Here is a 57,671-nt window from a genome sequence, read left to right as displayed (position 1 = left end):
AATGGATAGAAGCAAAAAATAATGATAAATATCGTCAAATGTTAGCCAATCATCAGCTTCTTACAGCTATGTAAAGATTTGGAAGTTTGAGAGAGTGAGAATTAGCCATAACGTACAGAGAAATTTGGGGCATTATAGCAACGCTTAACGCACCCTACAATTTAAGCCTCTACCATAATGTATAAATCTCAGATAAAAATAGGCTTAAAAATTGTAGGTTGGGTAGAACGCAGTGAAACCCAACAGAATGACGAAAATGTTGGGTTTCGTTCCATTAACACAACCTACATTATTATTTAATTAACGTCTATACTCATCCCCACAATCACCAATTAACTTATATAAATCTTTTGATTGTTGAGAAACTGCATCTATTTTACCTATATCCTCAACATCTAAATTGAAACCAAACACCTTAGCATTATCTTCTAAATGTTCCGCAATTCCCAATCTTGCACCGACAATTACACCCCCAACTGCTGGCTGATTTAAAATGTAATTCACAGCCACATTAGCGATACTTACTTGATGCTTATCAGCAATTATTTTCAGGGTAGAAAGTAACTCTTGGAATAATCCCCAACTACCCCAGTTAACAATCATTTGTTTGTATTTTCTCAAGCTGGTGGTGTTGATTTCTAAGCTTTTTGGTTCTGGTTTACCTAAATATTTTTCTGATAACAACCCACCGCAAACACTACCATAGGTAAATAGTTTAATATCATGTTCTTGACAAAATTTAACCATATTTACTTGTGGTCTTCTGTCAACCAATGAGAACTGCACTTGATTAGAAACAATCTTGATTCCTGCTTCGGTAATAATTTGCAAATGTTCGGTATCAAAATTAGTTAAAGCTAAATGTTTGATTTTACCTTCATCTTGCAATTCTGCCATATATTTGAGCGCATCTAAATAGTTAGAGTCTCCATATTCCCACCAATGGAACTGCATTAAATCTAATGATTTCACATCCATTCGACCCAGAGATATATCAATATTTTTCTCGACAATCTCTTTCGTCATCTTTCCAGGACGAGGAACCCATTTTGTAAAAGCTTGAATATTATTTACAGCTTCTTCTCCACGAGTCGCAATTAATTGACGACGAAATTCACCAATAAAATCCTCTGCTGGGCCATAATGGTCTGCTAAATCCCAAGTTGTAAAACCAGCATCGACATATTGAAACATTGACTCAATAGCGGTTTTTGGGTTAATGCGTCCATGTCCCCCGGAAACCTGCCACATTCCATTTAAAATTCGGCAAATTTTTAAATCAGGGGTAAATTGTAAATAGCTTTCTTGAGGTAAAGTCATAGTTTTTGTATTGTTATTTCCAATCTTTTTCTGCTTGTTCCAAAACATAAGCTGCAACGTTTTTAATTTCCGCTGTTGTTAATCTTTCTTTGTAGGCTGACATATTATTTTTACCATTAGTGACGATATTTGTAATCGCCTCTAAGGAATCCATCCCATATTTTTTGAGTGCATTCTTTTTGAGATTTTTCCCCCATCTAATAATGTTACCACCATCGATATGACAACCCGCACAATGAACGCTAAAAACTTCTGCACCATTTATAGTATCTACTGCATTAGCAGGTAAAATCAAAATACTTGTCCATAATGACAGGGTAACTAATATTAATGTTAGTAATCTTCTCACCCAACTTCTCCAATTTTTGTGATGACAATTTACAGCAATAAGCACTAAACACAATATTACAGTGATTCAAAGTCGGATGTAAATCCGGTAAATTCTGCACATTCTTCTTGAAAGGCTTCTGCTTCGCTGACATCCTCGATTTTATAGGACATGATACGTATACCATTTGGCATTTTTTTAGAACCAATCAATTCGCCTTTGTATTTACCTGCGAGTGTTTTAAACTCAACGCCATAAAGCTTCCAGGCTTCACCGTCACAAGTGATATTTACACGCCACATAGTTAATTTGCAATTATTACCAGTACATATTCATCATCTCACAAATAGGTAACACAGTAAAAATCATCTATTTGAATTTGTGGTTTTCTATCTAAAGGAGGTGTTTATCCAAAAAATACCGCGCCACAATGAGAATGTAGCATCATGTGCGATTGCTATATTAATTAGCTAAATTTCTAAGGGTAAACATGACTAACAACATCAAAGACAAAATTCAAGCCGATTTACAGGAAGCCAAAGCTACCGGACAGTTAAGAACAGAGAACGTTCGTGAAATAGTCAAATCCGCAGTTTCTCAGGTAGCTGCTGAATTGAAAGAAGGTTCTAGCGAGTTACGTACTTTAGTTAAAGATGCAGTTTCAGCAGTAATTGAAAATTTACAAGACAAAGGTAGCGAAATCAAAGAAGAAGTGACAGCTTCGATTGAAGGTGCGTTAGAAGGTGTGAATAGCAAAAGACATGAAGCTATTTTCAAAACCCAAACTGAACTGAAGACGCTACAAACGCGACTAGATAATGAAGAAGAACAACTTCAGCAAGAAGTTGATGGAATGTTAGCAGAGATAGTAGAAACTGGTAAAGAAAAATCTGCTAATACTAAAAGTACAATTGACTCGGCAATTAATGCGATTAAAGATAGTGAAGAAGTTAGTTTGTTAAAGAAACGTTATGCACAACTGCAAGCACAATTAGCGATTGTTAGAGCAAATTTAGCTGCACGTTATGGCGGGCGTTCTGGGGAAGTAAAAGACTATTTAGATGAAGCCAAAACCTGGTATGATCAAGCGCGTCCCCAAGTAGAATCTGTGGCTACACAGGTGGGAGAAAAACACTCTCAATTAGAAAATAAACTGGGTGAAGCAGGTGCTGTATTAGCTAAAAAAGAGCGCCACTTCAAGCAAATATTGAGAGATTTACTCTTAGCAACGGCTGACTCATTTAAAGATAAAGAACCTGAAGACAAAAAAACACTGACTAAATAAGTATCTATAGCAATCCTTGCGGAGGTTGTGAACATTTTGTAGGTTGGGTTGACGTTCTTGTTACCCAACATTTAGGGACTTTTGTTGGGTAGCGCTGTCGCTTAACCCAACCTACAAAAACTCTTAACCGAACAGTATTGATTTAGGACTGCTATAGAAGGTTTTTAATTTTCAAATGTAATCAAAAAAAAATGGTAATTAGTCTGATTGATTTTCGACTAATTACCAATTACCAATTACCAATTACCGAAATTAGTAAATACCTTCCTCTCTATTCTGGTTTTCATTATGTTTAGCAATTACCCAAATTGCATGAACACTACCAGGAAGCCAACCCAGAAGGGTAAGCAAGATGTTAATGAAGAAAGTTGGACCAACTCCAACGGTGAGAAAAACTCCTAATGGAGGTAAGAAAAAACCAAGCAGTAAACGGATGATGTTCATGATATTTTGCGAATGTTTTAACTTTGCAGTGACAGCAAATGATCGGGATTTTTCAACCTGCATTGGCAGGTTTTTGGCGTGAAAGATGGGACTTAAGAGGATATTTTGGGGTTAGTAGGAGTGCTTTGTAATTCAGGATTTCTTTCAGCAAAGTATTTACTGATAAAGGTGTTAGCCAAAGATAGAACTACTGGCCCAAGAATAAAAGCAATAATTCCGTGAACGCTAAAGCCAGGAACTAAAATTGATGCTAACCAAAAGCAAATTCCGTTGACTATTAGGGAAAATCCACCTAATGTTAAGAACGTCAATGGTAAAGATAGTGCGGAAATGATTGGTTTGACTGAACCGTTAATCAAACCAATAGCTAAACCTGCAATTAAAGCTGAAGGAAAATTGGCAAGATTAACGCCTGGAACAATTAAATCAACAATTAGCAGGCTTAAAGCTGTAGCGAGTATAGTTAAAAATGTTCCCCACATTGTTTTTACCTTTAAGTAACAGCAACATATATACTGTTTCTATCTTCTAGTAAAATTTAGGTTTTAACCTCTGGTTTTAGAATGAATTGGGTTATGTCGGAAGGAGGATTTTTTAAACGCAGAGGAACGCGGAGGGTTTTTTTAGTTATTCAGGTTTATGGTAGAGGGAGGTTTTATATAAATGTTGTTCTTGATGTGTTTCTAATACGCAATCAGATAAGGGATAAGTTACGCAGGTAATGACATAACCAGCTTGGATTTCATGGGGACGAAGAAATTTTTGTTCACTTTGATCAATTTCACCGCTAATAAGTTTAGCTACGCAAGCTGAACATTCTCCTTGTTTACAACCTGATGGTATGCGGATACCTGTCTCTTCTGCTATGTCGATTATATATTGATCTTCTGGTACTTGAATTGTGCGATCTAATTTTAGTTTTTCGTTAATTAATCTGATTTGGTAAATATTCATATCAATTTTGGATTTTTTGTTAGGTGAAGATATGATTTTTTCACGCAGAGGCGCAGAGAGTTGATTTGCGCCTTTTTGTGAGGTTTGATTTTATTGTTTGACTGCTTTCATTGATAAACCTATGCGTTTTAATTTTTCGTTAATTTCTAAAACCTGCACTTTGACGACTTGTCCAACTTTGACTATTTTTTGAGGATCATCTACGAATCTATCAGCAAGTTGGGAAATATGTACTAGTCCATCTTGGTGTACGCCGATATCAACAAATGCACCGAAGTTAGCAACGTTGGTAATTATTCCTTCTAGTTGCATTCCTATTTGCAAATCTTTAATTTCTTTGATTCCATCTTTGAATGTGGCGTACTTAAATTCAGCGCGGGGATCTCTTCCTGGTTTTTCTAGTTCGCTGAGGATGTCGCGCAGTGTTGGTTCTCCAATTGTGTCGGTGACGTATTTTTTGATGTTGGTTTTTTTGAGTTTTTCGGCAATTTCTGTGACTTGATTTAATGGTACTTGTAAATCTTTGGCTATTGATTCTATAAGTGCGTAACTTTCTGGATGTACTGCTGTATTATCTAAGGGGTTTTCACTACCACGAATTCTTAAGAAACCCGCTGCTTGTTCAAAGGCTTTTGGTCCTAATTTGGCTACTTTTAATAGTTGGCGGCGATTTTTAAAGGCTCCGTTTTGGTTGCGATAGACGATAATATTGTTAGCTACTGTGGGGGTAATTCCAGAGACAAAGGTGAGAAGTTCTTTGGAAGCGGTGTTTAAATCTACGCCAACATAGTTAACGCAGCTTTCTACGGTTTCATCTAATTTCTTTTTCAGCAATTTTTGATCTACATCATGTTGATATTGTCCGACTCCTATTGATTTGGGATCGATTTTTACTAATTCGGCTAAGGGATCTTGTAATCTTCGTCCGATGCTAATTGCACCGCGCACGGTAATATCTAAATCAGGAAACTCTTCTAGTGCAACTTTGCTGGCAGAATATATAGATGCACCTGATTCGTTTACCATGACTTTAACGGGTTTGCGTTCGCAGTTTGCTAATACTTCTACCACAAATTCGTCTGTTTCACGGGAAGCTGTTCCGTTGCCAATAGCAATTAGTTCAATTTGGTATTTTTCAATTAAGTTCTTGATGGTTTGTGCGGCTTTTTTGCGTTGTTCTAATGCTTGGTGGGGAAATACGGCTTGATATTCTAAAAATTTGCCTGTTTGTTCTAGTACTGCTACTTTACAACCAGTTCTAAAACCTGGATCTATGGCTAAAGTTGGTTTCATTCCTGCTGGTGCTGATAACAGCAATTCCCGTAAATTCGCTTCAAAGGTTTTGATCGATTCAATATCAGAGTAGGTTTTTTTCTCGGAAATTACTTCCCCAATCAGAGAATTTTTCATCAATCGGTTAAATGCATCTTTCAACATTGCTTGATAAAAATCCCGAAGGTTGCGAACTTTGGTTTTAATTTCTTGTAATTCTAAATAATTAAGTACGAAATCTTCATCAAAAGCAATTTCAAAGTTTAATATTTTTTCGGCTTCTCCCCGACACAAAGCCAGCATATTATGAGGGGCTATATTTTTAACTTTGATTTGATAGTTGCGGTACATTTCAAATTTGGTTGTACCTTCTGGATGTTCATCTTTGATGCGAGAAATAAACAAACCAGATTCTAAAAGATAAACCCGTAAATAGGCGCGTAATTCTGCTTTTTCGGCTACTTCTTCGGCGAGAATATCAGCAGCACCTTTTAAAGCTTCTTCTGCGGTTTTTACGCCTTTTGCTTCAGAAATATATTTCGCTGCTTCTGTTTCTAGGGAAGCTGTGACACCATTTTTGACATTTAGTGATTTAATAAAAGCTGCTAGGGGTTCGAGTCCTTTCTCTCTAGCGATAGTGGCGCGGGTGCGACGTTTGGGTTTATATGGTAGGTATAAATCCTCAAGTTCTGTTTTTTGTAAGCAGGAGGTAATTTTGGCGTTTAATTCATCGCTGAGTTTACCTTGTTCTGCGATCGCATTCAAAATCACTTTCTTTCTTTCTTCTAATTCTGTTAAGTATGTATACCTATCAGATAAATCCCGCAACTGCACTTCATTCATCTCATTGGTGCGTTCTTTGCGATAACGTGCAATAAAGGGAATTGTCGCACCTTCGGCTAAAAGTTCCAGCGCGTTTTGCACCTGATAAGGTTGAAGTTGTAGTTCAGTTGCTAGTAGTTGAGGAATGTTCAGCATTGGGTGTTTACGTTGAAAATGCTACTTTGGTAATATGTTAGGTGTTTTAAGTAGAATAGCGTAATTAAACTTAAGATATACGTAACGCCCAACCCTTTTCCTACTAAAAAAAGAGGAGCAGTTTAGGTAAAAGTATTATATTTAAATAATACCATCTACTTACTAGCACTACGATAGTTAAGCTCATCTACCAGATATACCAATCCTAAATGATTTATGAACGCTTTCTTTTCCCTATTCCCTGCCCCCACCAATCAGTTCTCAACTCAAATGGGATCACTATAGTTACAATATCTGAGATTCTTCACATCATAACTTTAAAAAAATATTGTAAAATAAACTTACTTACGTGTATGATAAATAGTTGTTCTCAAGTATAGGTTGAATTCGCCGCTTTTTAACCTATTATCTGTTAGCTCAGGATTTGGTAAAATGCCACTATTTTTTCTGATTCCGCTATTTACTGCTTTGATAACTGGCTATTGTTGTCAAAAAAGTACGGATGAAATTGCCAACATAGCGCGTGTGTTTACCGCTATTAGTTTCATTTTGAGTTTAGTTTTAGCACCTTGGCAGATTCAATTGCTATTGTTGATGATTATCCTCATTGGTAGTAATAAACTTTTGCGGACAAATTAAAACCATCAACTGTGAAAATATTAGCAATTAATCGCCCCTCTCACTAAAATTACCGTACTTTCTACACCAGAAGCGATAGTTTCGGGAATATTCCCTTGAATTGCTTGTTGTAATAAGCCCTCACGAGAAGCACCTAAAACGACAACATCATAACTTTCTGTTTTGACAACATTAATTACCTCTTCGGCCACAGCATCTGCTTGTACTGATGTCGCGGTAACTGTACTGTGCAAATTGCGGTGACGCATGAGTTGACGAGTAGATGCTTCTAAAACTGTCAAATCAGGCTGTAATTCTGAGGGTTTATCTGAAGGTTTAAATACCTGCATAAGACGAATTTCAGTATCATTACCTAATGTTACTAAAGCAGGTAATAATTTAATAGCTAACCTGGCATTGGGGCCTCCAGCCATTGGTACTAGCCAGCGGTTGAAGTGGGAAGAGTCAGAAATGTTACCTAATTTGACTAAGACAACATCACAGGTAGCTTGACGAATTATACTATCTACAACCGTGCCAAAAATCCGCCCAGGGGTAGAAGTGTTACCTTTCCAACCCATAAAAATCAAATCAATGTGTCGTTCGTTAACCGTCTCTAAAATCGCCTGGGCGACATCATGGGCGACTCGAATTTGCGTATGGATGGGAATTTGCCATTTTTTCCCTAAAACTTCCGCCTGTCTCAGTAAACGGCGACTTTTTGTAGTTTTAACTTGGGTTTCGGCTGGGGAACTATGACGGGAAATGAGGATAATTTGTAAACACTCTATTTCATAATAGCGATCGCGGGCAATAGTTGCTGCCATTTGTAACAGAGTCTCTGCTGTATCTGGGTTAGCGAGTGTAACTAATAATCTGCCTCTGCCAATATTAGGCGATCGCGTCTGGTAAACTACATAAGAAGGTTCTGGTTGCGGTCCACTAACTCCATTTTCACAATTAATATGGTCTGCTTCCGCCCGAATAATGTCTGCACGGGTAATAATTCCAATCAGTTTTTGTCCTTCCACCACTGGTAAACGACTGATTTGATAACGATCCAATAAATACAAAACATCACTCAGTGTTTGCTTGGGAGTGACTGTGACAGGCTGGGGTGACATCATTTCCCTTAAGGAAGTATCCCGACTTTTAGGTATTTTCTGTAAATCTGTTTGCGTGACAATTCCTACTAATTTACAGTTTTCCACCACCGGAAAACCACGATGGTGAGAACGGGAAAATGCTTGCATAACTTCATCAAAAGCCATCTCTATATCCAGAGTTTCCACCCGTTCCTGCATTACATCTTGGGCTGTTAACTGAGTTAATATTCCTACTATGGGAGCATCTTTTTGAATGTTGATACCATTTAATTGTAAAAGTTTGTCATACAGCGAACCAGGTACTACGTTATCAGCCACCAGATAAGATGTGACACAGACAATCATTAACGGTAACACCAGATTGAAATCTGTCGTCATTTCAAACACAATCACAATCGCTGTAATGGGGACTTTGGAAACAGCGCTAAAAAATCCTCCCATTCCCGCTAAAGCATAGGTAGTCGGAGAACCTAACCCCCAAAGATGAAACTCACACACCCCAATAATGTGTCCTAAACAAGAACCTAAAATTAGACTTGGTGCAAATAACCCCCCTGGTGCGCCAGAACCAAAAGCAATTAAAGTTAAGATAAACTGAGCGATGAAAGTAATTGCGGCAAAAGGCGCATTAGCTTCACTTGTAATCAGATACTCCCGTAAACCAGCATTATCTCGATAAGATTCCGGAAGTAAAGCGACAATCACACCAGAAACCAAGCCAGCTAAAGCCACCCGTAGCGGTAAGCTAATGTGCAATCGACGGTAAGCTTTAATACTAAAAATCAGTCCCCGATTAAATAACCCAGCCAGCAACCCTGCTAAAACACCCAGTAGCAAGTAAATCGGAATTTCTAGCACAGAGAAACTGCTAGAATAATTCATTAATTGCAGATTCAGTTGTAGACTCCCGCCACCTAACCACCGGGAAACTACCCCACCAATAAAAGAGGCGATAATTGCAGTTCCTAAAGTCAGTCCTGATAAATCTTGTAGTAACTCTTCAATAATAAATAACACCCCTGCTAAAGGTGCATTGAAAGCAGCTGATAAACCCGCACCAGCACCCGCCGCAATCATTTGTCGTCGGTGTTCTGGGGAAGTAGGAACCCAACGACTCATTCCCGCTGCTAACCCTGCACCGACGTGGACTGTGGGGCCTTGTCTTCCCAAGGTAATTCCCGAACCCAAAGCGATAATTGCGCTGAGTAGCTTCACAAACGCCACCCGCCAGGATAACTTAATTGGGACATTAGCAAGACTGGCTTTGACTTGGGGAATACCACTACCTGCGGCTTCTGGTGCTAACCTTTGCACCAACCAACCAGCCAAAAACCCAAAACTCATCCCAATTAAAGGTAAAGTTAGCCAAGCTGGTAAAAATTGGGTGCTGTGAACGCGCCATGTTCCCAACCATCCTGAACCTTGTTTGAGTAATACCGCCGATAAAGCTGCGACAAGACCAATAATACAAGCTTCGGCGTTGGCGTACCCCATAGAAGATATCGCTAAACCTCTTCTAGGCTGCCAAAAATGGCGAAAGCGTTGAGTCAGCATTGTTAGCGAATTCATAAATTTTAAATTTAAATTCTAATATTGAATTGATATAGCAATCCTAAATGAGTTATGAACAAAAAGATCCCCGACTTCTTAAAACGGAAGATTATGGGAAAATAAGTATTAATGAATCTCCTTTTAGTAATGTGGGATTATCCATGCAATTAGGAGAATTTAATTTAGAAGAAGTGCAGAATTTAGCCTCTCGTCATTTCCTAAATAGGGAAGATGCTATACCTCTGATGTCAATAGTGGGAGGACATCCTTATTTAGTAAGATTAGCATCTTATCATTTATATCATCATATTAGTGTTAAACAATTGCTGGAAGATATGGGTAAGGACGGTGGAATTTATCAACATCATTTAATTAGATATTTGGAATATCTACAAAACAATCAAGAATTAGGAAATGTTTTTAAACATATTATTAATCAAGAGCTTGTTAGGGTAGAGCAAAAAACTATTCCCCTGAAAAGATTGGAGTGGATGGGATTAATTAAACAGGAAGGTAATTATGTAAAAATCAGATGTGAATTATATCAGATGTATTTTAGCAATCGCTTGAATTGAGTTATGAAGCAAGAGATAAATGAGTCAGGAGTCAGGATTTCCCTATTCCCTATTAATTATTTTTGCCATTGATGGAAAGTCCTTCTACTATTAAAGAAGGCGTATAACAAGCCCCATTCCAATCAGCATCACCACCTAATTGAACTAATTGTTTGAGGGCTGTGTAGACGTTACCAGCGACCATAGTATCTTTAACTCTGCCAATTATTTGCCCATTTTTTACCCTATATCCTAAATCAATATTGATAGAAAAATCACCAGAAATGCTGCCGCTTTCTCCTAATATTTGATCGACAATTAAGCCATCTCCCATACTGTGGATTAAATCTTGTAAGGATGGGGAACCGGGTTGAATGAGAAAGTTAAATAAACCGGGAGTGGGATAGCTACCCAACCCAGGACGAAAACCATTACCAGTACTACCAATATTTAATTGTCGTCCAGTAGTGCGATCGCTATAAAAATTCCGTAAAATTCCGTTTTCGATAAACACCAAAGATTTTGTAGGATGGCCTTCATCATCAAAAGGACAGCTATAAGGCCCAGCTTCTGGGTCTTGGTAAAGAGTCAAAATAGGTGCAACCACTGGTGTACCTAACCTTTCTCCCCAAGGAGAAGACTTTTCTAATATCCGCTTACCGTTCAAAGCCGCCTGGACAGTTCCCCACAGCATATCCGCAGCTTTGGAAGTGAACAAAACGGGAACACGACCTATTGGGGTAGAAACATTTTCTTGCGCCCAATCTAATCGTTGTAAAATTTGGTGAGCTAATTTCTCTGGATTGAGTTCTCCTCGCTGGGTTTGTCCATCGGAAATACTCAAAAAGTCATCACCTCTGACCCATTCTGCTGACATATAGCAGCTGAGAGTAGTATCACTATAGTGACAATCTAAACCTTTGCTGTTGATTAACCTGGTATTTTCTATATCACATTCCCAGTCAGTGCTACAGAGAACATCAGGATAGACATCACGAATCAGCGCGATCGCTTCTTTGCCCCAGTCTATCAGCACCTCAACTGGCACTGATTCCCCTAAATCAGGGTAATAGGTATGAGAATTACTGACTAATTCTACTGGTTCTGGTTGGTTGAGTTGACTCAGAGCCAGCGCTCGCTCTACCATCACTTGCGGATCGACAGAACCATAAGCCACCATCAGTCCCGGACAACCATTCAGCCACAGCCGTAGTGCTGTACCTTCCGATTGACTAGTTTCTAGTTGTTTAAGGCGATTAGCCTCAAATAAAACTGGACGAGAAAGCGATCGCGATTGATACACTTCCGCAGCTTCTGCGCCAGATTTTAAGGACAGTTCTAGTAGATGTTCGGCTAGTGTATCTTGTGACAAATTTGCAGAACCCATTTCCCTTGATGAATTGTGGATATTGGATTGTAAATCCCAGATATACGCAGTCCATTATCCCATCAGCGTGTCTTAACAGTTGTAAATTTCGTGGGAATTGGGCATTGGGCAGAAAAAAGATCAAAAATCTTCCCTATTCCCTCATTCCCTCTTGCCTCTGCTTACAAATTTACCTCTTGTAACAGCCAAAATCCCGCAAAAGTCTGAGATTGCGGATCAGACTGCACACCAATAAAATGTACCCCATTGGCTTTTTCCTTTGCTTGTGCAAAGCCTTTAGCCTCAGCTAGGAGTTGAGGAGTTCTGATATTAGCTACAATCCAGCTTTCTGTTGCGCCAGTTTCTAAAATTAATCTGTCCCCTTGCTTGGTGTCAAAGTGCAAGTAAGCCATCTCTAAACCAGACATCCAACCAGCCAAAGGTAAAGCTCTCGGTGAGAAAATCAAAATACCAGGAATGCGAGCTTCAGGCGATAATTGCGCCAACTCTAGGGGGAAAGATTCACCAAAGCCTATTTCCCACTCTGGCATTTCTGCCAAATCCGCAGCTTCTAAAGTCACAAATGCCCACTGTTTACCTTCCAAAGCATCTGGTAAGCGCTGAGGTAAAGGTCTATCTAAACGCACAGAAGCATTAGTTCCCCCTTGATACCCTGGTTCCTGAGGATAAACTTCCTCATTCCGCTGTTGTAACCACTGGTTAAGAACCAAAGTACGACGACTAGATAAAGCAGGAATACCCACATCCTGACAAGCTTTAGTAATCATGTTATTCATTTGGCGGCGGAAAAAGCGAATTTTAATCGGCGCTTCCCCTGCTTTCTCAATAGCTTCCTGTAACGCTGTCCGCAACCAACCCGAATTTACCTGAGTACTGGGGCAATATTTAGCGTAGCGAAACAAAGAATCAGTTTTCGTGCGAATATCTGAGGGACTTTCACAAACTAAAACTTCCCAAACTTTTTTTTGATTTTCGTCCAAAATCGGACGGGAGTAAAAATCGAGTTCCCAAATACTGCCCATGTTTTGCGGTGAAATCTGGCGAGTTTATATTTTTCTATATTTTTACTCTACCAGTTCACTGCTTATCTGTTTAAACAGTCTCTTAACTTTTGAGCCAAAACCGAAACATGAGGTTCAGCCATAATACTATCATGATTACCGGGAATATCATGAATTTCTAAGCCACCAGCAGCTATTTCCTCCCACCTTTGCAGATAATCAGCATATTCTTGACTTTGATCAACTGCTCGGAAAAAGGTAACTTTACCTGCATAAACTGTTGGACAATAATTTCTGTAAGCATGAACGATGGCATCTCTAACAGCTAAGTGGCGGAGAGTGTGGGGTAAAGGCAGATTCCTCTTTACATAGAATTGATACACAGTTTCCGTGATTCTATCTTGAATTCGCCGATTAATTTTTTCCCAAATTGCGATCATCTGCTGTTGAAGTGTCAAATTATTAAAATTGCGACGATTGCGCTGAATCATATCTATTAAATACAACAATGTAAATTTACTGATACGAGACTTTCTTTTGACTGGAAATAAAGAATTAACAACTTGAGGGGATGAAGGTATCATTTTAGGAGGAAAAGCATCAAAAATCGTCAGTAATTCAACAGTCTCACCTTGAGCATAAAGTTGTTGCGCCATTTCATAAGCGATCACTCCTCCGGCACACCATCCTCCCAGTAAATATGGCCCATGAGGCTGAACAGTTTGGATTTCTTTAATATAGTGAGATGCCATATCTTCAACACAAGTATGAGGAGACTTTTTCCCATCTAACCCCTGTGCTTGTAACCCATAAACTGGTTGATCGGCATCCAGTTTAGATAATAAATTCAGGCTGTATATAAAACCTCCATAAATAGTATGAACATAGAAAAAAGGACGTTTTGAACCATGAGGTTGAATTGGTACTAATGAAGACCAAGAACTTGAATATCCTTCATCCCGAAGCACATTAGCTAATTGTCTAATTGTCGGAGCCTGGAAAAGAATAGTCAGAGCAATATTTTTACCAAATATTTTCTCAATTTGAGCAAATAAACGTACAGCTAATAGTGAATGTCCTCCTACATCAAAAAAGTTATCATTTAAACCAATAGGACGAATACCTAAAACATTTTCCCAAATTTTTGTCAGTTGCAGTTCTAAATTATCAGATGGAGTTGTATATTCTGCTGATTCAAGCTTTGTAAAATCGGGAGCAGGAAGAGCAAGACGGTTAATTTTACCATTAGGAGTTAAAGGCAAAACATCAAGCACAACAAAAGCAGCCGGAACCATATAATCAGGTAACTTCTGTTTCAGATACTGTTTTATTTCCTTGATACTTGCCTCATTTTCTCTAGGAATAATATAAGCTACTAATCGCTTCTCTCCAGGAATATCTTCTCTGGCAATAACAACTGTTTTTTGTACAGTCGGATGTTGAATTAAAGTTGCTTCTATTTCCCCTAACTCAATGCGGAAACCACGAATTTTGACTTGAAAATCCTTCCTACCTAAAAATTCTATGACACCATTAGATTTTAAGCGACCCAAATCTCCAGTGCGATAAATTCTTTTATTCTCACCTTTAGGATCATCTAAAAATGCTGCTTTTGTAAGTTCTGGTTTCTGCCAATAACCGAGGGCAATATGAGGACTTCTAATAGCAATTTCTCCGCAAATATCAGTAGGGTTGCCCATATCATCCAGCAAAAGAATTTCCGTGTCATCAAACGGATAACCAACTGGCACAAACTTATGAGTAATCTGCGTTTTTTTATCAATGAGATATTGGAGATTGAAAGAAGATTCTGTACAGCCTAAACCATTGACTAAAATACATTCATCACTAAAGTATTTTTGATATAATTCCACATCATTTTTAACAACCTCTTCTCCTCCCAAAACTACTAAACGTATCTGTGGAAGTCCCGTTGCTGCTATTGATTGTTTTTCTTCAGTTAATATCTGCATAAAGCTGCGATAAACAGTGGGAGTCGAATGATAAATACTAATCTTGTGTACTTCTAACCATGCCGATAAATGAGCTAAACCTTCTGTTTTGATATCAAATGGGTAAAGAGTAGCACCATTCAAAAGAGTAGAAAAGATATCTATAATTGCCCCATCAAAGCTATAAGATGCGAATAAACTTAACTTGTCATCTGCGGAAATATGAAGATTATTGGTATAGTTTCTGATAAAATGTAGGACATTGCGGTGATTTTGAATAACTCCTTTGGGCTTTCCTGTCGAACCAGAAGTATAAAGAAGATAAGCAATAGTATCTGGTGATATTTCGTGATTAATTTCTAAAGCCAAATCATTATTATTCAGTTCATCAATATTAATGATTGGTAGTTTTTCCGCAATTAATTCTTGAGCATCAACCAAATTATTGTGATTGGTTAAAACTACTTGGCAAAGAGAATCTTCTAAAATGTATAAAACCCTTTCTTGGGGATATTTGGGGTCAAGAGGAACATAGGTTTTACCTGCCTTGAGAACTCCCAAAATAGCAGCAATCATAGGTGCATCATGGTCAAATAACAGGGCTATATTAGCCTCTGTATTTAGATTTTCTGCCAGAATTACTTGGGCTATTCTATTGGCTTGGAGATTTAATTCTTGATAAGTCCATTGATGATTTTTGGTATGAATAGCTATCTTGTGGGGATATTTTTTAACTTGTTCTTCAAACCGTGCTGGAATCGATTGTTCAATCTCCTGTTTTGGGAATTCATTAAAGGAATTAGTAGGACAAGTAAGATTACGAAGATGGGATAATTCGTAACGTTCAGTTGCATTTAAAAGTGAGAAAGTAGAGATAGGTCGTTGTGGATTAGCAACAATTTCTGCTAACAATCGTTGAAAGTGTGTTACCATCCATTCAATAGTATCTGGATTGAAGAGAACTTTATTGTAGACCAATCGCAGATTAATTTTATGGTTATCTTCTCTAATATAGAGATTTAAATCAAATTTAGAAATGGTTTCTTGATCAGTAGTTTCAATAACTGAAACAGGTTCGACTTTTAATCCATTCAGTTGCAGGGAATCGCTTCTGAGATTAACCATATTAAACCAGACTTGAAATATTGGTGTGTGGCTTAAATTTCTTTCTAGCTGGAGTTCTTCTACTAACTTTTCAAATGGTAAATCCTGGTGAGCATAAGCCCCCAAAGTGACTTGTCGGACGCGATTGAGTAATTCCCGGAAACTAGGATTGCCACTTAAATCAGTCCGCAAAGCTAAAGTATTCACAAAAAAGCCAATTAAATCTTCAATTTCTCGGCGGTTGCGTCCCGCAATGGGAGTACCAACAATGACATCTTCTTGCCCACTGTAGCGACTAAGTAATATTTTAAATGCTGCCAGTAAGGTCATAAACAAAGTCACCCCCTCTTTTTGGCAGAGGGATTTGAGACTTGCAGTTAATTCAGAAGATAAAATAAAGGAATGAGAAGCCCCTCGGTAAGTTTGCACAGGAGGTCTAGGATAATCTGTAGGCAATTCTAATACAGGCAAAGTCCCACTTAACTGCCGTTTCCAGTAATTCAATTGCGATTCTAAAACTTCCCCAGCAAGCCACTCTCTTTGCCACAATGTCAAGTCTGCATACTGAATAGGTAGTTGCGGTAATGGAGAAGTTAATCCTTCAGAATAAGCGGTATAAAGTGCTTTCAACTCTGCAAACAACACCCGAAAAGACCAGCCATCAAAAACAATGTGATGAATGTTGATTAATAGCAGATTTTGCTCTGGACTCAATCGCAATAGTTTGATGCGAAATAGAGAATCTTCAGCTAGATTAAAAGGCTGCTGTGTTTCTTCTTTAGCTATTCTTTGAGCTTCTATTTCTCTTTGCTCATCAGGTAGAAATTGTAGATCAATTATAGGTAAATTGAAGTCAATATTATTAGTAATTACCTGAATTGGTTGTCCTGCTAGTGAGAGAAAATTTGTGTGCAGAATTTCATGACGTTGTAAAATTTCGCCAAGGCTTTGCTCTAATGCACTGATATTGAGTGACCCCAAAATTCCCAACCTATAGGACATATTATAAGCAGTGCTATTGGGTTCTAATTGGTCTAGAAACCAGAGGCGTTGTTGAGCAAAAGAAAGTGGCAGATTTTCTGACTGCTGTCTCGGTTTAATTGGTGCTAATGATAGGCTTTCAGTTTGATCTGCTGTGTCAATATGTTGGCAGAATTGGGCAATTGTCGGAAATTCAAACAGCAAGCGCAGGGGAATTTCTAGATTAAAGGCTTGTCGGATACGGGATATAAGGAGTGTGGCCAGTAATGAATGTCCTCCTAACTCGAAGAAGTTATCATGGATGCCAATGGTTTCTATTTTGAGTACCTGACTCCAAAGATTAGTAAGGATTTCTTCTGTAGGGTTACTAGGAGCAACATAATTACTTTGAACAGTGAAAAAATCGGGAGCAGGAAGAGCAAGACGGTTAATTTTCCCGTTAGGAGTCAAAGGAAGAGTATCGAGCATGACAAAGACGGGTGGTATCATGTAATTAGGTAGCCTGTCTTTGAGAAAATCGCGTAATTCTAAAGTCGTGGGGAGTGAATTTGCATCAGATACTATGTAAGCAACTAGACGCTTATCTCCTGAAGTATCTAGTACAGCAATGACAATAGTTTTACGAACAAGAGGATGTTGAATTAAGGTAGCTTCTATTTCCCCTAATTCAATGCGGAAACCCCGAATTTTGACTTGAAAATCCTTCCTTCCTAAAAATTCTATTGTGCCATCATTTCTTAAACGACCTAAATCTCCAGTCCGGTAAATTCGGCGATTTGTTGCTTCTGGATCGGGTAAAAATACGGCTTGGGTTAGTTGAGGATTTTGCCAATAACCAAGAGCAATGTAAGGGCTTCTAATAGCTATTTCACCATACAATTCAGCATTGAAGCCTAATTTATTGACTAATAAAATTTCTGTCTCTTCAATGGGATAACCAACCGGGATAAGATTATCAAAGTTTTCTGTTTGCTGATTGATGAAATACTGAAGAGTAACTGTTGATTCTGTTGGACCTAAACCATTGACAAAGATACAATCTGCTGAAAAATGTTGTTTGTATAAAGCCACATCTTTTTTCACTACTTCTTCTCCCCCCATGACTACTAACCGAATTTGAGGGAATGAGTTTTCTGACTCTTCTATTTGGGGTAAGGTTTCGAGAAAGTGTTTATAAACGGTGGGAGTGGAATGATAAATGCTAATTTTTTCTTGTTTTAAAGTTTTGGCAAGATGGGTTAGAGTTTGTGTTTTAATATCAATTGGATATAGGGTAGCTCCATTTAACAATGCACCAAAAATATCCATGACTGCTGCATCAAAGCTGTAGGATGCCAGCAGTGTTAATTTATCATCGGCAGCAATATGCAGATTATTGGTATAATTTCTGATAAAATGCAGCACGTTTCGATGATTTTGAATCACACCTTTCGGTTGTCCGGTTGAACCAGAGGTGTAGAGGATATAGGCTAGGGTATCTGGAGCAATAAATAAATTTATTTCATCAGCAAAATTATCTAATTCAATTTCATCAATATTAATAATTTTGATGTTTTTAGAAGTTAATTCTTGAGCAAAGGCGAGGTTTTTATTATTGGTGAGAATAGAAGTAGATTGGCAATCTTCCAGAATGTAAGTTAGCCTCAGTTGGGGATAGCTAGGGTCGAGAGGAACATAGGTTTTACCTGCCTTGAGAACTGCCAAAATAGCGGCAATCATGGGAGCATCATGATCAAATAATAAGGCGATTCTTGAAGTTCCTTCTGGGTATAATTGCAGAAGGTTGTGAGCGATGGCATTTACCCTATCGTTTAAGTTTACATAAGTCCACTGATGCTTTTTGGTATGAATAGCAATTTTATCTGGATATTTCCTCACTTGCTCTTCAAACCGAGCCGTGATTGATTGCTCAATAGCCGCTTTCGGAAATTCTATAAAAGGTTTATGAGGATAAACTGTGTTTTTCCCATTAGCTAAACGCTGTCTTTCTTTGCTACTCAAGAGAGATAAATTAGCAATGGGTTGTTCTGGATTGATGAGGATATTTTCTAGTAAAGTTTGAAACCTCTCGGCCATTGTTGTGATGGTTTCTGGATTGAATAAATCCCGGTTGTAAACCCACACCAAATCAATTCTTTCTGCTTCTTCACTCACATATAAAGTGATATCAAACTTAGCATTAGCTTCGGAAGTAGAGAGAATTTCTACAGTTAATCCAGGCATTTCTTGTTTCTGTTCTTCCAAGTTGATCATGTTAAACCAGACTTGAAACAGAGGATTGTAGCTAAGATTCCGTTCGGGTTGCAGTTCTTCTACTAACTTTTCAAAGGGCATCTCCTGATGTTCGTAAGCCCCTAATGTCACATCTTTAACTTTTGCCAGTAGTTCCCGAAAACTAGGATTATTATCCCAATGGGTGCGTAGCACTACAGTATTTATAAAAAACCCAATTAATCCTTCTAATTCAGGACGGGTACGACCTGCCACAGGAGAGCCAACTACAATATCTTCTGTACCTGTATAGCGAGATAATAAGATATTGAAGACAGCCAAGAGAGTCATAAATAGGGTAGTTCCTTCCCGCTGACTCAAAGTTTTAATCCCTTCACTCAGGGGTTGAGAAAGTTGGTGAATATGCTTTGCACCGCTAAAGGTTTGAATCGCTGGACGAGAATAGTCGGTGGGTAAATCTAGTAAAGGAGGTGCATTTTCGAGTTGTTGTTTCCAGTAAGAAAGTTGTTTTTGTAGAAATCTTCCAGCAAATCTTTCTCGCTGCCAATAAGCGAAATCAATATATTGAATAGGTAGTTTGGGCAAAGATGATATGGTTCCTTGCTGCTCATCTGAGTAAAGTATTCCTAATTCCCGATGCAGTAAGTTAATTGACCAACCATCAGAAATGATATGGTGTAGAGTCAGCAGTAATATATGTTCTTGTTCTTCAAGTCGGAGTAAGTTGCCTCGAATTAATGAATCTTTTTCTAAGTCGAAAGTTTGTAAATATTCCTTGTCAATTAATTTTTGTACTTCAGGTTCTTGAACATCTGTTGATAAATTTTGTAAGTCAATTAAGGGCAGAGAGAAATGAGAATTCTCTTGGACGATAGTAACAGGAATACCATCACGAGTTGCAATATTAGTGCGGAGGATTTCGTGACGGGAAATTAGCAATTTTAAGGCTTGTTCCAGGGCTGGTAAATTGAGATGTCCGTTGAGTCTGAAAGCCATTGCCATGTTGTAGGCAGCATTTTTACCCTCTAATTGGTCAAGAAACCATAGTCTCTCTTGGGCAAAAGATAGAGGTAAGTCCTGCTCTCTGGAAATCAGTTTAATTGGCTGAGGTGCATCTGGATGAACTTGCTGAAGAAATGCCAGAATTTCCGATTTGCGCGATCGCATTTGCTCCAGCAGGTCAGGTGTCATTGTTCCTTGGGGGGCAGTGTAGCGCAAACGACCCTCATCAATCCATAGCTTAACCTGAAGATGGCGAAGTTCAGATAAAAATTCTACAACAGGTTTCATAGTTCTCCAGCTTCTAAATTGGTTTCAGTGGATGCAAGTTCAGCTGACTTAGCCCACAGGATGGTTTCAATGCGATCGCTCAACTGCGCTATTGTCGGAGTTTCAAATAAAGCTCGTAGGGATAAAATTATCTCAAAGTCTTGACAAATACGAGATATAACTTGAGTACCTAAGAGAGAATGCCCACCTAACTCGAAGAAGTTATCATGAATGCCAACAGGTTCTACTTTGAGGATCTGACTCCAGATCTTAACCAGATTTTCTTCAGTGGAAGTACCAGGAACAACATAATTAGTTTGAGCAGAGGTAAAATTAGGAGCAGGAAGTGCGCGATGATCAATTTTGCCGTTGGGAGTTAAGGGGAAAGCCTCTAAAACTACACAGGCCGAAGGAATCATGTAATCAGGTAGCTTCTCTTTTAAAAACTGACGAATTTGATTTAAGATTTCCGATGGATGATTTTGGGTTGATATAGGAATAATATAAGCAATTAATCTTTTATCACCAGGGATATCTTCTCTAGTAATAACTTTGCTTTCCCGAATAATTGGATGTTGGTTTAAAACTGCTTCTATCTCTCCTAATTCTATTCTGAATCCCCGAATTTTCACTTGGTTATCAATCCGTCCCAGGAATTCAATCTTACCATTAGGTAAGTATCGAGCTAAGTCACCTGTTTTGTAAAGACGTGCTTCTGGGTCATTACTAAAGTGATTAGAGATAAATTTATCTTTTGTTAACTCCGGGCGGTTAAGATAGCCTTGGGCAAGACCAATACCACCAATATGTAGTTCTCCCAGCACACCAACAGGTACAGGTTGCAGATAACTGTCCAGAATATAAACTTGCGTATTAGCAATGGGACGACCAATAGCAAGTTTGCCATAGGTGCGATCGCTATCATCCCATTCTGCAACAGTAGCACAAACAGTGGCTTCCGTTGGCCCGTAAGCATTGAAAAAGCGTTTTCCAACAGACCAGTGGTTAATGAGATCAACAGGACAAGCTTCTCCTGCCACAATGATTGTCTGTAAGGCTGGGAGTTCTTGCACAGGCATAACTGCCAATGCCGATGGTGGAAGCGTGATATGGGTGATATCATAGTCACGCAATAGTTGAATTAATCCAGAACCTGGTAGCAGAGAGTCTTTTGTGCTTAAATACAGTCTTGCTCCTGACCCCAACGCCATCACTACTTCCCAGATAGAAGCGTCAAAGCTGAAAGAGGCAAACTGAAGAATGCGACTGGAAGCAAGCACATCAAACAGTTGAATCTGGGCTTGAGCCAAGTTGCAAAGCCCAGAATGAGTAACCATTACGCCTTTGGGTATGCCTGTTGACCCAGAAGTATAAATCACATCTGCCAAATGACTGGGCGTGATACCACTGACCACATTTTCCTGGTTGTATTGAGCAATTTGTTCCCATGTCTTATCAAGGCATATCACCTGTGCTTCATGCTCCGGTAGTCCCTCAACTAGTTGCTGTTCGGTCAGTAGCACTTGAACCTGGGCATCTGACAACATGAAACTCAGGCGTTCTTGGGGATAATCTGGGTCAAGAGGTACATATGCTCCTCCCGCTTTGAGTATCCCCAACAATCCTATTACCATTTCTAAGGAGCGTTCTACACAAATTCCTACCAGCACCTCCGGTCTTACACCCAAATTCTTCAGGTAGTGAGCAAGTTGATTTGCACGTTGATTAAGTTCCCGATAAGTGAGTTGTTGATTTACTCTTCGAGAAGCCGCGCTTTGCCCGTCTATCAACTAGATTGATGGATACATTTATCTTGGGGATAATCTACCTCCGTCTGATTCCATTCAACTAGATTGATGGATACATTTATCTTGGGGATAATCTACCTCCGTCTGATTCCATTCAACTAGATTGATGGATACATTTATCTTGGGGATAATCTACCTCCGTCTGATTCCATTCAACTAGATTGATGGATACATTTATCTTGGGGATAATCTACCTCCGTCTGATTCCATTCAACTAGATTGATGGATACATTTATCTTGGGGATAATCTACCTCCGTCTGATTCCATTCAACTAGATTGATGGATACATTTATCTTGGGGATAATCTACCTCCGTCTGATTCCATTCAACTAGATTGATGGATACATTTATCTTGGGGATAATCTACCTCCGTCTGATTCCATTCAACTAGATTGATGGATACATTTATCTTGGGGATAATCTACCTCCGTCTGATTCCATTCAACTAGATTGATGGATACATTTATCTTGGGGATAATCTACCTCCGTCTGATTCCATTCAACTAGATTGATGGATACATTTATCTTGGGGATAATCTACCTCCGTCTGATTCCATTCAACTAGATTGATGGATACATTTATCTTGGGGATAATCTACCTCAGTCTGATTCCATTCAACTAGTAATTGATGTTTTTCCCCTTCAGTGAGTAGAGGCAATTCCCAAATACTTTGAGTAGGAGCAGCTAATATCCCAGATAATAACATCTGCAAATGCTCTATCATTCGCTCTATGGTAGAACCATCAAACAAATCCGTATTATATTCCCACTCACCTATTAATTGTCCATGTCGTTCTGACATTGACAACGTGAGGTCAAATTTCGCCGTTTGTACTTCTGGTTGCAAAGCGGTGATGGTAACATCTGGTAACTGCAATTCTTCCAACGGTGCATTTTGCAAAGCAAACATCACCTGAAATACAGGAGTATGACTTAAATCTCTTGCTGGTTGCAGTACCTCTACTAACTGTTCAAATGGTACATCTTGATGGCTGTATGCTTCTAAACATACCTGCCTTACTTGACTTAGTAATTCTCTAAAACTAGGATTATTTGCTAAATCAGTCCGCAAAGCTAAAGTATTTACAAACAATCCCATCAACCCTTCAATTTCTCGGTGGTTACGTCCGGCAATTGGAGTTCCCACAATCACATCTTCTTGACCACTATAGCGACAAACTAAGACTTTAAATGCTGCCAGTAAAGTCATGAACAAAGTCACACCCTCTTGTTGACATAGGGATTTGATATTTGCGGTTAATTCTGGTGATAAAATGAAGGATTTAGTTGTGCCAATGTATGTTTGTACTCTGGGACGGGGACGGTCTGTAGGTAATTCTAATATTGGTAAATTTCCAGCTAATTGCTTTTTCCAGTGATTCAATTGCGATTCTAATACTTCTCCTCTAAACCACTGTCTTTGCCATAAAGTAAAGTCTGTATACTGAATCGGTAGTTCTAATAACGGAGAATTTAAACCCTGACAATAAGCTGTATAAAGTGCTTTTATTTCATTAAACAACACTCCAAATGACCAGCCATCAAAAATAATGTGGTGAATGTTGATTAGTAGCAAATGTGATTCGGCATTCAATCGCACAATTTTAACGCAAAATAGCGAATCTTTAGCTAGATTAAAAGGCTTTTCTGTTTCTTGTTTAGCTATTCTTTGAGCTTCTGCTTCTCGTTGCTCATCCGGTAGGGATTGTAAATCAATTACAGGTAAACTGAAAGCAATATGCTCATTAATAACCTGAGTTGGTTGCCCATCTACAACTACAAAATTCGTGTGCAGTATTTGATGACGCTGTATAATTTCACTAATGCTTTTCTCCAAGGCACTGATATTGATTAACCCCAAAAGCCGCAGCGTATAGGGCATATTATAAGCAGTGCTATTGGGTTCTAATTGGTCTAGAAACCAGAGGCGCTGTTGAGCAAAGGAAAGTGGCAGATTTTCTTGTTGCTGTCTGGGTTCGATCGCTGGTACTAATAAATTATCGCTTTGTTCTGTATTACCCATATTATAAGCAGTGCTATACAAAATTCGTGTGCAGTATTTGATGACGCTGTATAATTTCACTAATGCTTTTCTCCAAGGCACTGATATTGATTAACCCCAAAAGCCGCAGCGTATAGGGCATATTATAAGCAGTGCTATTGGGTTCTAATTGGTCTAGAAACCAGAGGCGCTGTTGAGCAAAGGAAAGTGGCAGATTTTCTTGTTGCTGTCTGGGTTCGATTGCTGGTACTAATAAATTATCGCTTTGTTCTGTATTACCTATTTGTTCCGATATTTTGGCAATGGTGGGAGTTTCAAATAGTAAGCGTAGTGGAAGTTCTAGGTTAAAGGTTTGTCTAATCAGAGAAATCACTTGGGTGGCAATTAATGAATGTCCACCCAACTCAAAGAAGTTATCTTCAATGCCAATATTGTCTACTTTAAGTACCTGACTCCAGATGTTGGACAGGATTTCTTCTGTAGGAGTTCTCGGAGCAGTATAATTACTTTTAGCAAAGGTGAAATCAACAGCAGGAAGAGCGCGATGGTCAATTTTGCCGTTAGGTGTTAAGGGGAAAGTCTCTAACACTACAAAGGCTGAAGGAACCATGTAATTAGGTAGCTTCTGTTTGAGGTATTCACGTATTTGTTCCGATATCGCCGATGGGGAATTTTTATTTGATGTGGGAATAATATAAGCAACTAATCGTTTATCACCGGGAATATCTTCTCTACAAATAACTTTAGCTTCTCTCAGATTTGAATGTTGGTTTAATACTGATTCTATTTCTCCTAATTCAATCCTGAAACCGCGAATTTTTACTTGGTTATCAATCCGTCCTAGATACTCAATATCACCATTTTCTAAATAGCGGGCTAAATCCCCTGTTTTGTAAAGACGTGCTTCTGGTTGATTATTAAAAGGATGAGAAATGAACCTTTCAGCAGTTAATTCTGGTCGATTTAAATAACCACGCGCTACACCAACACCACCAATATAAAGTTCTCCTGCAATACCAATGGGTACTGGTTGTAAGTAGGTATCTAATATATAAATTTGTGTATTTGCAATTGGACGACCAATTGGTATTAAACCCTCTCCTCCTGAAGCATTTGTTTTTTCAACTTTAGAAACAGTTGACCAAATTGTTGTTTCTGTGGGTCCATATACATTCCATACTTCTGAAACCGTTGCTAATAATTGATTTGCTAATTGTGTTGTTAATGCTTCTCCTCCACACAAAACTTTTGTATTTAACTTTCCTGTTGATAAACCAGCATTTAATAACATTTGCCATGTAGCTGGAGTAGCTTGCATGACTGTTACTACTGAATGTTGGATTTGGTTTAATAATCTATTTGCGTCTGTAGCAATTTCTCCGGTTACTACTATGACTTTAGCTCCAACTATTAATGGTAAATATAATTCTAAACCTGCGATATCAAAAGAGATGGTTGTAACTGCGTTTAATGTGTCTTTTGCTGTTAAACCTGGTTGCTGATTCATAGTAGTTAAAAAATTAACTACTCCTTGATGTTGTATTTGCACTCCCTTTGGTTTGCCAGTGGAACCAGAGGTGTAAATTATATAGGCTAGGTTGTTGGATTTGACTGCTTTTTCTATCTGTTGTGCGGGTGTTTTAGCAATTTCATCTGCATCTGTATCTAGACAAATGATCCTAGCTTGATGTTTTGGTAGTTTCTCAATCAAGGACCGCTGAGTTAACAGTATTGATACTTGGGAATCTGATAGCATGAACGCTAATCGCTCTTGGGGATAGGTATCTAGACAAATGATCCTAGCTTGATGTTTTGGTAGTTTCTCAATCAAGGACCGCTGAGTTAACAGTATTGATACTTGGGAATCTGATAGCATGAACGCTAATCGCTCTTGGGGATAGGTATCTAGACAAATGATCCTAGCTTGATGTTTTGGTAGTTTCTCAATCAAGGACCGCTGAGTTAACAGTATTGATACTTGGGAATCTGATAGCATGAACGCTAATCGCTCTTGGGGATAGGTATCTAGACAAATGATCCTAGCTTGATGTTTTGGTAGTTTCTCAATCAAGGACCGCTGAGTTAACAGTATTGATACTTGGGAATCTGATAGCATGAACGCTAATCGCTCTTGGGGATAGGTATCTAGACAAATGATCCTAGCTTGATGTTTTGGTAGTTTCTCAATCAAGGACCGCTGAGTTAACAGTATTGATACTTGGGAATCTGATAGCATGAACGCTAATCGCTCTTGGGGATAGGTATCTAGACAAATGATCCTAGCTTGATGTTTTGGTAGTTTCTCAATCAAGGACCGCTGAGTTAACAGTATTGATACTTGGGAATCTGATAGCATGAACGCTAATCGCTCTTGGGGATAGGTATCTAGACAAATGATCCTAGCTTGATGTTTTGGTAGTTTCTCAATCAAGGACCGCTGAGTTAACAGTATTGATACTTGGGAATCTGATAGCATGAACGCTAATCGCTCTTGGGGATAGGTATCTAGACAAATGATCCTAGCTTGATGTTTTGGTAGTTTCTCAATCAAGGACCGCTGAGTTAACAGTATTGATACTTGGGAATCTGATAGCATGAACGCTAATCGCTCTTGGGGATAGGTATCTAGACAAATGATCCTAGCTTGATGTTTTGGTAGTTTCTCAATCAAGGACCGCTGAGTTAACAGTATTGATACTTGGGAATCTGATAGCATGAACGCTAATCGCTCTTGGGGATAGGTATCTAGACAAATGATCCTAGCTTGATGTTTTGGTAGTTTCTCAATCAAGGACCGCTGAGTTAACAGTATTGATACTTGGGAATCTGATAGCATGAACGCTAATCGCTCTTGGGGATAGGTATCTAGACAAATGATCCTAGCTTGATGTTTTGGTAGTTTCTCAATCAAGGACCGCTGAGTTAACAGTATTGATACTTGGGAATCTGATAGCATGAACGCTAATCGCTCTTGGGGATAGGTATCTAGACAAATGATCCTAGCTTGATGTTTTGGTAGTTTCTCAATCAAGGACCGCTGAGTTAACAGTATTGATACTTGGGAATCTGATAGCATGAACGCTAATCGCTCTTGGGGATAGGTATCTAGACAAATGATCCTAGCTTGATGTTTTGGTAGTTTCTCAATCAAGGACCGCTGAGTTAACAGTATTGATACTTGGGAATCTGATAGCATGAACGCTAATCGCTCTTGGGGATAGGTATCTAGACAAATGATCCTAGCTTGATGTTTTGGTAGTTTCTCAATCAAGGACCGCTGAGTTAACAGTATTGATACTTGGGAATCTGATAGCATGAACGCTAATCGCTCTTGGGGATAGGTATCTAGACAAATGATCCTAGCTTGATGTTTTGGTAGTTTCTCAATCAAGGACCGCTGAGTTAACAGTATTGATACTTGGGAATCTGATAGCATGAACGCTAATCGCTCTTGGGGATAGGTATCTAGACAAATGATCCTAGCTTGATGTTTTGGTAGTTTCTCAATCAAGGACCGCTGAGTTAACAGTATTGATACTTGGGAATCTGATAGCATGAACGCTAATCGCTCTTGGGGATAGGTATCTAGACAAATGATCCTAGCTTGATGTTTTGGTAGTTTCTCAATCAAGGACCGCTGAGTTAACAGTATTGATACTTGGGAATCTGATAGCATGAACGCTAATCGCTCTTGGGGATAGGTATCTAGACAAATGATCCTAGCTTGATGTTTTGGTAGTTTCTCAATCAAGGACCGCTGAGTTAACAGTATTGATACTTGGGAATCTGATAGCATGAACGCTAATCGCTCTTGGGGATAGGTATCTAGACAAATGATCCTAGCTTGATGTTTTGGTAGTTTCTCAATCAAGGACCGCTGAGTTAACAGTATTGATACTTGGGAATCTGATAGCATGAACGCTAATCGCTCTTGGGGATAGGTATCTAGACAAATGATCCTAGCTTGATGTTTTGGTAGTTTCTCAATCAAGGACCGCTGAGTTAACAGTATTGATACTTGGGAATCTGATAGCATGAACGCTAATCGCTCTTGGGGATAGGTATCTAGACAAATGATCCTAGCTTGATGTTTTGGTAGTTTCTCAATCAAGGACCGCTGAGTTAACAGTATTGATACTTGGGAATCTGATAGCATGAACGCTAATCGCTCTTGGGGATAGGTATCTAGACAAATGATCCTAGCTTGATGTTTTGGTAGTTTCTCAATCAAGGACCGCTGAGTTAACAGTATTGATACTTGGGAATCTGATAGCATGAACGCTAATCGCTCTTGGGGATAGGTATCTAGACAAATGATCCTAGCTTGATGTTTTGGTAGTTTCTCAATCAAGGACCGCTGAGTTAACAGTATTGATACTTGGGAATCTGATAGCATGAACGCTAATCGCTCTTGGGGATAGGTATCTAGACAAATGATCCTAGCTTGATGTTTTGGTAGTTTCTCAATCAAGGACCGCTGAGTTAACAGTATTGATACTTGGGAATCTGATAGCATGAACGCTAATCGCTCTTGGGGATAGGTATCTAGACAAATGATCCTAGCTTGATGTTTTGGTAGTTTCTCAATCAAGGACCGCTGAGTTAACAGTATTGATACTTGGGAATCTGATAGCATGAACGCTAATCGCTCTTGGGGATAGGTATCTAGACAAATGATCCTAGCTTGATGTTTTGGTAGTTTCTCAATCAAGGACCGCTGAGTTAACAGTATTGATACTTGGGAATCTGATAGCATGAACGCTAATCGCTCTTGGGGATAGGTATCTAGACAAATGATCCTAGCTTGATGTTTTGGTAGTTTCTCAATCAAGGACCGCTGAGTTAACAGTATTGATACTTGGGAATCTGATAGCATGAACGCTAATCGCTCTTGGGGATAGGTATCTAGACAAATGATCCTAGCTTGATGTTTTGGTAGTTTCTCAAAATAATTGATGGATACATTTATCTTGGGGATAATCTACCTCCGTCTGATTCCATTCAACTAGATTGATGGATACATTTATCTTGGGGATAATCTACCTCAGTCTGATTCCATTCAATTAATAATTGATGTCTTTCTTTTTCTGTAATTAGAGGAATATCAGCAAGAGTTTGTTCAGGAAGATTAATTATATTTGTTAATAGAGTTTCTAGATGTCCTAACATTCGAGCTATGGCATCATCGGCAAATCGAGTTTGTTGATAATTAATTTTTAGTAATAAATCTGATTCTGCATCAACAGATAATATCAAAGGATATTCAAAACATTCTAATTTTTCATAATTTCCAAATATTACCAGCATCTCAAATAATGGTAATTCTGGGGGAATTTCACTATATTGTCGAATTTGTTCTAGGGGAATATATTCATACTCTGTCAAAGTAGACCATTGTCTCTGTATGTTTTTCAGCCAGGATAAAACTGAAGCATCAGGTGCAACGGAAACTCGCACAGGTACAATATAAAAATCAGGTTTTTCGGTGGTTGCACCAAACAGAATATCTGTTTCTCTAGTATAGTGACTCAAAAGTAAAGCCACTGCCGCTTTAATGAGACTATAAAGGCTTAATTTATTGTTTTGGGAAAAAGTTGTTAAATCCGAAGTTTTACTGCTTGACAGGCGAATTTCTTGGGTTGCATGGGATAGGTGGGATGAGGAGGAAGGTGTCAACCCAGGTAATGTGGCAGGGGCTGTGAAACCGTGTAAAAAACTCCTCCAGAATCTTTCAGGATTTGCATAGGACTCTAGAGAGGTATCTTTTATATTCTTCATAATTAATCTAAATTATTGACTAAATTAATACTTTGGGCAGGTTTTTTCAATTGCCTATAACAAAGATTATTATTATGGCAAACCCCTGCCAAAATTTTAGTTTAGCAGGGGATTGTCTAGTTCAAGCAGAAAGCACTATCGCCGAAATTGCTATTGCTAGTCATTTATGCGATTCATCCAGAGACAACTCCATCTGCAAGACCAAGACCGTTGTTGTAATTATCCAGGTTGGTATTAATTACACTACCAGAATCTAAGGGATAGAGAACATTGGTGTTGGATCTATAGGCGCTTGGTAAACTGGAGGCACTGGAAATACCTAGATTCCAGAAGCTATTAGCAAGCTGAGGGCTACTAACAGTGCTGCCCGTCATTCGGAATATCGCGCCATCACCTTTCTTATCGCCATTTTCGTCTGGAGTGAAGCCTTGTAACCAGTTGATGCCTTCGTTGATATAGTATCGTTCATCCTTATCAGTCGCATTCGCAGTGTCAATGGGGTTGCCAGCGAGATAATTCAACCAACCAGCAACCAAGGAACGACCAAGATCGTAACGCTTATCTGTGTTGGGGTGTTGTGAGGAATCAACAATCTGGCGTGCTTGATTGAGAGTATAGAAGATTGTGTTCTCACCTGTATCAGTTTTACCGTTGCGGTTGTAGTCACCGATGAGTAAACCGATGTCATATTGTCCTCTGACTGGATCAAGAACTTTTCCAGGTTGCTCGGAGTTGGTATAAGGTGCGAACAGAAGATCACTGCCTGGGAAATTGGGCTGTGTTTTTTGTGATGGTTCGTTGCCTTGAATACCATCCCAGAACTTCTGCCACTCTGTATTTTGCCAGAAGCCTGGAGTACGCACACCAGGGGCGTTAATCAAGGTGTCAGTATCTGTGGCACTGTTATTGTTAGGATTGGTATCAGTGAACCCTGTGGGAGGAGTGACTGTAGCAGTGTTGATCAGAGAAGTTGTTGTTGGTGCAACATATTTCTGAACATCTAAATACTCAATCTTGAATTGATCGTTTGTATCATCCGTCTTAGCGGCGATAACTAAAGTGTTACCAACATTGTTAGCAGCATTGATATTCGCCCAGCGACTACTGCTACCACCCAAGTTAACTTCAGTGAAGCCAAAGCTGCTGAGAATAGAGTCGCTTAAATTAGTGACAGGACTGTTAAAGTTACCGATCCACACGGAGATGTCACTGTCATTAACGACGTATTCCAGATAAGCCCTATCAATGATAACTGATTCAGAGAATCGGAATAGGACGTAGTTATCTCTGCCACCGCCGTTATCAACGCGATGAAAAGTACCAGTTTCGCTGCTGTCGGTAACACCTAAACCACCACTATAGCTACCGAGATAAGCAGTACTCCAAGCTCCATTTGTACCATCTACACGGCTAAAGGCACGTGCGTTAACAGAAATACCGTCCTTTGTGAACGTCCGGCTATTACCATTGGCTCCAGTTGTAAAACTATTACCAGTGAAGTCAAAAGTGGTGGTTGAAGAAACGGAGGAACTAGATGAGCTAGGACTAGCACCTACTGTAGCGTTCACTGTGTAAGTGATGCTACTACCACCTGTCAGAGTCACATAATCGTTGATGTTGCCTGTACCACTGAGTTGATTGTTTCTAGCTCCTCCGGTGGCCACACTTGTCCAGGTAACATTTGTCAGCAGGCTGGGTATGATATCGCTAACGAGGGCATCGGTGGCAGTCATTAGACCATTGTTGGCGACAACGATGGTATAGGTTATTTGCTGTCCGGGAGCTACTGTGGTCAAACCGTCGGTTTTGGTAATCGACAAGTCGCTGATATTTTTGATTAGTCCCGCATCAATGGTGAAGTTGTCAGCTGTACCGACGAAGAATTGAGTCGTTGAGCCGTTGGCATTAACAACATTACTATCAACCGCACTGTTACCTACATTGGCAGTGGTGAATCCATCAAAGCCAGTGGGTTGAACAAATTGAACACTGTAGGTGTTATTGGTGTTGACAGTAAATTCGTATAGACCGTCGGCATCGGTTGTTGCTGTTCCGATTTGAGTACCAGCTTGGCTAAAGAGCTTAACACTGACTCCGGCAACACCAGATTCACCCGTTTCTTGGATACCATTTCCATTGGTGTCGTACCAAACGCGATCGCCAATTCTGACAGTGGGGGGAGCGATTTGAGAAATCCCTGCATCCACAGTAGTATTGTTTTCCCCAGAAGCAAGAGTGACAATCTGGGTTTTGCCAGTGGTGGTATTAGCATCAGAATCTACAGCATCATCAATACCTACGTTAGCTTGAGTAAACTGATATCCTGTAGGCAAATTAGAGAATTGGACTTGATATTGTTGACCAGGTGTGAGTCCAGTGAAGTTGTAGTTGCCACTCGTATCGGTAGTTTTGGTCTCAGTGGTGTTGTCCGCAGTGGTACTAATTAGTCCATCTGCTCCCCCACCGATCAGGGTAACGGTTACACCGGCTACTCCGTCTTCACCAGCATCTTGAATGCCGTTCTTGCTGGAATCGTTGAATACAAAGTCTCCTAATGAAGCTGTCTTGTAGAAACCTGCATCAACTGTGGTGTCATTTTCTCCAGGAGACAGATTCACAACATCGGAGATGAGTCCATCACTATCAACGCTATCATCACCACCAACATTAGTAGGACTTACGCCGTTAAAGCCAGTGGGTTGGACAAACTGAATTTTGTAGTCTCCTGGTAGCAGGTTGGTGAAGGAGTAAAGGCCATCACTGTCTGTAGTGGTACTAGAGATGACAGTAGTGCCAGTTGCATTCAATAGTTTGACAGTGGCACCACCTATACCTGTTTCTCCATCATCTTGAATGCCGTTGGCGTTGCTATCTTCAAAGACAAAATCACCCAAGCTGGCTCGTCTTACCAAACCTGCATCTAATGTGTCGTTGAATTGTCCTGATGTCAGGGTGACTGTTTGGGTTAAGCCTGTGCTGGGGTTAGCATCGCTATCTTTGGCATCATTATTTCCCTCGTTATCTCTGGTGAAGCTGTAACCTTCTGGGGCGGTGAATTGGACTTGGTAGTCTCCGGGAGTTAAGCCACTAAATTGGTAGTTACCATTAGCATCTGTTGTGGTGCTGGTAATGACACTGCCATCTGCGGGGTTGATTAAGTCTACGATGACATCTTCTAAACCAGTTTCTCCAGCATCTTGAATGCCATTGTTGTTCCCATCGTTAAATACGAAGTCTCCCAATGAGGCTGTGTTGTAGAAGCCTGCATCAACTGTGGTGTCATTTTCTCCAGGAGATAGGTTAATAACTCCAGTGGTTAAGTTACCAGCCGCATCGCTATCAACGCTATCATCAACACCAACATTAGCGGTACTTACGTTAGTGAAGTCATTGGGTTGAACAAACTGAACTTTGTAGTCTCCTGGTTGCAGGTTGGTGAAGGAATATAGTCCACTGCCATTGGTGCTGGTGGTGGCAATGAAATTACCATTTGCATCCAATAAGTTGACTGTGGCATTGTTTATACCTGCTTCACCAGCATCTTGAATGCCGTTGGCGTTTTTGTCTTCAAAGACAAAGTTACCCAAGCTGGCTAGTGGTACTAAACCTGCATCTAATGTGCCGTTGAAATCTCCGGATGTCAGGGTGACTGTTTGGGTTAAGCCTGTGCTGGTGTTAGCATCGGAGTCTACAGCATCATTTCCACCTTGGTCAGATGTGCTGAAACTATAACCTGTTGGGGCGGTGAATTGGACTTGGTAGTCTCCGGGAGTTAAGCCACTGAATTGGTAGCCACCGTTAGTATTGGTGGTGGTTGTAGCAATGACACTGCCATCTGCGGGGTTGATTAACTCTACTGTTACCCCACTAACTCCTGCTTCACCTGCATCTTGGATGCCGTTGTTGTTACCATCGTTAAATACGAAGTCTCCCAATGAGGCTGTGTTGTAGAAGCCTGCATCAACTGTGGTGTCATTTTCTCCGGGAGATAGGTTAATAACTCCAGTGGTTAAGTTACCAGCCGCATCGCTATCAACGCTATCATCAACACCAACATTAGCGGTACTTACGTTAGTGAAGTCATTGGGTTGAACAAACTGAACTTTGTAATCCCCTGGTTGCAGGTCGTTGAAGGAGTAGAGTCCGTCACCGTCTGTCGTGGTGGTAGCAATGACGTTACCTGCTGTATCTAACAGGTTGACACTAGCGTTAGCAATGCCTTGTTCCCCTGCATCTTGGATGCCATCTGCATCTAGGTCATGGAAAACTTTGTCTCCCAAGCTGGCTAGTTGGACTAAACCTGCGTCTAATGTGCCGTTGAATTCTCCACTTGTCAGGGTGACTGTTTGAGTCAAGCCTGTGCTGGTGTTGGCATCAGAATCTACAGTATCGTCTCCACCTTGGTTCGCTGTGCTGAAAACATAACCTGTTGGTGATGTGAATTTAACTTGGTAGTCTCCGGGGGTTAAGCCTGTGAAGGTGTAAGCACCAGTGCCATCTGTGGTGGTTGTAGCAATGACACTGCCATCTGTGGGGTTGATTAATTCGACTGTGACTTCACCAATTCCTGCTTCACCAGCATCTTGAATGCCGTTGTTGTTCCCATCGTTAAATACAAAGTCTCCCAGTGAGGCTGTGTTGTAGAAGCCTGCATCAACTGTGGTGTCATTTTCTCCAGGAGATAGGTTAATAACTCCAGTGGTTAAGTTACCAGCCGCATCGCTATCAACGCTATCATCAACACCAACATTAGCGGTACTTACGTTAGTGAAGTCATTGGGTTGAACAAACTGAACTTTGTAGTCTCCTGGTTGCAGGTTTGTGAAGGAATACAATCCGTCACCGTCTGTAGTGGTGGTAGCAATGACGTTACCTGCTGTATCTAACAGGTTGACACTAGCGTTAGCAATGCCTTGTTCCCCTGCATCTTGGATGCCATCTGCATCTAGGTCATGGAAAACTTTGTCTCCCAAGCTGGCTAGTTGGACTAAACCTGCGTCTAATGTGCCGTTGAATTCTCCACTTGTCAGGGTGACTGTTTGAGTCAAGCCTGTGCTGGTGTTGGCATCAGAATCTACAGTATCGTCTCCACCTTGGTTCGCTGTGCTGAAAACATAACCTGTTGGTGATGTGAATTTAACTTGGTAGTCTCCGGGGGTTAAGCCTGTGAAGGTGTAAGCACCAGTGCCATCTGTGGTGGTTGTAGCAATGACACTGCCATCTGTGGGGTTGATTAATTCGACTGTGACTTCACCAATTCCTGCTTCACCTGCATCTTGAATGCCGTTGTTGTTAGCATCGTTGAATACAAAGTCTCCCAGTGAGGCTGTGTTGTAGAAGCCTGCATCAACTGTGGTGTCATTTTCTCCAGGAGATAGGTTAATAACTCCAGTGGTTAAGTTACCAGCCGCATCGCTATCAACGCTATCATCAACACCAACATTAGCGGTACTTACGTTAGTGAAGTCATTGGGTTGAACAAACTGAACTTTGTAGTCTCCTGGTTGCAGGTTTGTGAAGGAATACAATCCGTCACCGTCTGTAGTGGTGGTAGCAATGACGTTACCTGCTGTATCTAACAGGTTGACACTAGCGTTAGCAATGCCTTGTTCCCCTGCATCTTGGATGCCATCTGCATCTAGGTCATGGAAAACTTTGTCTCCCAAGCTGGCTAGTTGGACTAAACCTGCGTCTAATGTGCCGTTGAATTCTCCACTTGTCAGGGTGACTGTTTGAGTCAAGCCTGTGCTGGTGTTGGCATCAGAATCTACAGTATCGTCTCCACCTTGGTTCGCTGTGCTGAAAACATAACCTGTTGGTGATGTGAATTTAACTTGGTAGTCTCCGGGGGTTAAGCCTGTGAAGGTGTAAGCACCGGTCTCATCTGTGGTGGTTGTAGCAATGACACTGCCATCTGCGGGGTTGATTAACTCTACTGTTACCCCACTAACTCCTGCTTCACCTGCATCTTGGATGCCGTTGTTGTTACCATCGTTAAATACGAAGTCTCCCAATGAGGCTGTGTTGTAGAAGCCTGCATCAACTGTGGTGTCATTTTCTCCAGGAGATAGGTTAATAACTCCAGTGGTTAAGTTACCAGCCGCATCGCTATCAACGCTATCATCAACACCAACATTAGCGGTACTTACGTTAGTGAAGTCATTGGGTTGAACAAACTGAACTTTGTAATCCCCTGGTTGCAGGTCGTTGAAGGAGTAGAGTCCGTCACCGTCTGTCGTGGTGGTAGCAATGACGTTACCTGCTGTATCTAACAGGTTGACACTAGCGTTAGCAATGCCTTGTTCCCCTGCATCTTGGATGCCATCTGCATCTAGGTCATGGAAAACTTTGTCTCCCAAGCTGGCTAGTTGGACTAAACCTGCGTCTAATGTGCCGTTGAATTCTCCACTTGTCAGGGTGACTGTTTGAGTCAAGCCTGTGCTGGTGTTGGCATCAGAATCTACAGTATCGTCTCCACCTTGGTTCGCTGTGCTGAAAACATAACCTGTTGGTGATGTGAATTTAACTTGGTAGTTTCCGGGGGTTAAGCCTGTGAAGGTGTAAGCACCAGTGCCATCTGTGGTGGTTGTAGCAATGACACTGCCATTTGCGGGGTTGATTAACTCGACTGTGACTCCACCTACTCCTGCTTCACCTGCATCTTGGATGCCGTTGTTGTTACCATCGTTGAATACGAAGTCTCCTAATGAGGCTTTTTTGTAGAAGCCTGCATCAATGGTGTTGTTAATCTCTCCACCACGTAAAATAATAGGCGTGGAAGTAAAATTATTGCTGGGGTTGGCGTTGGAATCGAAAGATGTGTTGCTGCCTTGCAGGTAGGGACTGACTGTATTAAAGTCGGTTGGCAAGGTAAATCTCACCTGATAAGAGCCATTAGGACTATTAGTAACAGTAGAGCCACCAGAAGAGTTATAGTTAACAGTGATATTAGGCAGCAGGGGTCCAAACTGATACCAACCCTTCTCAATTGCTGCTGTGTTGGGGTTGTCTCCGGTGGTAGTAGTACCGAGAACATCACCGCTGGCATTGAGTAATGTAACAGTTGCGCCATCAATTCCTGATTCGTTAGCGTCCTGAATTCCATTCGCATTCAGGTCTTCCCAAACAAAATCGCCAATACCCGCTGTCTTGACTTCCAAGAAAAGAGGCTGCACTGAATTACCATTAGCATCTTTACCAGCGACAATTACAGCAATATCTTGGCCAGCCACTGGCACAAATGTGCTGCCATTAGTTACAGCTGCCTGAACAAGAGCATTTGCTTTTGCAAAGGTTTTATCATAAGTGGTTCCCAAAGTGGTCAAGTCAGTAGGAATTTGGTCACCTAGTATTTTCCAGAGGGCTAACTGTATATCTCCTCGGAAGTAGGTAACATTATTGTAGACGTATGCATTGGCATTCGTTGTTGAGAGATTTGCTTTTTCTGTAACGTTGTTAAATAACCAGTTGATTTGCTGAAGTTTATTCAGGAATTGATCGGTATCGGTAGATGAGCGAATTAGTGTTTGTGAGTCATTTTGAAGTACGCCAGTAGGTATAATTTCATAAGTGGAATAAGTTGCAGCAGTGTAAATGGTAGTTCCCGTACTCATCTGAACTATACTGTTAGCACACCAAGCATCATAAGATCCATTCAGCAGTCCGCCGTTGGAGATGGTGACATTTACGTAGCTGGGTAAACCAAATCTTGTAGTATTTGAGATGTCGTAGTCGACGATTCTTTCGCCAACTGTATCCTGTAATGTTGAGTTAAAGATTGAGAAATTATCGGCCATGGTTTGTGATACCTATTCAGTAATTCGAGGGGTGTTTTTTTAGGTGTTCTGGGAATTGCCTGGTAAATCTCTTGATTGGCTGTCCCTTTGTATAGCTAACGTCGTTAGTAAGGAATTAAGGTGAAATTGCTTTTGTCAATTCGTAATAATCCTTAAATTTATAGGTCTTAAATATACCTCTTTACTGTTTTTGAGTAGGAATGAATTAAGCATTAAAATGCTACGCAATAGCACTAGGCAAAGTGCCAAAGGCGATCGAATTGATAAAAATAGTATTTCCTACTCTGATTATCAGAATTCTTTTAAGAATGATTGCTCACTGACAAATAAGAATTGGCCTTAACTTGTTTGTGACGAGGTAACATTTAACTTATTAGTAAGAATAGTATGGATGTGGCCAAAGTTACTACTACTTTTAGTGAAATTTCTGCAAAGATTGATGTAAATACTGTGAAGATTGGCTTTTTTGCACTTGGTGAATACTGTGAACAGCTAATAGATGAGTTGGTGTCTTAATTCTGAAAGCTTTTTATCATATAGCTTTAAACGATTATTCAAAATTAAAGCTCCAGCAAGTTTTTAGTATAATTAACCTGAGAAAATTCTCAAATATAATTTAGCAACAATAAATATTACAGCATTAAAGCTCATTATACTATTCCTATATCTATAAAAATAAGATATTTGAGTAATTAAATATACAAATAAGTTACGATATAATGCGATCGCTAACGTACATCTATAAGTCATGTTCCCAAATTGATTAATAGTCAGTCGCATCAAACAACTGACCACTAATTGTTACCCTTCACTCATTACTCATTACTGGCTCTAATTTTCCCACTTCAATGGACAAATGCTGATCCATCCAAGTCTGCAAATCAGTCAGCACTTGATGATAATTGATGTCACAGTGTAAATCATGATAAGCTCCCGGATACTCAATACGTTGTTTATCTGAATAAGTGACTCGCTGGTAAAAAAGTTCACTTCCCCCAGGTAAAGCTACTCTATCCGCACCACCATGCAAAATTAATAGCGGTACTTGCCATTCTGCTGCATGAGCATGAATCCAAGCTAGTGTAGCAAAAAACTCTGTAGAAAACCGGGCTGTGGCACGGGTATGGCGTAACTGATCTTGAGTGTAGCTGGTCACAATCTCCTCATTCCGTGAACCAGCAGTTGTGTCTAGTCCGGTATTTAAGGAAAAACGCGGCCACACCCGCGAGAGCATTTTTCCTAAAAGTATTCGTATCGGTGATACTCCCACCTCTCCAATACTTGGTGCAGATACAATCACACCTTGCAATGCAGATGCGTCCTGTGGATAGCGCAGAGTGTAGTCTAAGACTATCATTCCGCCCATGCTATGACCAAAAAGGAAAATTGGGCATCCTGGTTGCTGCTTTTGTATTATCTGTAAGAAGGCTCGGACATCATCACGAAACTCAGCCCAAGTATTGATGTAACCTCTTTGACCAGGTGAGCGTCCATGACCACGCAAATCTAAGCCATAAATAGCATATTGCTTAGGTAACAAATGCTCAACTATATTTGTATACAGACCGCTGTGTCCTCCCAGTCCATGTACTATAACTAATATCGCTCTTACCTTACCCTCTGGATTCCAGCTTTGGTAATACAGATCAAGTCCCCCAACACCTTTAAATGTGCCGACGCTGTGGTAAATCATAGGGTTAATTTTTTACGTTCTTTCCCAGCAAGCTATTAGCCTATCAAGGTACATTGTAAGGAAATTTGCTTCTAACTGGGGGAGGAATTACAGAAATTTAGGTGACAGGTGACAGGTGACAGGTGACAGTGAAGATAAAATAAGCAGATGGAAAATACTAACGGGTCAGAAAATTTACCACCTGTGACTGACGCAACTATCCAGCGGGTGTGGGAAGGTGTAGCTGCGGCAAGCCATCGCTCTATTCGTTATACTATAGAAACTACTCTCCTTCAGTTATCGGCTATTGATCAGGAATATGGGGAACGGCGAGTTAATGCTAATATCAGACGTTGGGTAGTGCGATCGCTCATTCATTGCCTATTCAGTGTCAAAGTTGAAAACATTGAAAATATCCCACCCACACCAGCAATCTTAGCTGCTAATCATCTTCACCACTTCGACCCATTGGTTTTACTCTCAGAAATTCCCACCCAGCCTCACTATTATATTCTCGGTGATGCCCGCACTCTCTATAACAAATGGTGGAAACGCTGGATTTTAGGTTTTGCTGGTGGTGTTATTCCTTTAGAAAGAATTTGGGGTGAAGAACAGGCTGTTATTGCCGCTGCTAAAGCCGGACGAGACGATTTACAAGAACTTGCTCAAGTCATTAAAGATACCGTTAACCCTGGTGGAGATATCCAGACAATCCGCCGCATAGACCGCATTGTTTCGGCTATTTTAGCCCGTGGAGATGGGTTGATGATTTTTCCTGAGGGAAAACTGGGAACTGCTGAAGGTCATTTGCATCCTTTCAAACGCGGGACTGTAATTTATGCTTGGCGGGCTGGCGTGCCAATTGTACCCATAGCATTAATTGGTACTCATGACTTATTTTTGAGAAAAAAGTTAACAATTCGGGTGGGCGAACCTTTATATTTTCCCCCAACTACAAGGCCGAAGCGTCAGGAAATAGATTCAGCTTTGGAAGCATTACAAGAAGCAATACAGGCTTTGTTACTTACAGATTATCAAGAACCAACGGGGATAAAGTTGTTACAGAATTTTCTCAATCGGATGTTGTTGTAAAAGGAAATATTGCGATGCCTGCGGCGGGCCGAGCCATCGCTTCACTCATGATACTGCATAGATTACATAAAACCCCACCCCTAGCCCCTCCCCGCAAGCGAGGAGGGGGACTGGATTTTCGGTTAAATTTTGTTTTTAGGGTTGGAAATTCACTCCGTGTACGGAGTTTTACAGAAGTTATATCTGGTTCAACTTCCAGAAGAGGACGGGAAAACAGTAGCCCCCTCTCTAACAGCGCCCAAATCGTTATATTCTATACGTAAATTCCCTAACTCATAATTGACTCAAGATGCAAATAGACTTTCATCATGGTGTCACCTACGTTGTAGCGCGACTAGCGGGTTTTGACCACGAAGATGCTAGTATCGTGGCTTACTGCGCCCAGTATGTAGATGATGCTATCAATAGCGGTTTAATCCGATTCGATAATGGGGCGATGTTTACTCGCATTAGTTCCGCCCACAAAATGCTAGATTATCGCAATTTTCAGGAGTTAGCAATTCATCATGTTTGGATTCCTTTTCATTTTTTACCTGGAAATGGCGGAAAACCAGCAGGTGAAGATCCTGAAGGGAAGTTTATCGAAAAATTGATTTGTCGTCCTAATAGTTATGTCGCGCAGCAAATGGTGAGGGAATGTATCCAACGCCGTGATACTGCTTATAGTTTACATCGTCTGGGTATTACAATGCACGTTTATGTTGATACTTGGGCGCATCAAGGTTTTGCTGGTGTTAATCATCGAGTTAATGAAGCGAAAAAATTACTTGATGAAAATGAACAACCAGATCGTAATTTGATGGATAGATTGAAGAATTATTTTGTCAGTGAAGCTTTACCTTTAGGACATGGTGCAGTTTTAAGTCATCCTGATAAGCCGTTTTTACGTTGGGGTTATATCAACGGTAGGTGTGAGAAAATTAGCCGTAATAATCCTGAAGATTTTCTGGCTGCGGCTGATCATATGTGTAAGGCTATGCAGCGTTATTTAAAAGGTGATCCTGATGCCATTGTACCAGGTTTACCAGCACCTGATAAAAGTTTAATTGCCTTGATGTTGGCAAATATTAAAGATGTTAAAGGTACTGTACGTCATCAAAAATGGATAAGTGCAATATCCCAAGGTCAATTTAGTTTTGGTGCAGCCAATATTAACTATATTCCTAAAGGTAAAAGTTCCTGGAAATACCTCGCTTTGGGAACTGAAAGCCCGGTTGACAAAGATAATGAGATTTTTCCCTATCATCCTAGTTTCCTAGTCAGCAATTGGAAATTGTTTCATGATGCTTTACAAGCACATCAATTTTACGTTATTCACGATTTGCTACCCCAATATGGAATTTGTGTCGCTTGAAAGTATAGATACCCGACTTCTTAAAGAAGTCGGGTATCTAAGAGAGATAAAGTTTTTCACCTCACCTGTAATAAGCCTTTAAAGAAGTAAATCATATTCATAAATATCATTTCTATCCACAGCATGACATGATCTAACCATGCTAAAATTTGCTCTAGGGGATGGATTTCATAACCTAAAAATGTGGCGGTGGTTTCTATCCAATCTGGCTGGATTTGAGGTTGATTTTTTACCTCATTTTCAGCTTGGGAATGAGTAGCTACTTTTGAGGATTTGTTATTTTTAAATAAATCCCTTTTTGATTTTGCCCTTTTTGATTTTGGGAATAACTCTGTCTGACTATTTTCTGTAAATGAACTAGCAGTTAAACTAGAATTTACATCATCAGCATTTATTTCTAAATCACCAAATAAGTCACCCCAACTTAACCAAGCATCAGGAATTAAATCTGATTGCTGCAATTGATGATTTTGATTAATCTGGTTTAAAGGTTTAATTCTTGGTTCTTCTGCATTTGATTGAGCATCAATTTGTTGAATTTTCCTACCACCAAAGAAGTAATTTATTGCAGATTCAATTAATGCTGGAATATTCAAAGTTTGATTTTCTAAGCCATCAGCATTAACTGTCATTTCTCTTCTGGATTCTACTTGTTCTCTACCATATATAAATATATCCAATTGAGTTTGAGCAATTTGAATAATTCCCTGGCTACGCTGTTTTATCGGTACATTAGCTTTAGCTTCTATTTTGGCTAAGGCTGTATCTAGAAAAGCTAACAATCTATCAGGATAAGAAGATTGTATTTTTACGTGAAAATTGTTTTCAGGTAAATCTATTATGCTAGAATTATTACTACTAGTTAGCTTTGTTAATATGCGGTCAATTTCTGGTAAGATGTTCTGTTCTTTTTTGACTTGAGCTAAATTGAAAGAATAATTATATTCAGCGACTGCGCTATTAATTTTATCTGCTACTTTTGCCTGTTGTTGAATTGTCAAAACATCCAAAATTCTGTTATCGTTGGTAACAAGTACCAAATTACGATTTTCCAATTGTGCAGCAATTCCTAGCACTTTTGGTATATGCTTCTGGAGTGTATTTTCTGGTTTTAGAGATTTAGTAATATTAGATTTGGGTTGCTTTTTAACACCTTTCCACAACTTAAAACGGGTAGCTACTTCCAGGAAGGTATCACCCAAAAACATCAATGGGTTGACATTTTGTGAATTTTCTGTATCAGAAGCTGCCGCAGATGGTAAATTTTGGACTAACTCTAGTACGTGCTGAATAGGTGTATCCACAGGTGGGGGAGTTTCTGATTTTAGCCTTTTTCCAGCAAGTTCATCTGGCTGAAACAGTTGGTAAAGTGGGTAAAGTAGGGCTTCGACACTCCATTTGGTAGCAACTTGCAAATTTCGGAAGGAGTTTTCCCACTGTTGTGTCAACCGCTGAGAATGCTGGTTGAAAAAGTTAAAGATTTTACTTTGATAACGACCGGAGGAACCAGAAGACATGGTAGAGATTTGTTAGTGTGAGTGTGATTAAGTTTTGAGACTCCTACAAAACTGTTACTTATCGTCAGTCAGTGATATCAAGTCTGTTCGCATATTTATCATCTCTGTTGGGGCTGGGAATCGGAAAACAGATATTATCACTAATTAGCCGGGCTTGATATAACATCATGATAATGGAAAATAAGCTCAAGTAAGTTTAATTTAGACAATCCCAAACCCGAACTTAATTTTTACATTAATTGTTAATCTTTATTGATTATGACTCTATCTCCATCCCATACCCAATTTATATCAGCAATAATTGACAAGTTGCGCTCTTGCTGTCAAGTTAATATCCAATCTTCTTGGGTTTATCGGCAAGTTGACTGGGGAATTACTGAGGTGATAAACTCAGATTTGTCTCTTTGGGAACCTGTAAAGCTAAATGATAAAGCTCATGTTGCTTGGACAGGGGGAAAGCAGGTGTTGTGGTTGGTGCAAAAATTGGTTGTTCCCCCAGATTTACAAGGTTATGATTTAACGGGTTTATGTTTACGGTTGGCTTTGGTTTGGTGGGCGGATGCGGCGGAGATTTATGTTAATGGTAAGTTGGTATTGGTTGGTGATTTGTTTGATTGTTCTCCACGAGTGCTTTTAAGTCAAGAGGTAAAAGCTGGGGAGGAGTTTGTTGTTGCTTTGCGGTTGGTGAGTCCGGGTCATTGTGATGGGGCTTTGATGCGATCGCTCTTGGTTTTTGAGTCTTTGGATTATAATAGGCTAGATCCTGGTTTTTTGGCTGATGAGTTGGCTGTTGTTCAAATATTTTTGGAAGGGTTCGCACCGGAACGGTTATCTGCTTTGGTTGCGGAAGTAGAAAGATTAATGAACCGCGTTCGCGCAGCGTCTCGAAGAGAAGGCGCGTTCGCGCAGCGTCTCGAAGAGAAGGACGCGAAGGAAGAAAGAAAAGAAGAGAAGAAGGAAGAATGGGAAAGTGTTCTTTTTAATCTTCGTGAGTCTTTAATTCAATCCAAAATCCAAAATCTAAAATCTAAAATTCATTTGTTAGGTCATGCTCATTTAGATTTAGCATGGTTATGGCCTGTTTCTGAAACTTGGAAAGCCGCAGTTAGTACTTTTGAGTCAGCGTTAAGTTTACAGGCTGATTTTCCAGAGTTGATTTTCTGTCATACTACTCCGGCTTTGTATGCTTGGGTTGAGGAATATCGTCCAGATTTATTTGCGAAGATTCAAACCCAGGTTAAAACGGGAAAATGGGAAGTTTTGGGTGGGTTTTGGGTGGAACCGGATTTGAATTTGATTTCTGGTGAGTCTATTGTCCGTCAGTTATTATATGGTCAGCGTTATTTTCAGGAACGGTTTGGGAAAATATCTCCTGTGGTTTGGGTTCCTGATACTTTTGGTTTCTGTGCGACTTTACCTCAGTTTTTCGCAAATGCGGGAATTGAGTTTTTTGTGACTCAGAAGTTACGCTGGAATGATACTACTAAGTTTGATTATGGCGCTTTTTGGTGGCGATCGCTTGATGGTAGTCAAATATTTAGTTTTATGTCTGCAACCATAGGCGAAACTATTGATCCTGTTAAAATGGCGAACTATGTCTGTGAATGGGAAACTCAAACTGGTTTAGTAGATTCTCTTTGGCTTCCCGGTGTCGGTGATCATGGTGGTGGTCCGACTCGTGATATGTTGGAAATAGCAAGGCGTTGGGAAGATTCTCCAATTTTTCCCAAGTTGGAATTTACAACTTCGGAAAATTATCTCCAACAGATAAAATCCCAAAGTCACAATTTACCTGTTTGGGAAGATGAACTTTATTTAGAATTTCATCGCGGATGTTATACTACCCACGCAGACCAAAAACGCTGGAATCGGAAATCTGAAAATCTTTTATATGAAGCTGAGTTATTTGCAACTTTAGCAAATATTATCTGTGGGGTGCAATATCCTCAAGATGAAATTGAAGCTGCTTGGAAAAAAGTTTTATTTAATCAGTTTCACGATATTCTCCCTGGTACTTCTATTACTCAAGTTTATGAGGATGCTTTACCGGAATGGGAACAAGTGGAACAAGTGGGAAATCATATCTTAGATGAATCCTTGAGTGCGATCGCATCTCATATCAGTTTACCACAACCACCCCAACCCAACAGCATACCCATCATAATTTTTAATTCTCTCAACTGGCAACGTTGCGAAGTCGTCAGCGTTACTTTACCGAAAACGATTTTAACAGATTCCCAGTCCACGCAGGTGGACTTCGTTTGTGTAGCCCCAGAATTCCATTCTGAGGGTAATTCTAATCTAAATGATATAGCCCCGGAATTACATTCTGAGGATAATCATAACTCAAATTGGAAAATTTACGACATTACTGGAAATCAACTTCCGTCCCAGAAAAGCGAAAACTCAACTTTGTTATTTCTGGCTACTGTGCCATCTGTAGGATATCAAATATATTGGCTTTCTCCAACATCCGAAAATCCCCATATCGACAATTCCGAAATTCCCAAAAACTGGATATTAGAAAATGAATATTTGCGAGTTCAGGTCAACCCCGAAACCGGAGACTTAAAATCTGTCTTTGACAAAATCCAACAACGGGAAATTTTAAATGGTGCGGGAAATCAACTTCAGGCTTTTGAAGATAGCGGACAATATTGGGATGCTTGGAATATTGACCCCGATTATACCACAAAACCTCTACCGGCAACGGAATTAAAATCAATTCAATGGCTAGAAAATGGAAAAATACAACAACGTTTGCGGGTAGTGCGTCAACTGGGAAATTCGCAGTTTTGTCAAGATTACATTCTTCAAACCGGTTCACCACTTTTGAAAATTGCTAATACTGTAAATTGGCAAGAAAATCAAGTATTAGTGAAAACAGCCTTTCCTGTCAACGTCGCAGCCGATTTTGCTACTTATGAAATTCCCTGCGGTGCAATTCGGCGTTCAACCAACCCCCAAACCCCGGCAGAAAAGGCTAAATGGGAAGTACCCGCTTTACGTTGGGCAGATTTAACCACCGACACGGAAACCGGAAAATACGGAGTTAGCTTACTGAATGATTGTAAATATGGTTACAACTGCCGCAGCAATCAAATCCGCCTCACTTTGCTCAGAAGTCCTAACTGGCCTGACCCGAAAGCTGACAGAGGTATACATGAATTTACTTATGCTTTGTATCCCCATGCAGATAGTTGGGAAACAGCCCACACTGTTAGATATGGATATGAGTTAAATATACCATTAAAAGTATTAGTTAATCCACCAAATCAACAATCTGGATTGAATAGTTGCCCAAGCCAAAGTTTTCTGAATTTATCAGCAGATAATTTGATTATCATGGCTTTAAAACCCAGTGAAGATCATCCACAAAAATTCCTAATTCGCTTTTATGAATGTCACGGAAAAACAGCAGAGTTATCTTTACAAAGTGATGTTTTCAGTTTAGAAGCAGCAGTTGATTTATTGGAAAGACCGATAAATCAAGAAATTGATCAAATTGCTCCTTGGAAAATTAGTACATTTGCAGTTGGATGCAATAAAATTGAAGGCGGGTAAACCCCGCCCTTACTAGCTTTACAGTTGAAAACTGTACTTCACTGATCCCAAACCCGCTATACAGCACTTCCCGATGTTATGAGGTACAAGAACCCCACCCCCAACCCCCTCCCCGCAAGCGATGAGGGGGCTAAGATGTACCTCATAAGAGCGGAAACCGCTATATTAATTCTAATTCGTAATTCATGATTAAATTACGAATTAGAAATTACTCAAAAATCTAAACTTATCCAGTCTGGTTGACGATAATAACGTGTCATGTTGTCAAACTTCCGCAATTCAACTCGGTTGATTAAAATCTCTGGGAAATTTAACAGCCATTGTTGATTTAACTCAGATAACATAGTACTGAGGTTGATGCGGTCTGGTTCTGCGGGAATTTCCCCAAAATAGCCTAATGTAATGTGGGCTGTAAAGTTATAATGTTGCTCAATCCCCAAGCCCATTAACTTGCGATTTTGATAAATGAGCCTGCGGATTTGAATAATCTCCTCATAGGAGCTTTCATCTTTGGGTACTAAACACACACCTATAGCCCTGGGCATAACTAACAGTCCCAGCATTTGCCAGGAAATGGGATTAGCTGGCTTTGTCCTGGATTCTTGATGTTGCTTAAATAAATCACCTAAGCAAGAGTTCAATTCCTCGGCAAATTGGGGATTTTTGTCAGTGGCATGATGGAAAGCATGATCCCAAATCAAGTCTGCTACGGTTAAATGAAAACTGGCAGGAGGTACAGGTACAATCAAATCACAGTTGACAGGTAACTCTAAAAGCGATCGCTGATAACTCTCTATTTGGCTGTAGAAAGCAGCATTTTCCGTATCTTCTCCCGCCGGTGGGGTAATCAGCGTATAGCCAGGAAAAGGTGATGGTTCTCTGATTCCAGAATTGGACTGAAATTTAGAAGATTCCTGGATATGCTGAACTTGGGTTCTGTAAAATTCTGGTAGCATCATTCTTGCTACCCGATTTAAGTAGGTTTGGTAGTTGTCGTCCAATCTTCATCGCCTCGCGCTCTCTTGATAGATTGTAGGGAAATTTACTCAATTTGACCAAATTAATTTGGTTTTTAAATTTTAAATTTTAAATTTTTAAATTTTTAACCGAGTACCGTGGGTTTAAATCCCCCTGTTCAATAACCGGCAAGTTTTGGGTCGAGGTCTAAGAGGATGTTTTAAAAGTTTTTAATGTATAAATAAACCCCTCTCCAAACCTCTCCCCGACGCGGGGAGAGGCTTTGAAACCCCCATTCCCTGGTAGGGAAGGGGGGCTGGGGGGTTAGGTTCTTGGAAATTATTGGTTTCATCTAATACTTTTCAAACAACCTCTAAATCCCCGTCACAAAACTTAATTACGTATCCCTAGCGGGACCGTAGGCACTATTACGAATTACGTATCCCTAGCGGGACCGAAGGAAATATTACGAATTATTTAATTGCTATGCCAATCTATGTTTACTGGGGTGAGGATGATTTTGCCATTGAAAAAGCAGTGACGGTTTTGCGCGATCGCATTCTCGATCCTCTTTGGCTCAGTTTTAATTATACTGCTTTCCCTCCAGAACAAGCCGATGCTGTGATTCAGGCGTTAAATCAAGTCATGACACCGACTTTCGGCGCTGGTGGGCGTTTGGTGTGGTTAATCAATACTACCCTTTGTCAACACTGTCCAGAAAATGTCTTAGCCGAATTACAACGCACTTTATCCGTTATTCCCGAAAACTCGTTTTTATTACTTACTAGCCGTAATAAGCCTGATGAACGCCTGAAAGCCACAAAATTGTTGAAACAATCCGCTCAGGAATTCCGCGAGTTTTCCCTCATTCCCCCCTGGAAAACGGAATTGTTGGTGCAAGCTGTCAATCAAGCTGCTCAAACTGTGGGGGTGAAATTGACTCCCCAGACGGCGGAACTCTTGGCGGAATCTGTAGGTAATGATACCAGGCTTCTTTACAATGAAATGGAGAAATTGCGGCTTTACATCGCAGGTAGCAACAAGCCTTTAGATGTAAAGACAGTCACTGCCTTAGTGAGAAATACTACCCAAAATACCCTGCAATTATCAGCAGCGATTAGAACTGGAGATACAGCCAAAGCCTTGGGAATTGTTGCTGATTTGATCAATGCTTCCGAACCGGGATTGCGGATAGTTGCCACTTTGATCGGTCAATTTCGGACTTGGTTATTGGTAAAGATTATGATGGAAACAGGAGAGCGCAATCCTCAAGCGATCGCTCAAGCTGCTGAAATCAATAACCCCAAACGCATCTATTTTTTACAGCAAGAAGTCAAGTCTCTCTCAGTACAGCAATTAATCTCATCTTTACCGCTGCTTCTGGAATTAGAAGTTAGCCTTAAACAAGGAGCCTCGGAAACATCTGCACTCCAAACTAAAGTCATAGAACTTTGTCAAGTCTGTCAAGGAAATTAAATAATTCGTAATTCGTAATTCGTAATTCGTAATTAGGGCTTGCTTAATAAAGCTAAAACTTAGATATACAGCAGTTTGGGTAGTTAGGAGGTACAAAATCTAAATTGAAACCTATACAAAAAGCCAGTTTTACTCCTGACTCCTGACTCCTGACTCCTGACTCCCGACTCCTGACTTCTAGCGCTAACCAAAAGACTTTTATGGCTAACGTTACGCTATCAGCAAGTCCTAATTATAAGTTTTAATTCACTAAAAGTTGCAGGAATTTGACTTTGACTGGAACTTATAATCCCTAAAACAAATCAAACCTATTATCATATCCTTACTATAGTTCTGTGTCACCTATCCTATGCCGGAAAATTACTTTGTCTTTTTCCCAATTCCGATTCAACGAATCCTGTCTCACTCCTTGGTATTTGCAACCCTCACCAGTGCGAGTGTGATTTTTAGCACTTTAGGGCTGAGTCCCAAAGCCGCGGCGCAAAGTATCACAGTTAACAATACAGAAGTCACTAACTATGCCCAATCTGTATTAAAAATGGAACCAGACCGTCAGCAAGCCTTTGATGAAATTAAAAAACTGATTGGAGAGAAAGAAATACCCAAGATAGTTTGTAACGACTCCAGGAGTATGAATTCTTTACCCAGTAAAGCCAGGGACATTGCGGTTAATTATTGTAACCGCTCTCAGAAAATTGTCGAAAATCATGGACTTAGTATTGAGCGGTTCAATGCAATTACTTTAGAAATCCAAAACAGCAGTGATTTAAAGCGGCAGGTATACAACACATTATTGCGTCTGCAAAAAGACTCTGAAAAAAAGTAAGAACGAGAATTACAGTTAAATTACTTAAAAATGTTTAAATACAACAGCAGTACACAGTCAGTAGGGGTTTAGCAATGCGCTTTACCCCTACTTCAGTAAAACCCGCTTTCAAGACAGCAAGATCGATCCCTGTTTCCTCTAGATCAAACTTGGCAACAAAACTTTGTTGTCACCAAAACCCTATATACTAGACTAGAATTTGTTAAATTTGAGATTTTTGTTAATTCTGATACCATAAACTATTAATTTTACGATGAAATACTAGATAGTTTTTCCGGTTTTTGAGTAAAAACTAAATCCAGTATCATCAAAAGACGCGAACTTGATGTGGTGTGAAAATAAAGAGAGGAGTGAAAAAATGGATTTACGTGGAGATGCATTGCAAATCCTCAAAGAAACTAGTCGAACTTTTTACATCCCAATTAGTATTTTACCGTCAGGATTGCAAGAAGCCGTTGCCTCAGCATACTTGTGTATGCGTGCAATTGACGAAATTGAAGATCATCCACAACTGGATAATGCCACAAAGGCCCAGCTGTTGCGAAATATGAGCTTGACATTACAAGCAGGAGTTGATGGTTTTGCGGTAGATGCTTTTTCAGTAGCATTTAGCGGCTACGAGAATTCTTTAGCAGAAGTTAGTCTACGGGTTAGAGAATGGTCAATACTAGCACCGGAGAGCATTGCTCCTCGGATTTGGGATGCAACAGCAGCAATGGCTGATAGAATGGCTTACTGGGCAGAAAAAAACTGGACAATTGAAACCGAATCTGACTTAGACCGATACACATTTGGGGTAGCAGGTGCAGTCGGCTTGTTACTCTCGGATTTATGGTCTTGGTATGATGGCACACAAACTAACCGGACTCAAGCGATTGGGTTTGGGCGCGGTTTACAAGCTGTGAATATCCTACGTAATAATACTGAAGATTTAACCCGTGGTGTAGACTTTTTCCCCGATGGTTGGAATAACGACAATCTCCAAGAATATGCACGTCGTCATCTTATCTTGGCAGATGCTTATACTAGCTCTCTTCCGGCTGGCCCGGCTTTGCAATTCTGCCAAATCCCTCTGGCCTTAGCTCATGGTACTCTTGACGCTTTGGTTAGTGGTAAGGAAAAACTCAGCCGCAGTGATGTTTATGCACTGATTGAAAACCTGATGGGTATCAATGTAAAAGCTAGTTAAGAGCCTGGGAAATCTGTTCAAATTAGTACGGGCGTATTGCAATACGCCCCTTCTGAATTCTGCTGTATTAACCGTTTTTAGTATAACTTGATTGAAGATGAAGCTCAGTAACGATATTTTGATACAGTGATGCTTTGTTGAACGGTGGAATCTCTATGTCCCAGATATCGCTCCCCCAATCGCTTCAGAAAGACCTACCGCTCACCGCTCTTGCACCCATGCAGGATGTTACAAATCTCTGGTTTATGAAGGTCATTGCCCACTATGGCAGTCCTGACTACTTTTTCACTGAGTATTTCCGCGTCAATGATACCTCACGGCTCAATCGTCACATTCTGTCAGCAATTACCGAAAACGATACCGGTCGCCCGGTTTTTGCTCAAATGATTGGTGAAAGTATTCCTGACTTAGTAAGAACAGCCAAGGAACTCTGCAAATATAATATCGCGGGAGTAGACTTGAATATGGGCTGTCCAGCACCTCGAATTTATCGCAAAAATGTTGGCGGTGGATTGCTGCGAGAACCGGAAAAAGTAGAGCAGATTTTGGGAGAATTGCGTGATGCTGTGAATGATAAACCTTTAACTGTGAAAATGCGCGTAGGCTTTGAAAATACAGATAACTTTTATGAAATTCTCGATATCATCAATCGCCACAACATTGATTTGTTGAGTTTGCACGGTCGCACGGTGAAAGATATGTACCACGGTGAAGTTAAATATGATTTGATTGCGGAAGCAGTTAAACGGGTTCATTGTCCAGTGCTGGCTAATGGCAATATCAACTCGGCGAAAACTGCCCTGGAAGTGCTTTCTCAAACGGGTGCGGCGGGTGTAATGGTGGGACGCTGGGCGATTGGGAATCCTTGGCTTTTTCATCAAATTCGTCAGGCTTTGCGAGGTGAGGAGATCACACCTGTTCCTTTGGTAGAGGTACGCAACTATATTGATCGTTTATGGCAAACTCCTACAGCCTCAACTATACCAGAACGGGCGCGGGTAAGTTACCTGAAAATGTTCCTTAATTACATTGCTTTAAGTGTTGACACTGAAGGTCATTTTCTCCGGCTGATGCGACGGGTGCAGACTGAGGTAGAAATGTTTAATTTGTGCGATCGCTTTCTCCTTAGTGAAGGAACGAAAACTTTAGCCCTAGCACCTTCCTTGAGCGAGTAGATGAGGTATCTCGCAGAAAAGAAGATAAATTAACTTAGCCTTTTTGTGTTAGGAATTGAGTTGAAGCATACAGACGCAAAGAACGCAGAGGAAGAGTATTGAGAATGGGTCTGGTTTGGCAGGCTGATTTTTATCGTAGTCCGCTGCGAGATGCAGAAGGGCAGATATTGTGGGAGTTGTTGATTTGTGATGAGACTCGCCGCTTTGAGTTCGTGGCTACCTGTCCCCAGTCACAAGCTAATTCGCGTTGGCTTACTGAACAACTTCAGTTGGCAGGTGGTGAAAAGTTACCAGATGTAATTCAGGTGTTTCGCCCCCAGTCTTTGAGTTTAATTGCAGTGGCTGGACGCAATTTGGGTATTAATGTTGAACCTACCCGCAAGACTTTGGCACTAAAACAGTGGTTGGCAGCAAAGCAATATCCTGTCGTTGTAGATAAACCACCTCCAGCACCATTACCGGAAAATCTTTGGGGGGAAGAGTGGCGTTTTGCTACAATTCTGGCAGGTAATCTCTTGGATGAGTTTACAGAGCGCCCTATTCCTGTTATTCATATACCAGAATTTCTGAAACCGATTAATCTCGGTTTAGCATCAACTGTGTCCGTTCCCGGTGTGGTAATTTATGGTGGACGGCAGTCTATGCGTTTAGCGCGGTGGTTACAGGAAGCTGATGCTGTATCATTAAATTACATTGCTGGTGCGCCTGATGGCTTGATTTTAGAAGCTGGTTTAGCAGATAGATGGATTTTGGCGACTTTTGAAGATACTGAAGTTTCTGCTGCTGCTCAGGTATATGAACAGCGAAAACAGTTAAGTAAGGGATTGCATTTTTTATTGATACAACCGGATGATTCTGGGATGACTTACAGTGGTTTTTGGTTGTTACAAGCTGAAAACTGATAAAGCAGGGAATAGGGAATAGGGAATAATGAATCACCCCATCTCCCTCTTTCTTTCTCCCCATCCTCGCGTCTCCCCATCTCCCCATCCTCGCGTCTCCTAAATTCTTAATTATCAGCTTCTCCTCCGACGACGACATCTTTGATTCGCAGACTTGGGCTACCACAACCTACGGGTAAACCGTTTTGTCCACCTTTACCGCATCCACCTGATTCATCCCAGTAAAAATCATCACCTATGCCTTCAATATCAGCTAGGGTTTGGAAAACGTTACCGGAAAGTGTTACATCCTTGACTGGTTCTGCAATTTTGCCGTTTCTAATCATCCATGCTTCACCGGCGCTAAAGGTGAACATTTCTCCATTCGTCATTCCACCTAACCAATTTCGGGCATAGACTCCTTCTTTGATATCAGTAAATAAGTCTGCTACTGGTGTATTACCCCTCTTAATCCAAGTGTTTGTCATTCGCACAATGGGCATAAAGTGATAATTCAGACAGCGAGCATTACCTGTGGGTGCTTCTTCTAATTTGCCAGCAGTTTCACGGGAATGTAAACGCCCGACTAAAACTCCATCTTCAATTAATTGCGTAGTTGTCGCAGGTGTGCCTTCGTCGTCGTAAAAATAACTACCACGATGACCTTCTGGGGCTGCACCATCAAAAATTTGCAGTTCTTCGGAACCAAAGCGACGACCAAGGGTCATAACTTCCAGTAAGTCTGGGTTTTCATAGGCCATATCAGCTTCGGAAAGATGCCCAAAAGCTTCATGAACAAATAAACCACTGAGAATTGGGTCAATAACTACGGTATAAGTATTACCTTTGACTGGTGGTAAGGATAAAGCGGTAACGGCTCTTTGGGCGGCGCTCTTGACTTGGGTATCTAAATCAGTTAAGTCTTGGTATGCTTTGCGAGAGCCGGTGGTTTCTCTACCAGTTTGTACGGTGTCGCCGTTTCTGGCTGTGGCTGCAAAGCGCATTTCCATGTCTACCCAAGATTGCTCAATGAGAGTTCCTTCAGAGGAGGCGAGAATGACTCTTTGGGCGCTGTCACTATAACGAACTGAGGTGGTGGTGATGCGGGAATCAACGTTTTTGAGTAAGTCAGTATAGCGATCGCACAATTCTTTTTTCTGTTTTAGGGAAACTGTGCGTGGATCGATACCTGTTAGGGGTAAATTACATATAGCTTGTATGGGATCAATGGGTGCGAGTATGGTTTCTTCATCTCCCACTATCCGCGCCGCTGCGATCGCTTCTTCGATTCGTTCTTTTATCGTCGCCAACTGGTTAAAACTACTTAACCCCCAGCCACCTTTATAACAAGCGCGAACATGGCCACCAATAGAAATACCTTCGCTGAGGGTTTCTATCTTGTCACCACGCAACAAGATATCCGTTCCTTCTGCTTCTTCTAGGCGAATCATCAGATAATCTACACGGTGGGAATAACGGGCTATTAACTCAGAGAGTAAATTTTGTACGTCAGCAAGTGTCTTTGGCATTGTTGTGAGTGATCATCACGAACTACTTTTATTTTCCAACTATTTAGGTCAAGTCGCTTCGCTCCAATTAAAAATTAAAAATTATTAATTAAAAATTGCAATCAGTGGGGGCTTGCACCCAAAATTAATGAATTTTAAATTATTATTATTCTTTAATTTTTAACTTTTAATTAAAAAAATGTCAATTTTGTTATTTTGGGTATCATGTAGATGGTCGGAGTTTTTTGAGCTTTTTATTTATTATTCAAAAACGTATTTTTCAGCTACTTTCCAATAACGAGAAAACCGCTTTAAGTCAATAAAACCATCGTAATCAAAAAATGGTTCTACTTCTAAAACTTCCAATTCTAAAGAATGCTCAATTTGGGTGCAAATTTCCTCAAATCTGGGACTAGGGCTATCTGTGGTGACAACTAATTTAGCATCATGTTCTTTCGCAAACTTGATAATTTCTTCTGCCACATTTCCCCGACGGATTTCCACAGGTAATTCTAACAAGCATTCATAGATAAAGGTAAGGCGTTTTAGACTCAGTTGCCATTCCTCAATTAAAGCATCATCCCAAACCCAAATGGCTGGTCTATTGGGATATTCTTTAAATGCGGGGTTTTGGGGACTCAAACAGTCTCCATTTATCCAAATAATTGGTTTATTCATATTGATAATTTGGTTATATAGGAATCATATTTGATTTTTGTTGGCGCAGCCTGCGCTTTGCGCTTACAGAATTCAATATACATTTATTCCTTCTTCACTGTTCACTGTTCACTGTTACCTACCTCTACGAGTAAGAGGATGTTTGAAAAGTATTTTGGGTAACATTTAAGTCTCAAAAACCTAACCCCCCTTCCCCCCTTACCTACAAGGGAAGGGGGGCTTCAAAGCCTCTCCTCTTGTAGGGGAGAGGTTTGGAGAGAGGTTTCTAGTATATATTTTGACTTTTCAAACATCCTCTAAGTTTATGAATCAAACCGGATTCCTTATATCTTTCTTGATTGCTACATCTACTTGTTCTAAAAGTGAATCTAAAGTAGAGGAGTTATCTAATACTATATCAGCCTTGGCTACTTTTTCTGCAATTGGTAATTGGCTATTAATTCTAGCTGTGGCTTGTTCGCTGTTTAAATGATTGCGCTGGATTAATCTTTGTTGTTGCTGTTCTGGTGAACAATATACAACCCAAATTTCACTAACTAGATTTTCTAAACCAACTTCAAATAACAAAGGTATCACTAAAACTAAAGTATTTGCAGATGATTCATTAATAGCTTGATCAAAACAATTTCGCACATAAGGATGTATGACATTTTCTAGCCAATTTCGTGCTTCTGATTGTTGAAAAATAATTTCTCCTAACTTTTGACGATTTAAATTCCCATCAGATAATAAAATTTCTTTACCATATCTTGCGGTAATTTGTGCGAGAGTAGGTGAACCAATAGATACTGCATCTCTAGCATAAACATCCGCATCTAAAATTGGCAATTTATAAGCATTTTGTAAATAATTAGCTACTGTACTTTTACCTGTAGCTATACCACCAGTTAAGCCGATTAAACGTTTGGTCATTGGTAATTGTAAATAATTCGTAATTCGTAATTCGTAATTAATAAATAACCGAAGTTGAGAATTTAAATTTTGCGTTTTGGATGGAATTATTCAAAGTTTTAAAATTTATTCACTACAATAATCTCAAATGATCAAGCCCCTTGTACTATCTATCACAAGGGGGATCATTTTTAATTTTTAATTCTTAATTATCCTGGATTTGCCCATTTTATAATAGCGTTGGTTAAGCCATCTAAGGTATATTCCTCGGCTTCTATATCGACACGACCAAATAAACTATGACAAGTTTGGGAAGTTTGGGGACCGATAGAAGCAATGGAAACTTTCTCTAAGTAATGTGTTATTCCATCTGTAAATTTACTGGCTGTTAATAGACAGAAAAATTGTACAGTTTTAGAACTAGCAAAAGTGATGACATCTAAAGTGCGGTTTCGCAAAGCCAACTCTGCTTCTGGGGGAATAGTTTGAGGACAGCAAGATTCATAGGTGGGAACTTCTATAACGTTTGCACCTTTGATAGTTAATTCTTTGACTAAAACGTCTCTTCCACCACTTTCTACTCTGGGAAATAAAATCTTTTTACCCGCTAATTCTTCGGGAAAGTTTCCCACTAAAGAGTCAGCAATAAAGTGGGGAGGAATAAAATCAGGACGGATATTTTGTTTTTTCAGACTTTGGGCTGTTTTTTCACCGACAACCGCAATTTTTACCCCAGCGAGGGAACTGTTATCTTTACCTTTGGTGTGGAGTCTAGTAAAAAAGTGTTCTACTCCGTTGCTGGAAGTGAGAATTAACCAGTTGAAACTGGATAAATTAGCGATCGCTTCATCTAAAGCGAACCAACTTGAAGGAGGTCCAATTTCTAAAGCTGGCATTTCTATTACTGTAGCACCTGCGGCATTCAGGCGATCGCTAAATTGGCTGGACTGTCCAACTGAACGTGTAACTAAAATGGTTTTTCCTGCAAGGGGAGATAAAGGTAAATTGCTATCCACGATTTTCTCGTTCAGAATTGTGGGAATTGAGAATAGTTTATAAGAAAATAGGGTAAAAACGCCGGAATTGAGAAATTTTTAATTTTTAATTTTCAATTTTTAATTTTTAAAGGTATAGCAACGGACAGGGTGGTTAGGACATCAATTGATAAT

General features: G+C 40.1%; 37 protein-coding genes (1 of these 37 running past the window's edge). 14 read left to right on the top strand and 23 right to left on the bottom strand.

Features of this window, described 5'->3' with window-relative positions:
• Together A9Y75_RS21105 and A9Y75_RS30270 are read left to right on the top strand one after the other, a co-directional pair.
• On the top strand, window positions 1-74 hold the end of the coding sequence (locus A9Y75_RS21105; protein WP_071191507.1) for a DUF4385 domain-containing protein. Its footprint begins 397 nt before the window's first position; only the last 74 of its 471 coding nucleotides appear in the window; the start codon falls outside the window, past its left edge; it ends in the stop codon at window positions 72-74.
• Between the two features lie 103 nt (window positions 75-177).
• Window positions 178-300 (top strand): hypothetical protein, encoded by a 123-nt coding sequence (locus A9Y75_RS30270; protein WP_269086324.1) that lies wholly within the window; start codon window positions 178-180, stop codon window positions 298-300.
• On the opposite strand, the gene A9Y75_RS21100 is transcribed toward A9Y75_RS30270, so the two are convergent.
• From A9Y75_RS21100 to A9Y75_RS21090, 3 genes are read right to left on the bottom strand one after another with little or no spacing between them, the layout of a single operon-like run.
• On the bottom strand, window positions 301-1,320 hold the full coding sequence (locus A9Y75_RS21100) for an aldo/keto reductase (protein ID WP_071191645.1): 1,020 nt from the start codon (window positions 1,318-1,320) through the stop codon (window positions 301-303).
• A gap of 13 nt (window positions 1,321-1,333) precedes the next feature.
• A complete protein-coding gene (locus tag A9Y75_RS21095) occupies window positions 1,334-1,669 on the bottom strand; it encodes a c-type cytochrome (protein WP_071191506.1) in 336 nt (111 codons plus the stop codon).
• Between the two features lie 56 nt (window positions 1,670-1,725).
• Window positions 1,726-1,950, bottom strand: a complete 225-nt coding sequence (locus tag A9Y75_RS21090; RefSeq protein WP_071191505.1) for a hypothetical protein — start codon at window positions 1,948-1,950, stop codon at window positions 1,726-1,728.
• Between the two features lie 188 nt (window positions 1,951-2,138).
• On the opposite strand from A9Y75_RS21090, the gene A9Y75_RS21085 reads away from it, so the two are divergent.
• Complete coding sequence (locus A9Y75_RS21085) at window positions 2,139-2,933, top strand: histidine kinase (protein ID WP_071191504.1); 795 nt, start codon at window positions 2,139-2,141, stop codon at window positions 2,931-2,933.
• 252 nt (window positions 2,934-3,185) lie between these two features.
• On the opposite strand, the gene A9Y75_RS21080 is transcribed toward A9Y75_RS21085, so the two are convergent.
• The 4 genes from A9Y75_RS21080 to A9Y75_RS21065 form a co-directional block, all read right to left on the bottom strand.
• Window positions 3,186-3,377: a YqaE/Pmp3 family membrane protein gene (locus A9Y75_RS21080; RefSeq protein WP_071191644.1), complete on the bottom strand. Its 192-nt coding sequence runs from the start codon at window positions 3,375-3,377 to the stop codon at window positions 3,186-3,188.
• A gap of 92 nt (window positions 3,378-3,469) precedes the next feature.
• Window positions 3,470-3,859, bottom strand: coding sequence for a phage holin family protein (locus A9Y75_RS21075; protein WP_071191503.1), 390 nt, complete (start codon window positions 3,857-3,859; stop codon window positions 3,470-3,472).
• Between the two features lie 145 nt (window positions 3,860-4,004).
• Window positions 4,005-4,331: a 2Fe-2S iron-sulfur cluster-binding protein gene (locus A9Y75_RS21070; protein WP_071191502.1), complete on the bottom strand. Its 327-nt coding sequence runs from the start codon at window positions 4,329-4,331 to the stop codon at window positions 4,005-4,007.
• A gap of 90 nt (window positions 4,332-4,421) precedes the next feature.
• A complete protein-coding gene (locus tag A9Y75_RS21065; RefSeq protein WP_071191501.1) occupies window positions 4,422-6,581 on the bottom strand; it encodes a Tex family protein in 2,160 nt (719 codons plus the stop codon).
• A gap of 432 nt (window positions 6,582-7,013) precedes the next feature.
• Here A9Y75_RS21065 and A9Y75_RS21060 point away from each other — a divergent pair, with 432 nt between their 5' ends.
• Window positions 7,014-7,220: a hypothetical protein gene (locus A9Y75_RS21060; RefSeq protein ID WP_071191500.1), complete on the top strand. Its 207-nt coding sequence runs from the start codon at window positions 7,014-7,016 to the stop codon at window positions 7,218-7,220.
• A gap of 20 nt (window positions 7,221-7,240) precedes the next feature.
• Here the strand turns inward: A9Y75_RS21060 and A9Y75_RS21055 are convergent, their stop codons facing one another.
• Complete coding sequence (locus A9Y75_RS21055) at window positions 7,241-9,874, bottom strand: chloride channel protein (RefSeq protein ID WP_071191499.1); 2,634 nt, start codon at window positions 9,872-9,874, stop codon at window positions 7,241-7,243.
• Between the two features lie 47 nt (window positions 9,875-9,921).
• Here A9Y75_RS21055 and A9Y75_RS21050 point away from each other — a divergent pair, with 47 nt between their 5' ends.
• Window positions 9,922-10,431 (top strand): AAA-like domain-containing protein, encoded by a 510-nt coding sequence (locus A9Y75_RS21050; protein ID WP_071191498.1) that lies wholly within the window; start codon window positions 9,922-9,924, stop codon window positions 10,429-10,431.
• A gap of 52 nt (window positions 10,432-10,483) precedes the next feature.
• Here the strand turns inward: A9Y75_RS21050 and A9Y75_RS21045 are convergent, their stop codons facing one another.
• The 8 genes from A9Y75_RS21045 to A9Y75_RS21010 form a co-directional block, all read right to left on the bottom strand.
• The gene (locus tag A9Y75_RS21045) at window positions 10,484-11,797 is read right to left on the bottom strand and encodes a TldD/PmbA family protein (RefSeq protein WP_071191497.1); all 1,314 of its coding nucleotides are present in this window, start codon (window positions 11,795-11,797) and stop codon (window positions 10,484-10,486) included.
• A 161-nt stretch (window positions 11,798-11,958) separates the two neighbouring features.
• Window positions 11,959-12,819, bottom strand: a complete 861-nt coding sequence (locus A9Y75_RS21040; RefSeq protein ID WP_071191496.1) for a Tab2/Atab2 family RNA-binding protein — start codon at window positions 12,817-12,819, stop codon at window positions 11,959-11,961.
• A 62-nt stretch (window positions 12,820-12,881) separates the two neighbouring features.
• Window positions 12,882-20,357: a non-ribosomal peptide synthetase gene (locus tag A9Y75_RS21035; RefSeq protein ID WP_071191495.1), complete on the bottom strand. Its 7,476-nt coding sequence runs from the start codon at window positions 20,355-20,357 to the stop codon at window positions 12,882-12,884.
• On the bottom strand, window positions 20,354-22,126 hold the full coding sequence (locus tag A9Y75_RS21030) for an amino acid adenylation domain-containing protein (protein WP_071191494.1): 1,773 nt from the start codon (window positions 22,124-22,126) through the stop codon (window positions 20,354-20,356). Before A9Y75_RS21030 ends, A9Y75_RS21035 begins: the two co-directional genes overlap by 4 nt.
• A 576-nt stretch (window positions 22,127-22,702) precedes the next feature.
• Window positions 22,703-24,169: a condensation domain-containing protein gene (locus tag A9Y75_RS21025; protein WP_143046469.1), complete on the bottom strand. Its 1,467-nt coding sequence runs from the start codon at window positions 24,167-24,169 to the stop codon at window positions 22,703-22,705.
• Between the two features lie 13 nt (window positions 24,170-24,182).
• The gene (locus A9Y75_RS21020) at window positions 24,183-25,904 is read right to left on the bottom strand and encodes an amino acid adenylation domain-containing protein (protein WP_236721488.1); all 1,722 of its coding nucleotides are present in this window, start codon (window positions 25,902-25,904) and stop codon (window positions 24,183-24,185) included.
• Between the two features lie 3,245 nt (window positions 25,905-29,149).
• Window positions 29,150-29,926 (bottom strand): condensation domain-containing protein, encoded by a 777-nt coding sequence (locus A9Y75_RS21015; protein WP_071191491.1) that lies wholly within the window; start codon window positions 29,924-29,926, stop codon window positions 29,150-29,152.
• 173 nt (window positions 29,927-30,099) lie between these two features.
• Window positions 30,100-37,722: an SdrD B-like domain-containing protein gene (locus A9Y75_RS21010; RefSeq protein WP_083389696.1), complete on the bottom strand. Its 7,623-nt coding sequence runs from the start codon at window positions 37,720-37,722 to the stop codon at window positions 30,100-30,102.
• Between the two features lie 387 nt (window positions 37,723-38,109).
• On the opposite strand from A9Y75_RS21010, the gene A9Y75_RS30265 reads away from it, so the two are divergent.
• The gene (locus tag A9Y75_RS30265; RefSeq protein WP_269086323.1) at window positions 38,110-38,238 is read left to right on the top strand and encodes a hypothetical protein; all 129 of its coding nucleotides are present in this window, start codon (window positions 38,110-38,112) and stop codon (window positions 38,236-38,238) included.
• Between the two features lie 292 nt (window positions 38,239-38,530).
• On the opposite strand, the gene A9Y75_RS21005 is transcribed toward A9Y75_RS30265, so the two are convergent.
• Window positions 38,531-39,415: an alpha/beta hydrolase gene (locus A9Y75_RS21005; RefSeq protein ID WP_071191489.1), complete on the bottom strand. Its 885-nt coding sequence runs from the start codon at window positions 39,413-39,415 to the stop codon at window positions 38,531-38,533.
• 147 nt (window positions 39,416-39,562) lie between these two features.
• On the opposite strand from A9Y75_RS21005, the gene A9Y75_RS21000 reads away from it, so the two are divergent.
• Together A9Y75_RS21000 and A9Y75_RS20995 are read left to right on the top strand one after the other, a co-directional pair.
• Window positions 39,563-40,486 (top strand): 1-acyl-sn-glycerol-3-phosphate acyltransferase, encoded by a 924-nt coding sequence (locus A9Y75_RS21000; protein ID WP_071191488.1) that lies wholly within the window; start codon window positions 39,563-39,565, stop codon window positions 40,484-40,486.
• 289 nt (window positions 40,487-40,775) lie between these two features.
• Window positions 40,776-41,840: a DUF6765 family protein gene (locus tag A9Y75_RS20995; protein ID WP_071191487.1), complete on the top strand. Its 1,065-nt coding sequence runs from the start codon at window positions 40,776-40,778 to the stop codon at window positions 41,838-41,840.
• A gap of 56 nt (window positions 41,841-41,896) precedes the next feature.
• Here A9Y75_RS20995 and A9Y75_RS20990 read toward each other — a convergent pair whose 3' ends face one another.
• A complete protein-coding gene (locus tag A9Y75_RS20990) occupies window positions 41,897-43,357 on the bottom strand; it encodes a hypothetical protein (RefSeq protein WP_071191486.1) in 1,461 nt (486 codons plus the stop codon).
• A 258-nt stretch (window positions 43,358-43,615) separates the two neighbouring features.
• On the opposite strand from A9Y75_RS20990, the gene A9Y75_RS20985 reads away from it, so the two are divergent.
• A complete protein-coding gene (locus tag A9Y75_RS20985) occupies window positions 43,616-46,921 on the top strand; it encodes an alpha-mannosidase (RefSeq protein ID WP_071191485.1) in 3,306 nt (1,101 codons plus the stop codon).
• Between the two features lie 212 nt (window positions 46,922-47,133).
• Here A9Y75_RS20985 and A9Y75_RS20980 read toward each other — a convergent pair whose 3' ends face one another.
• The gene (locus A9Y75_RS20980; protein WP_177176260.1) at window positions 47,134-47,922 is read right to left on the bottom strand and encodes a DUF1868 domain-containing protein; all 789 of its coding nucleotides are present in this window, start codon (window positions 47,920-47,922) and stop codon (window positions 47,134-47,136) included.
• A 442-nt stretch (window positions 47,923-48,364) separates the two neighbouring features.
• Here A9Y75_RS20980 and holA point away from each other — a divergent pair, with 442 nt between their 5' ends.
• The 5 genes from holA (at window position 48,365) to A9Y75_RS20955 (ending at window position 53,446) form a co-directional block, all read left to right on the top strand.
• Window positions 48,365-49,354 carry a DNA polymerase III subunit delta gene (gene holA, locus A9Y75_RS20975; protein WP_071191483.1) on the top strand — a complete coding sequence of 330 codons (990 nt, stop codon included), beginning with the start codon at window positions 48,365-48,367 and terminating at the stop codon, window positions 49,352-49,354.
• Window positions 49,355-49,703: 349 nt separating this feature from the next.
• Window positions 49,704-50,180 carry a DUF4168 domain-containing protein gene (locus tag A9Y75_RS20970; protein ID WP_071191482.1) on the top strand — a complete coding sequence of 159 codons (477 nt, stop codon included), beginning with the start codon at window positions 49,704-49,706 and terminating at the stop codon, window positions 50,178-50,180.
• A gap of 358 nt (window positions 50,181-50,538) precedes the next feature.
• Entirely contained in the window at window positions 50,539-51,369 is an 831-nt protein-coding gene (locus A9Y75_RS20965) for a phytoene/squalene synthase family protein (RefSeq protein ID WP_177176259.1), read from the top strand.
• Between the two features lie 155 nt (window positions 51,370-51,524).
• The gene (locus tag A9Y75_RS20960; RefSeq protein WP_071191480.1) at window positions 51,525-52,544 is read left to right on the top strand and encodes a tRNA-dihydrouridine synthase family protein; all 1,020 of its coding nucleotides are present in this window, start codon (window positions 51,525-51,527) and stop codon (window positions 52,542-52,544) included.
• A gap of 104 nt (window positions 52,545-52,648) precedes the next feature.
• Window positions 52,649-53,446, top strand: coding sequence for a Tab2/Atab2 family RNA-binding protein (locus A9Y75_RS20955; RefSeq protein ID WP_071191479.1), 798 nt, complete (start codon window positions 52,649-52,651; stop codon window positions 53,444-53,446).
• Between the two features lie 107 nt (window positions 53,447-53,553).
• Here the strand turns inward: A9Y75_RS20955 and A9Y75_RS20950 are convergent, their stop codons facing one another.
• The 4 genes from A9Y75_RS20950 to A9Y75_RS20935 form a co-directional block, all read right to left on the bottom strand.
• A complete protein-coding gene (locus A9Y75_RS20950; RefSeq protein WP_071191478.1) occupies window positions 53,554-54,954 on the bottom strand; it encodes a TldD/PmbA family protein in 1,401 nt (466 codons plus the stop codon).
• A gap of 240 nt (window positions 54,955-55,194) precedes the next feature.
• A complete protein-coding gene (locus A9Y75_RS20945; protein WP_071191477.1) occupies window positions 55,195-55,611 on the bottom strand; it encodes a hypothetical protein in 417 nt (138 codons plus the stop codon).
• Between the two features lie 309 nt (window positions 55,612-55,920).
• A complete protein-coding gene (gene coaE, locus A9Y75_RS20940) occupies window positions 55,921-56,523 on the bottom strand; it encodes a dephospho-CoA kinase (RefSeq protein WP_071191476.1) in 603 nt (200 codons plus the stop codon).
• Between the two features lie 188 nt (window positions 56,524-56,711).
• On the bottom strand, window positions 56,712-57,518 hold the full coding sequence (locus A9Y75_RS20935) for a uroporphyrinogen-III synthase (RefSeq protein ID WP_071191475.1): 807 nt from the start codon (window positions 57,516-57,518) through the stop codon (window positions 56,712-56,714).
• Window positions 57,519-57,671 lie beyond the last annotated feature (153 nt).

It is taken from the genome of Trichormus sp. NMC-1 (assembly GCF_001858025.1).
Classification (GTDB): domain Bacteria; phylum Cyanobacteriota; class Cyanobacteriia; order Cyanobacteriales; family Nostocaceae; genus Anabaena.
The sequence above is the reverse complement of the archived record's forward strand: the minus strand, read 5'-3'. Positions and strand labels throughout refer to the sequence as shown.

Excerpts from the sequence above, each read along its gene's own strand:
- A9Y75_RS21005 (WP_071191489.1), bottom strand. The coding sequence starts at position 39,415 with ATGATTTACCACAGCGTCGGCACATTTAAAGGTGTTGGGGGACTTGAT.
- A9Y75_RS21000 (WP_071191488.1), top strand. The coding sequence starts at position 39,563 with ATGGAAAATACTAACGGGTCAGAAAATTTACCACCTGTGACTGACGCA.
- A9Y75_RS20955 (WP_071191479.1), top strand. The coding sequence starts at position 52,649 with ATGGGTCTGGTTTGGCAGGCTGATTTTTATCGTAGTCCGCTGCGAGAT.
- A9Y75_RS21050 (WP_071191498.1), top strand. The coding sequence starts at position 9,922 with ATGAGTTATGAACAAAAAGATCCCCGACTTCTTAAAACGGAAGATTAT.
- A9Y75_RS21010 (WP_083389696.1), bottom strand. The coding sequence starts at position 37,722 with ATGGCCGATAATTTCTCAATCTTTAACTCAACATTACAGGATACAGTT.
- A9Y75_RS21075 (WP_071191503.1), bottom strand. The coding sequence starts at position 3,859 with ATGTGGGGAACATTTTTAACTATACTCGCTACAGCTTTAAGCCTGCTA.
- A9Y75_RS21045 (WP_071191497.1), bottom strand. The coding sequence starts at position 11,797 with ATGGGTTCTGCAAATTTGTCACAAGATACACTAGCCGAACATCTACTA.
- A9Y75_RS21040 (WP_071191496.1), bottom strand. The coding sequence starts at position 12,819 with ATGGGCAGTATTTGGGAACTCGATTTTTACTCCCGTCCGATTTTGGAC.
- coaE (WP_071191476.1), bottom strand. The coding sequence starts at position 56,523 with ATGACCAAACGTTTAATCGGCTTAACTGGTGGTATAGCTACAGGTAAA.
- A9Y75_RS20985 (WP_071191485.1), top strand. The coding sequence starts at position 43,616 with ATGACTCTATCTCCATCCCATACCCAATTTATATCAGCAATAATTGAC.
- holA (WP_071191483.1), top strand. The coding sequence starts at position 48,365 with ATGCCAATCTATGTTTACTGGGGTGAGGATGATTTTGCCATTGAAAAA.
- A9Y75_RS21080 (WP_071191644.1), bottom strand. The coding sequence starts at position 3,377 with ATGAACATCATCCGTTTACTGCTTGGTTTTTTCTTACCTCCATTAGGA.
- A9Y75_RS21060 (WP_071191500.1), top strand. The coding sequence starts at position 7,014 with ATGCCACTATTTTTTCTGATTCCGCTATTTACTGCTTTGATAACTGGC.
- A9Y75_RS21055 (WP_071191499.1), bottom strand. The coding sequence starts at position 9,874 with ATGAATTCGCTAACAATGCTGACTCAACGCTTTCGCCATTTTTGGCAG.
- A9Y75_RS20945 (WP_071191477.1), bottom strand. The coding sequence starts at position 55,611 with ATGAATAAACCAATTATTTGGATAAATGGAGACTGTTTGAGTCCCCAA.
- A9Y75_RS20995 (WP_071191487.1), top strand. The coding sequence starts at position 40,776 with ATGCAAATAGACTTTCATCATGGTGTCACCTACGTTGTAGCGCGACTA.
- A9Y75_RS30265 (WP_269086323.1), top strand. The coding sequence starts at position 38,110 with ATGGATGTGGCCAAAGTTACTACTACTTTTAGTGAAATTTCTGCAAAG.
- A9Y75_RS21065 (WP_071191501.1), bottom strand. The coding sequence starts at position 6,581 with ATGCTGAACATTCCTCAACTACTAGCAACTGAACTACAACTTCAACCT.
- A9Y75_RS20990 (WP_071191486.1), bottom strand. The coding sequence starts at position 43,357 with ATGTCTTCTGGTTCCTCCGGTCGTTATCAAAGTAAAATCTTTAACTTT.
- A9Y75_RS21100 (WP_071191645.1), bottom strand. The coding sequence starts at position 1,320 with ATGACTTTACCTCAAGAAAGCTATTTACAATTTACCCCTGATTTAAAA.
- A9Y75_RS21070 (WP_071191502.1), bottom strand. The coding sequence starts at position 4,331 with ATGAATATTTACCAAATCAGATTAATTAACGAAAAACTAAAATTAGAT.
- A9Y75_RS21085 (WP_071191504.1), top strand. The coding sequence starts at position 2,139 with ATGACTAACAACATCAAAGACAAAATTCAAGCCGATTTACAGGAAGCC.
- A9Y75_RS21020 (WP_236721488.1), bottom strand. The coding sequence starts at position 25,904 with ATGCTATCAGATTCCCAAGTATCAATACTGTTAACTCAGCGGTCCTTG.
- A9Y75_RS21090 (WP_071191505.1), bottom strand. The coding sequence starts at position 1,950 with ATGTGGCGTGTAAATATCACTTGTGACGGTGAAGCCTGGAAGCTTTAT.
- A9Y75_RS21035 (WP_071191495.1), bottom strand. The coding sequence starts at position 20,357 with ATGAAACCTGTTGTAGAATTTTTATCTGAACTTCGCCATCTTCAGGTT.
- A9Y75_RS20960 (WP_071191480.1), top strand. The coding sequence starts at position 51,525 with ATGTCCCAGATATCGCTCCCCCAATCGCTTCAGAAAGACCTACCGCTC.
- A9Y75_RS21015 (WP_071191491.1), bottom strand. The coding sequence starts at position 29,926 with ATGAAGAATATAAAAGATACCTCTCTAGAGTCCTATGCAAATCCTGAA.
- A9Y75_RS20965 (WP_177176259.1), top strand. The coding sequence starts at position 50,539 with ATGGATTTACGTGGAGATGCATTGCAAATCCTCAAAGAAACTAGTCGA.
- A9Y75_RS21025 (WP_143046469.1), bottom strand. The coding sequence starts at position 24,169 with ATGGGTAATACAGAACAAAGCGATAATTTATTAGTACCAGCGATCGAA.
- A9Y75_RS30270 (WP_269086324.1), top strand. The coding sequence starts at position 178 with ATGTATAAATCTCAGATAAAAATAGGCTTAAAAATTGTAGGTTGGGTA.
- A9Y75_RS20970 (WP_071191482.1), top strand. The coding sequence starts at position 49,704 with ATGCCGGAAAATTACTTTGTCTTTTTCCCAATTCCGATTCAACGAATC.
- A9Y75_RS20950 (WP_071191478.1), bottom strand. The coding sequence starts at position 54,954 with ATGCCAAAGACACTTGCTGACGTACAAAATTTACTCTCTGAGTTAATA.